This is a genomic window from Streptomyces sp. NPDC057616 (assembly GCF_042800575.1).
Lineage (GTDB): Bacteria > Actinomycetota > Actinomycetes > Streptomycetales > Streptomycetaceae > Streptomyces.
Map to the genome: position 1 here is coordinate 1 of NZ_JBHVGU010000005.1, position 57,046 is coordinate 57,046.

53 protein-coding genes and 1 tRNA gene are annotated in these 57,046 nt (G+C 71.0%); 27 read left to right on the top strand and 27 right to left on the bottom strand.

From position 1 onward, the window contains the following. Window positions 1–444: 444 nt before the first annotated feature. The 3 genes from ACFU97_RS07040 to ACFU97_RS07050 form a co-directional block, all read right to left on the bottom strand. A complete protein-coding gene (locus tag ACFU97_RS07040; protein WP_016437671.1) occupies window positions 445–1,104 on the bottom strand; it encodes a response regulator transcription factor in 660 nt (219 codons plus the stop codon). A 167-nt stretch (window positions 1,105–1,271) separates the two neighbouring features. After that, a complete protein-coding gene (locus ACFU97_RS07045; protein WP_384252007.1) occupies window positions 1,272–2,630 on the bottom strand; it encodes a sensor histidine kinase in 1,359 nt (452 codons plus the stop codon). Window positions 2,631–2,756: 126 nt separating this feature from the next. Next, on the bottom strand, window positions 2,757–3,965 hold the full coding sequence (locus ACFU97_RS07050; RefSeq protein ID WP_384252009.1) for a sensor histidine kinase: 1,209 nt from the start codon (window positions 3,963–3,965) through the stop codon (window positions 2,757–2,759). Window positions 3,966–4,204: 239 nt separating this feature from the next. Between ACFU97_RS07050 and ACFU97_RS07055 the strand changes: the two genes are divergently transcribed. The 21 genes from ACFU97_RS07055 (at window position 4,205) to ACFU97_RS07155 (ending at window position 30,710) form a co-directional block, all read left to right on the top strand. After that, window positions 4,205–4,597 (top strand): NADH-quinone oxidoreductase subunit A, encoded by a 393-nt coding sequence (locus ACFU97_RS07055; RefSeq protein ID WP_384252012.1) that lies wholly within the window; start codon window positions 4,205–4,207, stop codon window positions 4,595–4,597. Continuing rightward, window positions 4,588–5,247 carry an NADH-quinone oxidoreductase subunit B gene (locus ACFU97_RS07060; protein WP_384252015.1) on the top strand — a complete coding sequence of 220 codons (660 nt, stop codon included), beginning with the start codon at window positions 4,588–4,590 and terminating at the stop codon, window positions 5,245–5,247. The genes ACFU97_RS07055 and ACFU97_RS07060 overlap by 10 nt, the downstream gene beginning before the upstream one ends. After that, window positions 5,244–6,539 carry an NADH-quinone oxidoreductase subunit C gene (locus ACFU97_RS07065; protein WP_384252017.1) on the top strand — a complete coding sequence of 432 codons (1,296 nt, stop codon included), beginning with the start codon at window positions 5,244–5,246 and terminating at the stop codon, window positions 6,537–6,539. Before ACFU97_RS07060 ends, ACFU97_RS07065 begins: the two co-directional genes overlap by 4 nt. Then, complete coding sequence (locus tag ACFU97_RS07070; RefSeq protein WP_384252019.1) at window positions 6,536–7,504, top strand: NADH-quinone oxidoreductase subunit H; 969 nt, start codon at window positions 6,536–6,538, stop codon at window positions 7,502–7,504. The genes ACFU97_RS07065 and ACFU97_RS07070 overlap by 4 nt, the downstream gene beginning before the upstream one ends. Next, window positions 7,504–8,079: a NuoI/complex I 23 kDa subunit family protein gene (locus tag ACFU97_RS07075; RefSeq protein WP_384252021.1), complete on the top strand. Its 576-nt coding sequence runs from the start codon at window positions 7,504–7,506 to the stop codon at window positions 8,077–8,079. The genes ACFU97_RS07070 and ACFU97_RS07075 overlap by 1 nt, the downstream gene beginning before the upstream one ends. Before the next feature lie 38 nt (window positions 8,080–8,117). Continuing rightward, the gene (locus ACFU97_RS07080) at window positions 8,118–8,720 is read left to right on the top strand and encodes an NADH-quinone oxidoreductase subunit J (protein ID WP_384252707.1); all 603 of its coding nucleotides are present in this window, start codon (window positions 8,118–8,120) and stop codon (window positions 8,718–8,720) included. Beyond that, window positions 8,720–9,109, top strand: coding sequence for an NADH-quinone oxidoreductase subunit NuoK (gene nuoK, locus ACFU97_RS07085; RefSeq protein ID WP_384252023.1), 390 nt, complete (start codon window positions 8,720–8,722; stop codon window positions 9,107–9,109). The genes ACFU97_RS07080 and nuoK overlap by 1 nt, the downstream gene beginning before the upstream one ends. Further along, window positions 9,106–11,100: an NADH-quinone oxidoreductase subunit L gene (locus tag ACFU97_RS07090; protein WP_384252025.1), complete on the top strand. Its 1,995-nt coding sequence runs from the start codon at window positions 9,106–9,108 to the stop codon at window positions 11,098–11,100. Before nuoK ends, ACFU97_RS07090 begins: the two co-directional genes overlap by 4 nt. A 6-nt stretch (window positions 11,101–11,106) precedes the next feature. Then, window positions 11,107–12,684 (top strand): NADH-quinone oxidoreductase subunit M, encoded by a 1,578-nt coding sequence (locus ACFU97_RS07095; protein ID WP_384252028.1) that lies wholly within the window; start codon window positions 11,107–11,109, stop codon window positions 12,682–12,684. Next, window positions 12,681–14,201, top strand: coding sequence for an NADH-quinone oxidoreductase subunit N (locus ACFU97_RS07100; protein ID WP_384252030.1), 1,521 nt, complete (start codon window positions 12,681–12,683; stop codon window positions 14,199–14,201). Before ACFU97_RS07095 ends, ACFU97_RS07100 begins: the two co-directional genes overlap by 4 nt. 218 nt (window positions 14,202–14,419) lie before the next feature. After that, complete coding sequence (gene htpX / locus ACFU97_RS07105) at window positions 14,420–15,283, top strand: zinc metalloprotease HtpX (RefSeq protein WP_384252032.1); 864 nt, start codon at window positions 14,420–14,422, stop codon at window positions 15,281–15,283. Continuing rightward, complete coding sequence (locus tag ACFU97_RS07110; RefSeq protein WP_384252035.1) at window positions 15,280–15,672, top strand: YccF domain-containing protein; 393 nt, start codon at window positions 15,280–15,282, stop codon at window positions 15,670–15,672. The genes htpX and ACFU97_RS07110 overlap by 4 nt, the downstream gene beginning before the upstream one ends. A gap of 99 nt (window positions 15,673–15,771) precedes the next feature. Further along, entirely contained in the window at window positions 15,772–16,329 is a 558-nt protein-coding gene (locus ACFU97_RS07115) for an SMI1/KNR4 family protein (RefSeq protein WP_384252037.1), read from the top strand. A gap of 198 nt (window positions 16,330–16,527) precedes the next feature. Next, a complete protein-coding gene (locus ACFU97_RS07120; protein WP_384252039.1) occupies window positions 16,528–16,794 on the top strand; it encodes a GlsB/YeaQ/YmgE family stress response membrane protein in 267 nt (88 codons plus the stop codon). A gap of 281 nt (window positions 16,795–17,075) precedes the next feature. Continuing rightward, window positions 17,076–20,033: an AAA family ATPase gene (locus tag ACFU97_RS07125; protein ID WP_384252042.1), complete on the top strand. Its 2,958-nt coding sequence runs from the start codon at window positions 17,076–17,078 to the stop codon at window positions 20,031–20,033. 3 nt (window positions 20,034–20,036) lie between these two features. Continuing rightward, entirely contained in the window at window positions 20,037–21,338 is a 1,302-nt protein-coding gene (locus ACFU97_RS07130; RefSeq protein WP_384252045.1) for a protein kinase, read from the top strand. Between the two features lie 3 nt (window positions 21,339–21,341). Continuing rightward, window positions 21,342–26,390 carry a hypothetical protein gene (locus tag ACFU97_RS07135; protein ID WP_384252048.1) on the top strand — a complete coding sequence of 1,683 codons (5,049 nt, stop codon included), beginning with the start codon at window positions 21,342–21,344 and terminating at the stop codon, window positions 26,388–26,390. A gap of 54 nt (window positions 26,391–26,444) precedes the next feature. Continuing rightward, window positions 26,445–26,888, top strand: coding sequence for a hypothetical protein (locus ACFU97_RS07140; protein ID WP_384252050.1), 444 nt, complete (start codon window positions 26,445–26,447; stop codon window positions 26,886–26,888). Next, window positions 26,872–27,552, top strand: a complete 681-nt coding sequence (locus ACFU97_RS07145; protein WP_384252052.1) for a hypothetical protein — start codon at window positions 26,872–26,874, stop codon at window positions 27,550–27,552. Before ACFU97_RS07140 ends, ACFU97_RS07145 begins: the two co-directional genes overlap by 17 nt. Window positions 27,553–27,645: 93 nt before the next feature. Next, window positions 27,646–30,285 (top strand): Hsp70 family protein, encoded by a 2,640-nt coding sequence (locus ACFU97_RS07150; RefSeq protein ID WP_384252055.1) that lies wholly within the window; start codon window positions 27,646–27,648, stop codon window positions 30,283–30,285. Next, entirely contained in the window at window positions 30,282–30,710 is a 429-nt protein-coding gene (locus ACFU97_RS07155; RefSeq protein ID WP_384252058.1) for a DUF6584 family protein, read from the top strand. The genes ACFU97_RS07150 and ACFU97_RS07155 overlap by 4 nt, the downstream gene beginning before the upstream one ends. Here ACFU97_RS07155 and ACFU97_RS07160 read toward each other — a convergent pair. The 3 genes from ACFU97_RS07160 to ACFU97_RS07170 form a co-directional block, all read right to left on the bottom strand. Beyond that, window positions 30,679–32,763: a CHAT domain-containing protein gene (locus ACFU97_RS07160; protein ID WP_384252060.1), complete on the bottom strand. Its 2,085-nt coding sequence runs from the start codon at window positions 32,761–32,763 to the stop codon at window positions 30,679–30,681. The genes ACFU97_RS07155 and ACFU97_RS07160 overlap by 32 nt on opposite strands. Window positions 32,764–32,766: 3 nt before the next feature. After that, complete coding sequence (locus ACFU97_RS07165) at window positions 32,767–33,207, bottom strand: hypothetical protein (protein WP_384252063.1); 441 nt, start codon at window positions 33,205–33,207, stop codon at window positions 32,767–32,769. A gap of 216 nt (window positions 33,208–33,423) precedes the next feature. After that, window positions 33,424–33,912 (bottom strand): YajQ family cyclic di-GMP-binding protein, encoded by a 489-nt coding sequence (locus tag ACFU97_RS07170; protein WP_384252066.1) that lies wholly within the window; start codon window positions 33,910–33,912, stop codon window positions 33,424–33,426. A gap of 234 nt (window positions 33,913–34,146) precedes the next feature. Here ACFU97_RS07170 and ACFU97_RS07175 point away from each other — a divergent pair. Then, a tRNA-Tyr gene (locus ACFU97_RS07175) sits at window positions 34,147–34,228 on the top strand. Window positions 34,229–34,372: 144 nt separating this feature from the next. Here ACFU97_RS07175 and xerC read toward each other — a convergent pair. From xerC to ACFU97_RS07265, 18 genes are all read right to left on the bottom strand, one after another. Then, the gene (gene xerC / locus ACFU97_RS07180; RefSeq protein WP_384252069.1) at window positions 34,373–35,785 is read right to left on the bottom strand and encodes a tyrosine recombinase XerC; all 1,413 of its coding nucleotides are present in this window, start codon (window positions 35,783–35,785) and stop codon (window positions 34,373–34,375) included. A 59-nt stretch (window positions 35,786–35,844) separates the two neighbouring features. Beyond that, window positions 35,845–36,033, bottom strand: coding sequence for a helix-turn-helix transcriptional regulator (locus ACFU97_RS07185; protein WP_384252072.1), 189 nt, complete (start codon window positions 36,031–36,033; stop codon window positions 35,845–35,847). Window positions 36,034–36,189: 156 nt separating this feature from the next. Continuing rightward, the gene (locus ACFU97_RS07190) at window positions 36,190–37,446 is read right to left on the bottom strand and encodes a DUF3631 domain-containing protein (RefSeq protein WP_384252075.1); all 1,257 of its coding nucleotides are present in this window, start codon (window positions 37,444–37,446) and stop codon (window positions 36,190–36,192) included. A 190-nt stretch (window positions 37,447–37,636) separates the two neighbouring features. After that, window positions 37,637–38,593 (bottom strand): bifunctional DNA primase/polymerase, encoded by a 957-nt coding sequence (locus ACFU97_RS07195; protein WP_384252078.1) that lies wholly within the window; start codon window positions 38,591–38,593, stop codon window positions 37,637–37,639. Window positions 38,594–38,684: 91 nt separating this feature from the next. After that, the gene (ssb, locus tag ACFU97_RS07200; RefSeq protein WP_384252081.1) at window positions 38,685–39,134 is read right to left on the bottom strand and encodes a single-stranded DNA-binding protein; all 450 of its coding nucleotides are present in this window, start codon (window positions 39,132–39,134) and stop codon (window positions 38,685–38,687) included. A gap of 4 nt (window positions 39,135–39,138) precedes the next feature. Beyond that, entirely contained in the window at window positions 39,139–39,309 is a 171-nt protein-coding gene (locus tag ACFU97_RS07205) for a hypothetical protein (protein WP_384252084.1), read from the bottom strand. Window positions 39,310–39,777: 468 nt separating this feature from the next. Next, window positions 39,778–41,949: a hypothetical protein gene (locus ACFU97_RS07210; RefSeq protein ID WP_384252086.1), complete on the bottom strand. Its 2,172-nt coding sequence runs from the start codon at window positions 41,947–41,949 to the stop codon at window positions 39,778–39,780. Next, a complete protein-coding gene (locus tag ACFU97_RS07215; RefSeq protein ID WP_384252089.1) occupies window positions 41,946–42,983 on the bottom strand; it encodes a hypothetical protein in 1,038 nt (345 codons plus the stop codon). The genes ACFU97_RS07210 and ACFU97_RS07215 overlap by 4 nt, the downstream gene beginning before the upstream one ends. Before the next feature lie 139 nt (window positions 42,984–43,122). After that, window positions 43,123–44,475 carry a hypothetical protein gene (locus ACFU97_RS07220; RefSeq protein ID WP_384252092.1) on the bottom strand — a complete coding sequence of 451 codons (1,353 nt, stop codon included), beginning with the start codon at window positions 44,473–44,475 and terminating at the stop codon, window positions 43,123–43,125. Window positions 44,476–44,481: 6 nt separating this feature from the next. Beyond that, complete coding sequence (locus tag ACFU97_RS07225; protein ID WP_384252095.1) at window positions 44,482–44,757, bottom strand: hypothetical protein; 276 nt, start codon at window positions 44,755–44,757, stop codon at window positions 44,482–44,484. A 3-nt stretch (window positions 44,758–44,760) separates the two neighbouring features. Beyond that, window positions 44,761–45,723, bottom strand: a complete 963-nt coding sequence (locus ACFU97_RS07230; protein WP_384252098.1) for an NlpC/P60 family protein — start codon at window positions 45,721–45,723, stop codon at window positions 44,761–44,763. 224 nt (window positions 45,724–45,947) lie between these two features. Then, complete coding sequence (locus tag ACFU97_RS07235) at window positions 45,948–47,624, bottom strand: FtsK/SpoIIIE domain-containing protein (protein ID WP_384252101.1); 1,677 nt, start codon at window positions 47,622–47,624, stop codon at window positions 45,948–45,950. 226 nt (window positions 47,625–47,850) lie between these two features. Beyond that, window positions 47,851–48,855, bottom strand: a complete 1,005-nt coding sequence (locus ACFU97_RS07240) for a hypothetical protein (protein ID WP_384252104.1) — start codon at window positions 48,853–48,855, stop codon at window positions 47,851–47,853. 4 nt (window positions 48,856–48,859) lie between these two features. Continuing rightward, complete coding sequence (locus ACFU97_RS07245) at window positions 48,860–49,243, bottom strand: RRQRL motif-containing zinc-binding protein (protein WP_384252709.1); 384 nt, start codon at window positions 49,241–49,243, stop codon at window positions 48,860–48,862. Next, complete coding sequence (locus ACFU97_RS07250) at window positions 49,243–49,890, bottom strand: GGDEF domain-containing protein (protein WP_384252107.1); 648 nt, start codon at window positions 49,888–49,890, stop codon at window positions 49,243–49,245. Before ACFU97_RS07250 ends, ACFU97_RS07245 begins: the two co-directional genes overlap by 1 nt. Beyond that, window positions 49,887–50,228, bottom strand: a complete 342-nt coding sequence (locus tag ACFU97_RS07255) for a hypothetical protein (RefSeq protein ID WP_384252110.1) — start codon at window positions 50,226–50,228, stop codon at window positions 49,887–49,889. The genes ACFU97_RS07250 and ACFU97_RS07255 overlap by 4 nt, the downstream gene beginning before the upstream one ends. Continuing rightward, window positions 50,225–50,518, bottom strand: coding sequence for a hypothetical protein (locus tag ACFU97_RS07260; RefSeq protein WP_384252113.1), 294 nt, complete (start codon window positions 50,516–50,518; stop codon window positions 50,225–50,227). The genes ACFU97_RS07255 and ACFU97_RS07260 overlap by 4 nt, the downstream gene beginning before the upstream one ends. 174 nt (window positions 50,519–50,692) lie before the next feature. Beyond that, window positions 50,693–50,899 carry a hypothetical protein gene (locus tag ACFU97_RS07265; protein WP_384252116.1) on the bottom strand — a complete coding sequence of 69 codons (207 nt, stop codon included), beginning with the start codon at window positions 50,897–50,899 and terminating at the stop codon, window positions 50,693–50,695. A 739-nt stretch (window positions 50,900–51,638) separates the two neighbouring features. Between ACFU97_RS07265 and ACFU97_RS07270 the strand changes: the two genes are divergently transcribed. The 3 genes from ACFU97_RS07270 (at window position 51,639) to ACFU97_RS07280 (ending at window position 54,087) form a co-directional block, all read left to right on the top strand. Further along, entirely contained in the window at window positions 51,639–51,989 is a 351-nt protein-coding gene (locus tag ACFU97_RS07270) for a winged helix-turn-helix domain-containing protein (RefSeq protein WP_384252119.1), read from the top strand. Between the two features lie 166 nt (window positions 51,990–52,155). Then, window positions 52,156–53,730 (top strand): hypothetical protein, encoded by a 1,575-nt coding sequence (locus ACFU97_RS07275; protein ID WP_384252121.1) that lies wholly within the window; start codon window positions 52,156–52,158, stop codon window positions 53,728–53,730. 3 nt (window positions 53,731–53,733) lie between these two features. After that, window positions 53,734–54,087 carry a signal peptidase I gene (locus ACFU97_RS07280; RefSeq protein ID WP_384252124.1) on the top strand — a complete coding sequence of 118 codons (354 nt, stop codon included), beginning with the start codon at window positions 53,734–53,736 and terminating at the stop codon, window positions 54,085–54,087. 69 nt (window positions 54,088–54,156) lie between these two features. Here the strand turns inward: ACFU97_RS07280 and ACFU97_RS07285 are convergent, their stop codons facing one another. Further along, window positions 54,157–54,384, bottom strand: coding sequence for a hypothetical protein (locus tag ACFU97_RS07285; protein ID WP_384252127.1), 228 nt, complete (start codon window positions 54,382–54,384; stop codon window positions 54,157–54,159). A gap of 544 nt (window positions 54,385–54,928) precedes the next feature. On the opposite strand from ACFU97_RS07285, the gene ACFU97_RS07290 reads away from it, so the two are divergent. Beyond that, complete coding sequence (locus ACFU97_RS07290) at window positions 54,929–55,168, top strand: hypothetical protein (RefSeq protein ID WP_384252130.1); 240 nt, start codon at window positions 54,929–54,931, stop codon at window positions 55,166–55,168. Window positions 55,169–55,351: 183 nt separating this feature from the next. On the opposite strand, the gene ACFU97_RS07295 is transcribed toward ACFU97_RS07290, so the two are convergent. After that, window positions 55,352–55,738 (bottom strand): hypothetical protein, encoded by a 387-nt coding sequence (locus ACFU97_RS07295; protein WP_384252133.1) that lies wholly within the window; start codon window positions 55,736–55,738, stop codon window positions 55,352–55,354. 56 nt (window positions 55,739–55,794) lie between these two features. Between ACFU97_RS07295 and ACFU97_RS07300 the strand changes: the two genes are divergently transcribed. Beyond that, window positions 55,795–56,130 (top strand): DUF6233 domain-containing protein, encoded by a 336-nt coding sequence (locus ACFU97_RS07300; RefSeq protein WP_384252136.1) that lies wholly within the window; start codon window positions 55,795–55,797, stop codon window positions 56,128–56,130. On the opposite strand, the gene ACFU97_RS07305 is transcribed toward ACFU97_RS07300, so the two are convergent. Next, window positions 56,127–57,020 carry a Ku protein gene (locus tag ACFU97_RS07305; protein WP_384252139.1) on the bottom strand — a complete coding sequence of 298 codons (894 nt, stop codon included), beginning with the start codon at window positions 57,018–57,020 and terminating at the stop codon, window positions 56,127–56,129. The two genes, ACFU97_RS07300 and ACFU97_RS07305, sit on opposite strands and share 4 nt — an antisense overlap. Window positions 57,021–57,046: the final 26 nt, after the last annotated feature.

Genomic DNA, 57,046 nt, shown 5'->3' on the forward strand with positions numbered 1-57,046 from the left:
GAGGTGAACCGGTCCCCGGTGAGCTGCATCCCGTCACCGGAGTCCCCCGCGAAACGGATGATCACCCGGTCCAGCCTGCGTACGTCCTTTGTCCCGCCCGGCTCGCGCTGCTCTCCGACGACGGTTCCGTCTGCCTGCTCCGCTGTCCTGCTGACCTGGCTGGTCACTGAACTGGACCTCCCTCGAGGCGACTCTCCGGGACCGGCCTTCCCGCAGGCCTTCCCAGGATCAACCCTACGTCGCTTAGGGTCGCCTTCCCGTGGCCATTCGCATCATGGACACGAATGTGAGACCTCGTGACACCCTGACTTGTCATGATTTCTCGCCCCCCGGCGCTGCCCTTGTAGACGCTCCCCGCATTTGTTCGGTTCTAGGGCTGGACGGAATCCGGACGGACGGCCGAGCGACGGGCGAACGGCCGTCTTCTGACCAAGTGTCAGCCCGTCACGAGTTCAGATAGGTGAGGACCGCGAGAACACGCCGGTGATCCCCGTCACTCTGGGAGAGCCCGAGCTTCAGGAAGATGTTGCTCACGTGCTTCTCCACGGCGCCGTCGCTGACCACGAGCTGGCGCGCGATGGCCGAATTGGTCCGCCCCTCGGCCATCAGCCCCAGGACCTCCCGTTCCCGGGGCGTCAGCCCCGCCAGCACGTCCTGCTTACGGCTGCGCCCGAGCAGCTGCGCGACCACCTCCGGGTCCAGCGCGGTGCCCCCCTGGGCCACCCGCACCACCGCGTCCACGAACTCCCGCACCTCGGCCACGCGGTCCTTCAGCAGATAGCCCACCCCGTGGCTCGAACCGGCCAGCAGCTCGGTGGCGTAGCGCTCCTCCACGTACTGCGACAGCACCAGCACGCCGAGGCCGGGATGCGCCTTGCGCAGCTGCACCGCGGCCCGCACGCCCTCGTCCGTGTGGGTCGGCGGCATCCGCACGTCGGCGACCACGACGTCCGGCAGCTCGCCCTGCCCGTCCAGCTCGGTGATGGTCTTGATCAGCGCGTCCCCGTCACCCACACCGGCGACGACGTCGTGCCCGCGGTCGGTCAGCAGCCGGGTCAGCCCCTCCCTGAGCAGAACCGAATCCTCGGCAATGACCACCCGCACCCTGTCCTCCACGATGTCCGGCCCCCCAGCCCGATTCCGAATGCCAGTAGTCCAGCATTCCAGCATTCGGATCGGACTGCGCCGAACAGGGAAGGATCAGGCACTTTTCAGCCTCGGGCGCAGATGGGCGAATCGGCCTCACGCTCGCGTGAGCGACTCGGCCGGGTTCAGGCGAGCGAGCGCTCGCCGCGCCAGGGCAGCTCCGCGGTGACCCGGGTCGGCCCGCCGGCCGGCGAGTCCACCACCAGGATCCCGTCGACGGCGTCCAGACGCTCCGCGAGCCCGGCCAGCCCCGAGCCGCCGCCGGCGTCCGCGCCGCCCACCCCGTTGTCCATGACCTGCACCATCAGCCGGTTCTCCACCCGCCAGACGTCCACGGCCGCCCAGGTGGCGCGCGAGTGCTTGCTGATGTTCTGCAGCAGCTCGGAGACGGTGAAGTAGGCGATCCCCTCGATCGCCGGCGCCGGCCGCTCGGCGAGGTCCACCTCCACCTGCACCGGCACGATGCAGCGCGAGGCGACCGCGGACAGGGCGGCGTCGAGACCGCGGTCGGTCAGGACGGCCGGGTGGATGCCCCTGGCCAGATCCCGCAGCTCCTGCAGCGCCGTCTTCACCTCGCCGTGCGCCTCGTCGACCATCCGGGCCGCCGCCTGCGGGTCCTCGGTCAGCTTCTCCTTCGCCAGGCCCAGGTCCATGGCGAGCGCCACCAGCCGGGCCTGCGCCCCGTCGTGCAGGTCCCGCTCGATCCGCCGCAGGTCGGCGGCCGCCGTGTCGACCACGACACCGCGGTCCGACTCCAGCTCCACCACCCGCGCCGACAGCTGCGAGGGCCCGAGCAGCCCGTGCACCATCAGCCGGTCCACCGTCGTCAGCGCCCGCACGATCCACGGCGTGGCCAGCGTGAAGATCAGTCCCACCAGCGCGGTGACGGTGATCTCGAAGGGGTTGTCCAGGTAGATGCTGTGGGTCGAGTCGCCGTAGAGCTGGAGCCCGTCCTGGCCGCCGTACATGGGGAAGAGCCAGAACCACAGGGGGTACGTCAGCAGGGCCCAGCCGTAGGCCCAGAAGTTCACCGCGACGACGAACGAGAACACCGACCACGGGAACTGGAGCAGTGCATACAGCAGGGTCCGCCAGGACGTGCCGCTCTTCAGCACGGCGCCCATCCAGGCCATCACGCCCGACTTCTTCATCCGCAGCGGCTCGGGGTCGGCCACCTCCAGGCCCAGCAGGGCGCGCGCCCGGGTCCGCTCCAGCGCCGCGATGCCGCGGCAGCCGGCCAGCCCCGCCGCCAGCACCGGGATGCCGAGGAACGTCACCAGCAGACCGGCGCCGAGCGAGACCATGGTGACCGCGTAGACGAAGAGCGCGATGCCGATCGGCAGGCTGAGCAGCACGTACGCGAACTCGCGCCAGCTGCGCGCCTCGAACGGCGCCCGCAGACCGGCGGGCAGCCGGCGCCGCTCGCCGCGGCCGAACCCGTCGTCGTAACCGTGTCCGTAGCCCTGTCCGTACTGCGTGGCCATCGACGTCGTCCGTTCTACTCGTCCTGCCTGTCCCTGCGGCTGTCCCGCCGTACCTCCACGGTCCTCCGCCGCAGGTCCGCGATCCATGGAGTCCGTCGGCCTCTTGGAAGGGGGGTTTTCCCTACCTCAGCGCTCGCCGGGGCGCCCGTCGCCGGGCGCGCGGTCGCGCCACGGCAGCTCCGCCGTGACGACCGTCGGCCCGCCCTGCGGCGAGTCGATGACGAACAGCCCGTCGACGGCGCCGAGCCGGTCGGCGAGCCCCTGCATCCCCGTACCCGCGTCGAGGCGCGCGCCGCCGCGGCCGTCGTCCTCCACCTGGATCAGCAGCCGGTCCGTCGCCCGCCACACCTCGACCGACGCGGTCTTCGCCCCGCTGTGCTTGCTGATGTTCTGCAGCAGCTCGGAGACGGTGAAGTAGGCGATGCCCTCGATGGCCGCGGCGGGCCGGGTGGCGAGGTCGACCGTCACCTTCACGGGGACGGTGCACCGCGAGGCGACCGCGGACAGGGCGGCGTCGAGACCGCGGTCGGTCAGGACGGCCGGGTGGATGCCCCGGGCCAGGTCCCGCAGCTCCTGGAGCGCGAGCTTCACCTCGCCGTGCGCCTCCGCGACCATCTCCGCCGCCGAGTCGGGGTCCTCCAGCAGCTTCTCCTTGGCCAGGCCGAGCCCCATCGCCAGATTGACCAGGCGCGCCTGTGCCCCGTCGTGCAGATCCCGCTCGATGCGCCGCAGGTCGGCGTTGGCCGTGTCGACCACGACCCCCCGGTCCGACTCCAGCTCCGCGATCCGCCGCTCCAGCTCGTCGGAGGGCGACAGCAGGCCGCGCACCATCGCCCGGTCGGCGTTGGTCAGCCCGCGCGCGACGAACGGCAGCACCGGCCACAGGACGAACAGCGAGGTCAGCGTGATGGCGAAGGTGAGGACGCCCCACGGCAGCCGGATGAAGTCGTAGAGCACCGTCCGCCAGCCCACCGGGTCCTTCAGCTGCATCCACAGCCGGGGGAGGAAGCCGCCCCCGCGTCCGGGCAGTGGGCTCGGCTCGTCGATGTGCAGTCCGAGCAGCCTCCTGGCGCGTGCCCGCTCCATCCGGCCCAGCATCCGCGAGCCGGCGAGACCGGCCGCGAGCAGCGGGAAGCCGATCACGGTCACGGTCAGCCCGAAGCCGACGAACAGCACCGTCACGACGTAGACGAACCCGATCAGTGCCACGGGGAAGTTCGCGAGGAGGTGCGCGATCTCCTTCCAGGTCTGCCGGTCGTAGGCGAAACGGGCAGGCGGCAGACGGTCGCCGTCGCCTTCCTGAGCCCCCATCGGGCGCGAGAGTCGTTCGGTCATATGGGCTAGCGTGCCGCGCGCAACGCGCCCGCGCCATGAGGTCGGCAGGCGTCGTCCCCTGGGGAAAACCCCACCCCGGCATCCGGCCCGGCGTCTCAAGCGCATCTCAAGGCGTGACGGGCTGCTTACCGTCCCTTTATCAGGGCCTAGACTCCCGTGCGTACAGATCGTCGGACAGCAGCGTTCCTCAGGGCCGCAGGTCACAGGGGCGTGCCGAGTCAGGGAGCGAGGAGACGGACGTGCGGGAACCGACCGTCGTCGCGGCGGACTACTTCCAGTCGTACTCCGTCGTAGGACTGCTCGCCGTCGTCGGCGTGCTCTTCGTCGCGGTCGCCTTCGGGGCCGGCCGCCTGCTGCGGCCCGTGGTGCCCACGCCCGAGAAGCTCCTGACGTACGAGTGCGGGGTCGACCCCGTCGGCGAGGGCTGGGCCCACACCCAGGTCCGCTACTACGTCTACGCCTTCCTGTACGTCATCTTCGCGGTCGACTCGATCTTCCTCTTCCCCTGGGCGACGGTCTTCGCCGCCCCCGGCTACGGCGCGACGACGCTGGTGGAGATGTTCATCTTCCTCGGCTTCCTGACCGTGGGCCTGCTGTACGCATACAAGAAGGGCGTTCTGGCATGGACGTGACGACGCCAGACACCAACGGACAGCCGGCGGACCCGGCTGGGACCTCGGACCCGGTTCCGTCCCCGGAGCCCGTTCTGCTGCCGGAGCCGAAGCGGCTGGGCGCGCTGGCCCGTCTCGCGCCGGAGCCGATGAAGGTGGTCCTGAACTGGGGCCGCCGCTACTCCCTGTGGGTCTTCAACTTCGGCCTCGCCTGCTGCGCGATCGAGTTCATCGCCGCGTCCATGGCCCGCCACGACTTCATCCGGCTCGGAGTCATCCCCTTCGCGCCGGGCCCGCGCCAGGCCGACCTGATGGTGGTCTCGGGCACGGTCACGGACAAGATGGCCCCGGCCGTGAAGCGCCTGTACGAGCAGATGCCGGAGCCGAAGTACGTCATCTCCTTCGGCGCGTGCAGCAACTGCGGCGGCCCCTACTGGGACTCCTACTCCGTCACCAAGGGCGTCGACCAGATCATCCCGGTCGACGTCTACGTCCCCGGCTGCCCGCCCCGCCCCGAGGCCCTGCTCCAGGGAATCCTCAAGCTCCAGGAGAAGATCGCCCGCGAGTCGCTGGGCGAGCGCTACGGCACGTCCCGCCCGTCCGCCGCGGCCCTGCAGAGCGACCTGGTCAGGCCGCCGGCCGCCGGGTCCCCGTCCGGGGAGGGCCGATGAGCACGGTCGGCTGGCTGCCCGCACCCGCCGACGAACTCTTCGGTACGGAGGCCACGGCCGAGGAGTCGTACGACGTCCTGACGGTCGACGTCCCGCCGGCGTCCTGGCTCGCCGCGCTGGAGGTGGCGCGCTCCCGGCTGAACTGCACCTACTTCGACTGGCTGAGCGCGGTCGACGAACCCGGCACGGGGTTCCGCGTCGCGGCCCACGTGGTGTCCCTGTCGCCGGTGCGCCGGCTGCTGGTGCGCACCACGGTCCCGCACGAGGCGCCGGCGCTGCCCTCCGCCGTCGGCGTCTACGCGGGCGCCGCGTGGCACGAACGCGAGACCCACGAGATGTTCGGCGTCGTCTTCGAGGGCCACCCGGCCCTGGACCACCTGCTGCTGCCGGAGACCTTCGAGGGCCACCCCCTCCGCAAGGACTTCGTCCTCGCCGCCCGCGTCGCCAAGGCCTGGCCGGGCGCGAAGGAACCCGGCGAGTCCGACCACGGCGGCCCCAAGCGCCGCCAGATGCTTCCCCCGGGCGTCCCCGACCCCAACGAATGGGGCCCCCTGAAGGGCCAGCTCCCCCCGGCCCCGGCCCGCCCGGCCCGAGGCGCGGCCCGCGCGGCGGGCGACCGCCCGGTACGGCGCGCGCGGACGGCGGGGGAGGGGTCGGCGAGCCAGACGGCGGGCTCCGCGGGTTCGGCGGGGACGCCGGGGACGCCGGGGACGCCGTCGACGGGCGAGGGTGCTGGTGCTGGTGCTGGTGCCGGTGCCGGTGCCGGTGCGGGTGCGGGTGCGCCGAGGCGCGCGCGGTCGGCGGCGGAGGGGTCTGCGAGTCAGACGGCGACCCCCGAGACGGGCATCCCCGAGACGGGCACTCCCGAGACGGGCACTCCCGAGACGGGCGCGGGTGGGGGTGCGGCCCGGCGCGCCCGTACGGCCGGGGAAGGGTCGGCGAGTCAGAGGGCGGCCGGCGAGTCCGGTGCGTCGGAGGCGACGTCCGAGGCCGCGTCCGGCGAAGAGCCGCCCCTGCGGACCACCGGGACCCCGTCACCGGAAGCCCCGAAGACCCGTCCCGCTCCCCGCAGTTCGGACGCCCCCTGGCACCACGCCCGCCCGGCCTTCGACGAACCGGCCGCCGGAGACCGTGAGCCCTCCACGGAGGAGCCGTCCCCCACCGAGGAGCAGCCCTCCTCCGAGAAGGAGGCGGCGCCTGCCGACAAGGCCCCGACCGGCCCCGAAGACCGAACCGCCGCCCCCGAAGACCCGCCCGCGAACCCCGAAGACCCCGCAGGAGGCCCGCAGTGACCGACGCCCTGGACGTCACCCTGCGACTCCTGATCGTGTTCGTCGTCTTCCTCACCTTCCCCCTGATCGTCGGGCAGACCGAGCACAAGGTGATGGCCCACATGCAGGGCCGCCTCGGCCCGATGTACGCCGGCGGCTTCCACGGCTGGGCCCAACTCGTCGCCGACGGCGTGAAGTTCGCGCAGAAGGAGGACATCGTCCCGGCGGGCGCGGACCGCCGTGTCTTCCAGCTCGCCCCCGCCGTCGCCCTCCTGCCGTACCTCGTCGTCCTCCTCGCCATCCCCATCGGCCCGGGAGAGGGCGCGGTCGGCCAGGTCATCGACGCGGGCGTCTTCTTCGTCCTCGCGGTGATGGGCGTCGGCGTCCTCGGCTCCCTCATGGCCGGCTGGGCCAGCGCCAACAAGTTCTCCCTCCTCGGCGGCCTGCGCACCGCCGCCCAGCTCCTCGCCTACGAACTCCCGATGCTCCTCGCCGCCGCCTCCGTGGCCATGGCGGCGGGAACCGTCTCCCTCCCCGGCATCCTCGACGCCTTCGAGTGGTGGTGGCTGCCCTGGCAGATCGTCGGCGCGGTCGTCTTCTTCGTCGCCGGGCTCGCCGAACTCCAGCGCCCGCCCTTCGACATGCCCGTCGCCGACTCGGAGATCATCTTCGGCGCGTACACCGAGTACACCGGCCTGCGCTTCGCCCTGTTCCTCCTCGCCGAGTACGCCGGAATCATCGTCCTGTGCGGCCTGACCACCGTCCTCTTCCTCGGCGGCTGGCACGGCCCCTGGGGTGCCGACGGCCTCGGCTGGGTCTGGACCCTGCTGAAGACGGCCGTCCTCGCCTTCCTCGTGATCTGGCTCCGCGTCACCTACCCGCGCCTGCGCGAGGACCAGCTCCAGAAGCTCTCCTGGACCCTCCTCGTCCCCCTCTCCCTCGCCCAGATCGCCCTCACCGGCATCGTCAAGGTGGTGATCTCCTGATGGCTGAGCCGCTGCCCGCCACGCGGTCCCGCATCCCCGGCTCCGGCCTGGCCAAGGGCCTCGCCGTCACCCTGCGCACGATGACGCGCAAGTCCGTCACCGAGCAGTACCCGGACGTCCAGCCCGAACTGCCGCCCCGCACCCGCGGCGTCATCGGCCTGTTCGAGGAGAACTGCACGGTCTGCATGCTGTGCGCCCGCGAGTGCCCCGACTGGTGCATCTACATCGACTCCCACAAGGAGACGGTCCCGGCGGCGACCCCCGGCGGCCGCGAACGCAGCCGCAACGTCCTCGACCGCTTCGCCATCGACTTCGCCCTGTGCATGTACTGCGGTATCTGCATCGAGGTCTGCCCTTTCGACGCCCTGTTCTGGTCCCCGGAGTTCGAGTACGCCGAGACCGACATCCACGAGCTCACCCACGAACGCGACAAGCTCCGCGACTGGATGTGGACGGTGCCCGCGCCGCCGGCCCTGGACCCCGGCGCGGAGGAACCGAAGGAGATCGCCGCCGCCCGCAAGACCGCCGAGAAGCTGGCGACCGCCCAGGCGGAACCGCAGGAAGGAGAGTCGTGAGCCCCGCCGCAGCCGCCACCGCGGTCCACGCCACGACCATGGCCGCCGACTCCCGCGGCTTCCTCTCCCCGTCCGGCGTCGAGATCGCCTTCCTCCTCGTCGGCCTGGTCACCTTCGGCGCGGCCCTGGTCACCGTCACCACCCGGCAGCTGGTGCACGCCGCCCTGTGGCTGGTGGTCACCCTCGGCGGCCTCGCCGTCGAATACCTCCTGCTCACCGCCGAGTTCATCGCCTGGGTGCAGGTCCTCATCTACGTCGGCTCCGTCGTCGTCCTCCTCCTGTTCGGCCTGATGCTCACCCGGGCCCCGATCGGCCGCTCCCCGGACGCCGACTCCGGCAACCGCTGGGCCGCCCTCACCGTGGCCGTCGCCGCGGCCGCCGCCCTGGTCTGGGTCGTCGTCGACGCCTTCCGCACGACCTGGATCGACCTGGACGGCCCGGCCGTCGGCTCCACCGCCGTCACCGGCGCGAGCCTCTTCCAGAACTGGGTCCTCCCCTTCGAGGCCCTCTCCGTCCTCCTCCTCGCCGCCCTGGTCGGCGCCATCGTCCTGTCCCGCAAGGCCAAGGCGGACACGGCGTCCGGCGCCGCGAGCACCCCGGGCGTGCCGGGCAGCCGCGGCGAGAAGGAAGGGGTCCGCTGATGCACCTCGTCTATCCCGCCGTGCTCTCCGCCCTCCTGTTCTGCACCGGCCTGTACGGCGTCCTCGCCCGGCGCAACGCGATCCTGGTCCTGATGTCCGTCGAGCTGATGCTCAACGCCGTCAACCTCAACCTCGTCGCCTTCGACGTCTGGCTCAGCAAGGCCGCCAGGGACACGCTGCACTCCGGCCAGGCCCTGACCCTGTTCACCATCGCCATCGCCGCCGCCGAGATCGGCATCGGCCTGGCGATCGTCCTGGCCGTCTACCGCAACCGCGGCACCTCCGACATCGACAAGCTCCGCGACAGCGCCGAGGGGCACGAGAGCGACGGCCCCGACGGCGACGCCCCGGCGGCGGATCGGACCGGGAAGGCTGAGGCCACCGCGTGACCACGACCACCCTCGCCGTCCTCGTCCCGCTGCTGCCGTTCCTGGGCGCCGCGGCCGGCCTGCTCCTGGGGCGCACCGCCCCCGGCTTCGTCCGCCCGCTCGCCGTCCTGCCGACCCTCGCGTCCTTCGTGCTGGCCGTGCTGGTCGCCGTGCGCCAGGGCGGCGGCCAGGCGATCGACGCCCACACCGAACTCACGCCCACCGGCTCGGTCCCCATCGAGCTCGCGCTGCACATCGACGGCTTCGCCGCCCTCGTCGCCGTGCTGGTCGGCGTCGTCGCCTCCTGCGTGCAGATCTACTCGACGGGCTACCTGCGCGACGACCCGCGCTACCCCTCGTACGCCGCTCTCGTCTCCCTGTTCACCTCCGCGATGCTGCTCGTCGTCTACTCCGGCGACCTGATCGTGCTGCTGGTCGGCTGGGAGATCATGGGCATCTGCTCGTACTTCCTGGTCGGCCACTACTGGGAGACCCCGGAGGCCCGCGCCGCCTCCATCAAGGCCTTCCTGGTGACCAAGCTCGGTGACGTCCCCTTCCTCATCGGCCTGTTCGCCCTCGCCACCCAGGCCGGGTCCTTCCGCATCACGACGATCCTCGGCACCGTCGCCCACGGCGGACTCGCCCACCCGACGGTTGTCGCCCTGCTGCTCCTGGCCGGCGTGGCGGGCAAGTCGGCACAGTTCCCGCTGCACACCTGGCTCCCCGACGCGATGGCGGGCCCGACGCCCGTCTCCGCGCTGATCCACGCCGCGACCATGGTCGCCGCCGGTGTCTACTTCGTCGCCCGTCTCCTCCCGGTCTTCGAGGCCTCCGCGGCCGCGATGGTGGTCATGGCCGTCATGGCAGCCGTCACGATGCTCGGCTCGGGTCTCGCCGCCCTCGCCCAGGACGACATCAAGCGCGTCCTCGCCTACTCGACGATCGGCCAGCTCGGCTACATGACCGGCGCCCTCGCCGTCGGCGACCGCTCCGCCGCCGTCTTCCACCTCCTGTCCCACGGCGCCTTCAAGGCGCTGCTGTTCCTCGCGGCCGGCGTGATCATCCACGCCGTCGGCACCAACTCGCTGGCCGCCATGTCCCGCATGAGCCATCTGCGCGACCGCGTCCCCGACGCCTTCTGGACGATGACGGTTGCGCTGCTGGCGCTCGCCGCCATCCCGCCCTTCAGCGGCTTCTTCTCCAAGGAGTCCGTCCTCGGCGCCGCCGAGCACGCCGCCACCCGTCACACCGCGCACGTCCCGGGCGCCGCCGGCTGGATCACCCTCGTCGCGGGTCTGGTCACGGCCGCGCTCACCGCCGCGTACGCGACGCGGCTGTGGCTGCTCACCTTCCGCGGCCGGGGTGCCGAGGCCCCCGACCACGGTCGCGAGCCGCTCACCATGACCGTGGTGCTGTGGGTGCTCGCCGTCCCCTCGCTCGCCTTCGGCGGGTTCGCCTACCGCTCGCTGCCCGACTGGTTCGACGGCCGCGACCTCGCCCCGACCCTCACCACCTCCGTGCTCGGCACGGGCGTGGCCCTGGTCGGCGGCATCGTCACCTACGCCGCCTGGCGGCACAGCACGGCACTCGCGGCCCGCGTCCCGCTGGGTGCGGTCGCGGCCCACCCCGAGGGCGACGCCGGACTCGTCGAGGCCGAGGCCATCGCCACCCACGCACCCGCGTACGGCGACGTCGCCTCGGCGCCCGACCCGGCGGACCCCGGGCGGCTGCTGCTCGGCCCGCTGCACCGGCACGCGGCCGTCGGCTTCCACCTGGACGCCGTGTACGCGGCCCTCTTCGTCCGCCCGGTCCAGGCCGGAGCGAGTCTCGTCCGGTTCCTGGACCGCGAGGTCGTCGAGACCTACGTACGCGGTGCGGGTGCCCTACCCCGCCTGCTGGGTGCCGCCGTCCGGCGCGCCCAGACCGGCAATGTGCAGACCTATGTGAGCGCGCTGCTCGCCGGCACCGTCGTCCTCGCGGTCGCCGTCGTCCTCGTCGCCACGGGAGCGTGAGCAGGCGTGATCGATATCAGCGAGTCCGTGATGCAGGTCCTTCTGGCGTTGATCGTCGTCGTGCCGTTCCTCGGCGCGCTCGCCGCTCTGCTGCCGGCCCCGCCCGGGCTGAAGGGGACGTCGCCCGAGCAGGCCGTGCTGCGGCACGGCGTGACCGTGACCGGCGTGGTCCTCATCGCCGCGATCGTCCTCGCGCTCGGCTTCGACCACGACCATCCGTCGAGGATGCAGGCCACGACCGACATCAGCTGGATCCCGGCACTCGACGTGCGGATCCACCTCGGCGTCGACGGCATCTCCCTCCCCCTTCTGGTCCTGACCGCGCTGCTGACCTTCCTCTGCGCGCTCCACTCGTACTTCAAGATGCCCTCGGGCCCGTCCCCGAAGGGCTTCGTCGCCCTGCTGCTCGTCCTGGAGTCCGGCACCCTCGCGACCTTCGCCGTCCTCGATCTGCTGCTGTTCTTCCTCGCGTTCGAGATGGTGCTCATCCCGATGTACTTCCTCATCGCGCGCTGGGGCGGCGAGGGCAGGACCCAGGCCGCCTGGCGGTTCATCCTCTACACGCTGCTCGGTTCGGTCGTCATGCTGCTCGGCCTGCTCCTGATCGGGATCAAGGCCGGCACATTCGACATGGTGGCACTCGCCACTGACAACGGCCGGTCCCTGACCTCGTCCGTGCAGGTCATCGCCGTTCTGGCGATCGGGATCGGGCTCGCGGTCAAGACGCCGATGTGGCCGCTGCACAGCTGGCTGCCGGACGCCCACACCTCCGCGCCCACCGTCGGCTCGGTGCTGCTGGCGGGTGTCCTGCTGAAGATGGGTACCTACGGTTTCGTTCGGATCCTGCTGCCGATCGCGCCCGACGGCTTCCACACGTTCGCGCCCTACCTCGCCGCCTTCGCCGTCGTCGGGATCATCTACGGATCGCTGGCCTGCCTGGCTCTGGCCAAGCAGGGGGCGAAGGGGGACCTGAAGCGGCTCATCGCCTACTCCTCCGTCGGTCACATGGGCTTCGTCCTGCTCGGCATCGCGACCATGACCCCGACCGGCGTCAACGGCGCCCTGTTCGCCAACATCGCCCACGGCCTCATCACCGGCCTGCTCTTCTTCCTGGTCGGCGCGCTCAAGGACCGCACGGGCACGACCGACCTGGACACCCTCGCCGACAGGACGGGCGCCGCGCTCTACGGCAAGGCCCCCCGCCTCGGCGGCCTGATCGCCTTCGGCGCGGTCGCCTCGCTCGGGCTGCCGGGCCTGGCCGGCTTCTGGGGCGAGATGCTGGCGCTGTTCGGCGCGTTCAAGCCTGCCGCCGACCTCAGCCGCCCAGCCTTCCTGACCTTCATGTCGATCGCGGCCTTCGGCACGCTCCTGACGGCGGCGTACATGCTCGTCGTGGTCCGCCGTGTCTGCATGGGCGCCGAACCGCAGGAAGAGGCGCCGAAGCTCGCCGACGTCCACCTGTACGAGTTCGCGGCCTGGACCCCGCTCGTCGCCCTCACCGTCGTCGCCGGGCTGTGGCCGAGGGCCCTCCTCGGCCTGACCGACCCGGCCGTCCAGCAGCTCCTCGCAGGAGGCACCCGATGAGCTCCCCGGCCCAGCCGCTGGCCGCGAACCTCGTCCAGTCCGTCGACTGGCTCGCCGTCGCGCCGCCGACCATCGCCGCCGTGGTGGCGCTCCTGGTGCTCGTCGCCGACCTGTTCGTGTCCGAGGCGCGCAAGCCCCTGCTCGGCTGGGCGTCCGTCGCGGGGCTGGCCGCCGCCGCGCTGATGCTCCTGCCCCTGTTGGACGGCGACCGCAGCACCTTCTGCGTGCGCGGCACGCACGCGTGCAGCTACACGGCCGACCGGTTCACCCTGGTGATCCAGCTCCTGGTCCTGGGCGGCGCCCTCCTGTCCGCCCTGCTGTCGGTGACCGCCCTGAAGGACGCCGACAAGCAACTCCCCGAGGGGGAGTACTGGTTCCTGCTGCTGTCCTCCGCGGCCGGCGCCGCCCTGCTGCCCGCCTCCCGCGACCTCGCGACCCTGATCGTCGCCCTGGAGGTCGCCTCACTGCCCGCCTTCGCGCTCGTCGGGCTCCGGTACGGCGACAAAAAGTCCTCCGAGGCGGCCCTGAAGTTCTTCCTGTCGTCGGTCACCGCGACCGCCGTCAGCCTCATGGGCATCAGCTTCGTGTACGCCTCCACCGGCACCCTCTACCTCACCCAGGTCGCCGGCCGCATCCAGCACGTCGACGGGCAGCTCCACACGCTCGCCCAGACCGGCGTGGTCCTCACCCTGGTCGGCTTCGCCTTCAAGACGGCCGCCGTGCCCTTCCACTTCTGGGTCCCGGACACCTACGTGGGGGCGCCCCTGCCGATCGCCGCCTTCCTGTCGGTCGTCGGCAAGGCGGTCGGTTTCTCCGGCCTGATCCTCGTCACCGTCGTCGCGTTCCCGTCGTACGCCGACGTCTGGGGTCCCGCGCTCGCGGCCCTGGCCGCCCTCACCATGACCGTCGGCAACGTCGGCGCCCTGCGCCAGCAGGCCACGCGCGCGTACAGCGCGGTACGGCTGCTGGCCTGGTCGTCGGTGGGCCAGGCCGGCTACCTCCTGGTGCCGATCGCCGCGGCCGCCTACTCCGACGACGCCGAGCACTCCGTCGGCTCCACGGTCGCCTACGCGCTCATGTACGCGGCGGTGAACCTCGGGGCCTTCGCCGTCGCCGCGCTGGTGGGCCGCACCAGGACCGCGAACCGGATCACGGACTACCGCGGCCTCTACGCGACGAACCCGCTCGCCGCCCTGCTGATGGCGTTCTTCCTGCTCTGCCTGGCCGGACTGCCCCCCGGCATCATCGGCCTCTTCGCCAAGGTCACCGTGTTCTCCGCGGCGGTCGACGCGGGACTCGGCTGGCTGGCCGTGATCATGGCCGTCAACGTCGTGATCGCCCTCTTCTACTACCTGCAGTGGACGGCACTCCTGTTCCGCGCCCCCGAGGGCGAGGCCGTCAAGCACCGGCTCCCGGCGCCCCTCACCGCGGCCATCACCCTCACCGGCGTCCTCGCCGTCGCCCTGTCCGGAGCGCCCCAGCTGATCCTGCGCTTCGCCGACACGACCCTTTTCTGAGATCTCGCGCCCGACCGCTCGGCCGCCCGGGCCCGCGCGTCACCCGCTCGGCCGACGCGCGGCGCCGTGCGCACAAGGGAACTAGTGGCCCCCGCCTGGCGTTGACCAGTGCGGGAGGGTCCACTGGACGTGAAAACCACGGCACCGGTGGTACCTGAGACAGCAAGCAAGCTCCGTAAGCAAAGGGTTCCCCTGCTGCACCACTTGGAGGGCGTACCGTGCACCGCCGGCACAACGGGCTAAGGACCGCAGTACTCCTCGGAGGACTGTCCGCCCTCATCATCGTCATCGGCAGTTTCTTCGGCCGTATGGGGCTCGTCGTCGCGGTTGTGATCGCACTGGGCACGAACGCGTACGCGTACTGGAACAGCGACAAGCTGGCGCTGCGCGCGATGCGTGCCCGGCCGGTCAGCGAGTTCGAGGCCCCCGCTCTCTACCGCATGGTCCGCGAGCTCTCGACCCAGGCCCGCCAGCCCATGCCCCGCCTCTACATCTCGCCGACGGAGGCGCCCAACGCCTTCGCGACGGGCCGCAACCCGCGTAACGCCGCCGTGTGCTGCACGGAAGGCATCATGCGCATCCTGGACGAGCGCGAGCTGCGCGGCGTCATCGGCCACGAGCTGAGCCACGTCTACAACCGCGACATCCTCATCTCGTCGGTCGCCGGCGCCCTCGCCTCCGTGATCATGTTCCTGGTCAACTTCGCCTGGCTGATCCCCGTCGGCCGCTCGGACGACGACGACGGCCCGGGCATCCTCGGGATGCTGCTGATCATGATCCTGGGCCCGCTCGCGGCCAGCCTCATCCAACTGGCCATCAGCCGCTCCAGGGAGTACGAGGCCGACGCGTCCGGCGCCCAGCTGACCGGCGACCCGATCGCGCTCGCCGGCGCGCTGCGCAAGCTCGAAGCGGGCACCAAGCAGCTGCCGTTGCCGCCCGAGCCGCGTATCGAAACCGCCAGCCATATGATGATCGCGAATCCCTTCCGACCGGGGCAGGGACTCTCCAAGATGTTCTCGACACACCCGCCGATGGCAGAGCGCATCGCCCGGCTCGAGAAGATGGCAGGTCGTCACCAGTGAAAACCATCCTGAACGTCATTTGGCTCGTCCTGAGCGGCTTCTGGCTGTTCCTCGGGTACCTGGCCGCGGGCCTCCTGCTCTGCATCACGATCATCGGCATCCCGTTCGGCATCGCCGCGTTCCGCATCGGCGTCTACGCCCTGTGGCCCTTCGGGTACACGACGGTCGAGCGCCGCGACGCCGGTGCGCCGTCCTGCGTCGGCAACGTCCTGTGGCTGATCCTGGCCGGCTGGTGGCTGGCGCTCGCGCACATCGTCACCGGCATCGCCCTGTGCATCACGATCATCGGCATCCCGTTCGGCATCGCCAACTTCAAGCTGATCCCGGTCTCGCTGCTGCCGCTCGGCCGCGAGATCGTGCGGACGGACGAGCCGTTCGCGGGCCGCTGACCCGCAGGTTCTCCTCTTCCACGGCTCGCCGGTCGTCCACAACCCGGCGGTTGTCCACAGGCCCGCCCGATTGTCAGTGGCGCCTTGCATCATGAACCCATGAGCGAGAACGAGCAGTTGCTGGCACGGGTGGCGGACAAGGCGCGCAACACCCGCCCGTGGGGCTGGCCTTCACTTCCGGGGCCGGCCGGCGTGTCGACCCTGGCCCGTGCCGAGGCCGCCCTCGGCTTCACCCTGCCTCCTCTGCTCTGCGACCTCTACCTGCGCATAGGCGACGGCGGATTCGGCCCGGAGTACGGCCTGCTGCCCCTGCTCGACAGCCCGCCCGCCGGTGAGCCCGCCGCCGTCGCGCAGTACCTCGCCAACCGCGAGAGCGGCCGCAAGGACCCGGACTGGCCCTGGCCCGAGGGCGTCCTGCCGATACCCCACTGGGGCTGCGCGATGTACGCGTGCGTGGACTGCCGTGCCCCCGAAGCCCCCGTCCTGCTCTTCGAGCCGAACGCCGACGAGGCCGGCCACGCCTGGTACGTCGACGCCCCCAGCCTCACGGCCTGGCTGAGCGCCTGGGTGGACGGCACTGGCTGGTACGAGGAGACGGTCGAGGAGATGGAGATGGCCCCATGGGACGACTTCGCCATACGCACGAAGGCGCGGTGAGCGAGCCGCGCCCGCGGCGGTCGGTGAAGCTCCGGTGTGCGTACCGGGAGCATCACCGACCCCTGCAACCGGTGGGCGCGGTCGTGACGTCCTGTTCATCGAAAGGGCAGGCACGAGCGCGCGAGAGCACAGCGGATCTTGACCGAATGCACACTGTCCGGAAAGTGCATGCACAGCGCGGAAGGGCAGGTTGAGGGCATGACCATCATCAGCTGGATCATCCTGGGGCTTCTGGCCGGGGCCATCGCCAAGTTCCTGCTGCCGGGCCGTGACCCGGGCGGCTTCATCGGCACGACCCTCATAGGCATCGCGGGCGCGTTCATCGGCGGCTGGATCTCGTCGCGCTGGCTGGACCACCCGATCACCAAGAGCTTCTACGACGGAGCGACCTGGGCCGCGGCGATCGGCGGTTCGCTGGTGCTGCTGATCGTCTACCGCATCCTGTTCGGCAACTCGCGCAACTGAGCGCACCCTCGACTGCGGCCAGCAGCACAGGAGGGTGGGCGTCGACGGGCGCCCACCCCCCGCCGGCCGCCGGGCCTGATCGCCGGCCACCTCGATTCGTGCACATTTCCCAACGGAACGGTGGGGCATGTGCTTTTTGACGGATGCGGGAGTCACACGGGTGCTCGTGTGGAAGCATTTCGTCAACGGGGAGGTGGGTCCGCGGGCCGGTACCTGTACAGGGCGGTGCCGCGGGCACAGGTATGCAGTCAGAAGACTCCGCACGGCACGACCCATCCGTCATGGCACCGAGCAGGTCCGCATCCGCACTGCCGCCGCTGCTGTTCACCGACGGTGTGCTGGACCCCGGGGCGTGCGGGGACCGGCGTACCCATGACGTCCTGAGAGCCGCGTCCGAGCGGGCGGCCGGCCGGCTGCGGCCCGGAGACGTGCTGTTCGCCGTGCTGGCCGGCCGGGACCCGGTGGTGCTGCCCGCGCTGGAGGCGGCGCTCGCCGAGGGTGCCGCACCGCAGCACCTGATGGAGGCCATCGACGTCTACGACCCGCCCGGCACCGCCTACGGGTTCGACGGGTCGCCGGGCCGCATCGCGCCGGAACTGATGGCGGCGTTCGCCGACTTCGCCGCGCAGTACGCCGCCCACGCCGACGAGAAGGCTGCCGCTCCCGCGCCCGGCCTCCACGAGGTGACCCTCGAACTACTCCTGGCCTGTGTGCTCGAGCATCCCGACGAGCAGGACCGGCAGTTCCTGGGCGGGGTGCTGGACCTGCCGCGGGCGGCCGAGGCGTTACGCCGGCGGGCTCGGGTCCAACTGGAGCCGCTGCCCGAGCTGTTCGACGAGAACTCGGGGCGGCTGCGGTCGGAGGAGTTCACGGCGGACGTCTGGGCCGTCCTGGAGCAGGCCGCCGAGCGGGCCGCCGAACTGGGCTACGACCGCCTGCTGCCACCGCACTGCCTGCTCGCCCTGCTCGGCGAGACCGAGGGCCTCGCGGAGCGGCTGCTGCGGCTCCAACTGCCGCCGCAGATCGGCCTGGTGAAGGCCACGGAGATCATCACCGCGGCCTTCCGGCTCTCCGAGCGGGGCCGCCCGGCACCACCGCGGCTGCACCGCGACGAATGCGGTGACGCCTTCCACACCCTGCTGCGCGCGTCCCGCCGTACCGCAGCGCTCTGGGACGCCGACCGGATCGACACCCCGCACCTGCTGGCCGCGCTCCTCGACGACCCCTCGCCCCGGCTGACCGGCGTCCTGCGCGCGGACCCGCTGCGCCTGGACCCGGACCGGTTACGGGCCCACGTACGGGAGGTGCTGCAGGAGTCGCGCAGCACCACCCCGCGGGAGACGGCGTACACGCTGCCCGCGTTCCTGCCGCCCTCCGAGGACCTCACCTGGCTCGCCCGCACCGGGAGCATCGCGCCGGCCTGCCACCTCGACCGCTACTTCGATCCGCTGTGCCGGGCGCTGCACCGCACCGAGAACAACCATGTGCTGATCACCGGCCTGCCGGGCGTGGGCACCACGACGCTGCTGCACGAGCTGGCCCGGCGGGCGGCGACGGGGGAGATCCCGTTCCTGCGGCGCAAACGGTTCCTGCGGGTGGACTGCCGGGACGTCGCCGCCGAGAAGAGCGGCGAGCAGCTCGCCGCCCTGGTCGCGCAGGTCTCCGGCCGCACCGACCTGGTCGTCTGCCTCGACGGCCTCGGCGGACTGCTGCGGGGCCCGCACGGGACCGACCATCTGCTCCAGCTGCGCCGGGCCCTCAAGGAACGCCGTGTGCACCTGGTCGGTGCGCTGTCCGTGCACGACTACGACGACCTGGTCGCCGCCGACCACGCCCTGCAGGAGCTGACCACCCGGGTCGAGATGACGGAGCCGGACCGGGAGACGGCGTGCGACATGGCGCGCCTGGCGGCGGACGGGCTGACGGAGGAGTTCGGCATCCCGGCCGAGGACCACGCGGTGCACCGGGCGGTGCTGCTGGCGGGCGAGTTCATCCCGCACCAGCGGCTGCCGCTGTCCGCGGTCCGCGTGCTCGCCCGCGCCTACGAGGACCTGCACTACGCCCGGACCCAGCAGGGGGACGAGCGCGCGGCGGTGACCCAGGCGGAGGTCGTCGACGCGGTCGCGGAGCTGTCCCGGGTGCCGCGCGGCCAGATCGCCGGCACGGGCGAGGACGGGATCGACTACGAGGCGGCGCTCGCCGCCCAAGTGGTCGGCCAGGAACGGGCGGTACGGACCGTCGCCGGCGAACTGCGGCGCATCAAGGCGGGCCTGGCGGACACCTCGGGACCGGCGTCCGTGCTGCTGTTCGCCGGGCTGACCGGGGTGGGCAAGACCGAGCTGGCCAAGGCGGTCGCGGACCTCTACTCGGCGTCCAAGCGGCTGCAGACGTACACCATGGGGAACTTCACCGAGCCGCACAGCGTCGCCAGCATCCTCGGCTCGCCGCCCGGCTACGCGGGCTTCGACCGCGGCGGGCGGCTGATCGGGGAGCTCAACGCCGATCCGTACTGCGTGGTCCTGCTCGACGAGGCGGAGAAGGCGCACCCCGAGGTGCTGCGCCCCTTCCTCAACCTCTTCGACGAGGGCTGGATCACCGACCAGCGCGGGGAGAAGGCGCACGGAGACCGGGCGATCTTCGTCCTCACCACGAACGCCGGGCAGGAGGTCATCTCCCGGATGGGCCCCGACAGCGCCGACGAGGACGTCTCCAAGGCCGTCCGTGAGCGCCTCGCCGAGGTCCGGCACCGCCACGGGGACGCGGTCTTCACACCGGAGTTCCTGGCCCGTATCCGCGAGATCGTCGTCTTCCGCCAGCTCGACCGGGCGGCCATGCACGGCATCGGGCGCAAGATCCTGAACCAGTGGCAGGAGCGCTGGCGCGAGCGCCGGGAGAAGGAGCTCGTCGTCTCGGCGGAGCTGCTGGACCGGGCCGCGGAGCTCGGCCACCGGCTCGACCGCGAGGCCCGCGGCCGGGAGGGCGGACGCGTGATGCGGCGGATCCTCAAGGACTGGGTGGACAACCCGGCGCTCGCGGCGGCCGAGGCGCATCCGGAGGAGTACCGCGCGTGCGGCCGGGTCGTGGTCGGCCTGTCCCCGACCGGCCCGGCGGACGCCGTCACCGGTATGGCGACGCCGGGCACTGAGGTCCGATTCCTTCCCCCGGAACCGCGGACGGACCCCGAAGTGTCGTACCAGGAAGGGGAGTTGACCGAACCTGGACCGGAGAGGGGTGCGTGAGGCGTGATCCCGACCGATGAGTCCGGCATGCGGGGCCTGACCGGCAGGACGGTCGACGGCCGGTACGTACTGCGCGACTGGCTGGGCGGAGGCGGCTTCGGCGCGGTCTACCGCAGCGAGCAGTACATCCTCGGCAACCCGGTGCGCCAGGTGGCGTGCAAGCTGTCCCGGCGCACGGGCATCACCGAGGCGACCGCCGCCGACCTGTTCGCCGACGTGCTGCTGCTCGCCGAGGCGATGGGCACGATGGCCGACACCGAGGCCCGCCACCATCTGGTGCACGTCTACGACGGCGGACTGGCCCGGGACCTGGGCGGCCGGGCCTTCCTGGTCATGGAGTACGTGCAGGGGAGCACCCTCGCCGCCGAGTTCGCCCGGCTGCAGCGGGTGCCCGCGCGGCTCATGGTCAAGTGGGCCAGGCAGATCTGCCTGGCGCTGCGCGGGCTGCACGGCCTGGTCCCGCCGCTGCTGCACCGCGACCTCAAACCGGACAACGTCCTGCTGGGCACGGACCGTTCGGTCCGGCTGATCGACTTCGGGCTCGCCGCCCGCATGCTGGACGGCGGCATGGTCCCGGGCACCGCCGGGACCATCCAGTACATGGCGCCGGAGACGGCCGCCGGGGCGAGCGTGCCCGCCTCCGACCTCTACTCGCTGGGCCTGCTCATGTACGAGGGCCTCGCCGGCCGGCACGCCTACGACCACCTCGTTCCGCCGCTGTCCCTGCCCCAGCGGGCCCACGGGGAGTGGCTCCAGGAGCAGAAGCTCAAGGCTCCGCCCGTCCCGCCGTCCGCGCTCAACAACTCGGTCCCGCCGGAACTCGACGCGCTGGTCCTGCGCTGCCTGGAGGTGCGGCCCGCCCGCCGCTTCCGGGGCGCGGACGAGGTGATGGCCGCCTTGGACGCGCTGCCTGGGACCAGGCCGGCCGCGGCCTCCGCACCGCGGGTGCCGGCCCCCGGGACCCGCGAGCTCGCCGAGGCGCGGCGGGCGCGCACGGAGGGCAGGCCGGCCCAGGCCGTGTCCCTGCTGCAGCCGCTCGCCGAGGACGGCCGCACCGGCCGCGACCTCTTGCCGTCCGTACTGGCCGAGTTGGCGGAGGCGCTGGAGCAGCAGGGCACGTACGACGTCGCCGCGGCGCACTGGGCGAAGGCGCACGACCTCGTCCGGGCCGGCGCCCGGATGGCGGACGGGACGGTCCGCGCCGATCTGGCCCGGCGGGCGGAGCGGGCGTTCAGGCAGGCGGGCAATCGTTTCCAGGCCGATCACTTCGCCCGGCTGTCGGGCCGCGAGCAGGGCCGGAGGTGACGGATGCAGCCGCAGCGGTCGGTCCGCAACAACCTCACCTTCCTGGGGCGGCTGCAGAACGCCTGGGCGGCCGCCCTCGCCGACGCCGACCCCGGCCGGGGACTGGCGCGGCTGCGGGAGCTGCTGCCGCGCTTCGAGGAGCGGCCGGAGCAGACGGCCGGGCTGTGGCTGTCGTTCCAGGAGTCCCTGCTGACCGGCCCCTTCCTGCCGCTGCTGGAGGAGGCCGACCTCGACCGGCTGCGGGACCTGGGCGAGCGCATGGCCGGCACCGCCCAGACCGGCCTCCAGCAGTCCTGGTTCCCGCTGGCCGGGGCACTGGCGGCCCGCGGCCGGCCCGGTGACCGGCCATGGGCCGAGGACCTGCTGACCCGGCTGTACCGCGCGGAGCGCGCCTACGAGGAGGCCCGCGTCGGCGCCGCGGCCACGCTCGCCCGCTGGGGCGCGGACGGCGACGCATCCCTCGGTGTGTACGCCGACCTGCTGGCCCGCCACGCACGGCCGCCGCAGGAGGTGGTCGACCAGGTCATGGGGCTGCTCGCGGCGGGCTTCGCCGACCCGGCACAGCGGATCGGGCGCGCGGAGGCGCTGGCCCGGCAGCTCGCGGCCACCCGCCCGCTGCCCGGCGTGGAGCGGACGCTCGGCTACGGCGAACTGCTGCTGCACGACCGGCCGGCCGAGGCCGCCGAGCGCTTCGAGACGGCGCTGCGGGCCGACCCGAACGACGCGTCCGCGCTGCACGGGCTGCTGGCCGCGCGGCTGCACTCCGGCGACTTCGCCCGGGCGGCCGGCGCGGCGACGGGCCGGGGCCACCTGCTCACCCCGCGCGCGGCCCAACTGCTCGACCTGTGCCGGATGCTGGCCTGGCTGGAGGAGGTGCCCGGCGCGGGCGGCGAGCAGGTGCCGCCGCCGCTGACGGCCGGACTGCTCGCCGCGACGGAACCCGGCCCCGACACCGGGCCCTGGCAGCCGTACGCGCTCGGGCGGGCGTATCTGCTGGAGGGCGACCATGTGCGCGCCCGGCAGCACCTGGTCCCGCTCGCCGAGCAGCTGCCCGGGCGGGCCGACATCGCCTACCACGCGGCCTGGGCGCGGCTGCTCGGCGGCGATCCGGACGCGGTCGCCGAGCGCTGTCTGGACTGGCTGGGCCGGCCCGGCGGCTGGGCCCTGGTCTGCCTGCTGCTGGACGCCGACCCGGACCTGGCGCTGACCGGTGACCGTTCCGCGGAATTCGCCGCCGAGGCGGGAGGGCTCGCCCCGCTCGCGCAGGCGCGCCTGCGCATGACCGCCGGGGGGCGGCCTCCCGTCCTGCCCGAGTGGGACGGGCTGGACACGCGGGGCGCCGGACTGCCGTATCTGCTGGAGGCGTTGCGCACGATGCTCGGCGTCGAGATCGCGCGCGGGCGCCCGGAGGCCGCCCAGCGGCTCACCTGGCTGCCACTGTTCCGACGGCTCCCGCACGCCGAACGGCTGCTGTGGCACGGGGTGCTGGCGCTGCCCGGGGACCCGGAGCGGGCCCGTGAGCTGCTCCACACCGCACGTGACCGGGGCCGCGACCGGGCCGGGGTGCTGCTGGCGTTGCTGGAGCTGAAGGCCGGCCGCACCGCGGACGTGACGGCACTCCTGCACGGCGTACGGGGGCGTAAGGCGGAGCTGCTGCGGGCGCAGGCGGAGGTGCTCGCGGGCCGGACGGACGCCGCCGAGGAACGGCTGACCGGACTGGTGCGGCGCGGCCTGCCCCGGGCCCGGCACACCGCCGGGGTGCTCGGGCTGCGGCAGGCCGCCGTGCACTGGGCGGCCGGCCGCACGGACGAGGCCGTGCGGTACGCGGAGCAGGCGGCGGCCCGGCTCACCGACGCGGCGGTCACCGGGCCGGACGCCCTGCCTTCCGTGCCCGACGAGGCCCGTGCGCTGTCCCGGGCGGCCCGGCTGCTGGCCGAGCGGGCCGCCCGGCCCGGCACCGGCCTCTCACCCTGGCGAGCCGTACGGCACCGGGCGCGCACCGGTCGGTTCCTCGGCCTCGCCCAGCTGCTGGCCGAACCCCAGCACGCCGAGCCGGTGCTGGTGGAGGCGCTGACGGACTGGACCGGCCGTGACCAGGCCGGGCCGCTCGCCGCCGCCCTGGTTCGCAGCCGCGCGCTGGCCACCGACGCCGATGTCAGGTCCGAACTGGCCGCGGCGCTGGCCCACTTGGCCGAGCGGCACCCCGTCAACGAGGTCCGCCGTGCGGCCCTCACCACGGCGCGCCTCGCCGCGCTGTCCACGGGAGCGCAGCCGGACGGCGCGGACCAGGGCGTAGTCGATCCGGTCCTCGCCCTGGAAGCGGCCCTGCCCGCCCTCGCGAACGGCGGCCACGACGCGGCCGTACGCCTGCTGCGGGCGGCCGCGGCGGAACACGCGGGAGGGCCGGCGGCAGTCAACGGCCGGGCGGGACGGGGCGTGCGGGTGGGGGAGGAGGCGGCGGGTCGTGCGGGGGCCGCGTGGCCGGGTGCGGGTGCGGGTGCCGGTGGCCTTGTGGGGGCGGGTGCGGGTGGCGGTGCGGGGGCGCAGGGGGGTGCGCCGGTCGCCGGGGGCATGCGGGTCGCCGGCGGCGCGCCGGTCGCCGGGAGTGCGCGGGTTGATGAGGCCGCGCCTGTTGCCGGGGCGACGCTCGCCCCCGGGGGCGAGCCCGTCTCCGGGGATGCGCCCGCCGTCGGGACCGCAACTGTGCCTGAGACCGCGCCTGCTTCCGGAGATGCGCTCGCCCCCGAGTCCGTGCTCGCCCCCAAGCCCGCGCCCGCTTCCGAGTCCTCGCCCGCCCACGGAGCCGCACCTACTCACGGGGCCACGCCCGCCCCAGGGTCCGCACCCGTCCCCGCGCAGCTCGCCCCACCCCGCGTCCCGGTCGGCGGCACCGGAGCGGAGGAGGAAGCGCGGGCCCGGCGGGTTGCCGGCTTTCTTGCCGGGGCGCTGGACGGCGTCCCGCCCGACGGGGAGCCGCCCGCCGACGGTGTGCCGGGGCTCGCGGCGCCGTTGCTCGTCGCCCGCGCCGCCGGACTCGTCCGGACCGACGCGCCGCGGGCCGCCGACGTCCTCACCCGGGCCCTGGCCGAGCACGACGTGGCGGGGCTCGTGGACCTGGACCGCGTCCTGCCCGCGCTGTGTGCCCGGGTGGCGCGGGGCAAGCGGCGCGGCGACGCGACCGAGGCGCTCAAGGCGGCCGTACGGCGGCAGGCGGCCGACGCGGCGGACGCCGACGGCGCCGCCCTGCTCACCCTGGTGCGCTGCGCCGCGGTCGTCGGCGACCACGACACCGCCGAGGACCTGTGGCGGCGGACGCTGCGGCTGGTGCCCGAGGCGGGCGAGGAGTACGGCGCCTACCTCTGCCACCGCGCGGTCGCCGCGTACGCGGACGGGGACCGGACCGGCGCGCTGGAACTGCTGCGTGAGGCGGCCGGGCTGCTGCCCCCCGACCACCCCGTGCACGTCGAGACGGCCGCCCTGGAGCGGGACGACCGTGTCGACGCCCTCCTCGCGGTCCTGCTGCCCGACGCCGTCGCGGGCCTCGAACGCCGGGGGCGCTACCGCCTGATCGAGGACCTCGTGGCCGGCCGCCCGGCGCTGTGGCGGGCACTCGGGGAGGACGACGAGCCGGGCGCCGTACGGGAGTTGGACCGCTGCCTGAGCAACCACGGCCAGGACGTCCCGCTCGCGCACACCTTCGCCGCGGTCTACCGGGAGGCGGCCCTCGGCACCCTCGCCCGCACCGGCACCGCCGGCCCCGAACTGGTCGCGGCGACCGCCCTGTGGGCCCTGCTGCTGGCCCACCCCGGGTTCTGGCGGGAGACCGGCACGCCCGACGCGGACAGCGCCGCCTTACGCAGGGAACTGGCCGACGAACTCCTGGAGTTGCACCGCGCCCACGGCGCGCGCTGCCTGGACCGGCAGGAGGAGAAGGCCGCCCGGATGCATCTGCGCTGCCTGGAAGCCGTACGGGACGGCCCCGTCGCCACCCGCGCGCTGCTCGCCGACGGGCCGCTCGCCTTCGTCGCGCCGGACGACGTGGACGAGGAGCTGTTCGCCGGGATCGCCGCCCGGGCCGGCGTCCTGCTGGAGGAATGGGCCACCGAACTGGTGCGTACGGCGACCCAGCGCGTCGACGACCCCGCGGCGCTGAAGCGGCTCCCGCGCGGCATCGACGGCGACTACGAGGCCGGCATCGAGATGCTGAACACCGCCGTACGGCAGGGCTTCGCGCCGACCTCCGTGCTGTGCACCGTCCTGGAGTGGCACAACAGATGGCAGACCCGCCTGTACGAGCTCGACGAGCGGGACCGGATGCGCGAGGTGGCGCGGAAGGCCGCCCGGACCGCCGATCTGCTGGCGGAGCGGTCCACCGAAGGGCGCCCGTACGCGCGCGAGAACCAGGCGCTCGGCATGCACTTCGTCGACCGCGGGCTGCTGGAGCGGTCGACGCAGGACAGCGTCCGGCTCCTGGAGCGGGCCAAGGCGTGGGACCCCGCCAACCCCAGCGTCGACAAACTCCTCGAACAGGCCCGCAGGGAGGCCCTGTTCGGCACGGCGCTCGACCACATCCGGGCCAAGCGCTACGAACGCGCCCTGGCCGAGCTCGACCGCATCCCGCGCAACGCGTCCACCCAGGACCTCCTCGACACGATGCGGGCCACCACCCTGATCAACCAGGGCTACGTCGACATGCGGCAGAACCGCTTCGGCGAGGCCGAGGCGCGCATCCATGACGCCCTCGGCATCACCGGTGCCATGAGGGCGGAGGACGGCAGGTTGCGCCGGGAAGCGGAGCAAGCCCTGAAGGACGTCGCCCGGGCGCGCAACGGGCAGGGCGTCAGCCTCGTCGAGCAGGCCATGGACCGCATCGGGAAGCTCCCCGGAGCCGGCTTCCGGCCGACCCTCCGCGACGAGACCGCCAACATCCGCACCGCGATGCACCACTTCCGCGAGGCCCTGCGCATCGACCCCGATCTGCAGGCGGCCCGGGACAACCTGGCCGCCGCCGAGGACATCATCAGGAGGCTCGGCCACTATGGCGACCAGTGAACTCCAGCCCGCCGGCCGGGACTTGTCCGCACCCGGCGGCCGAGGGGCGCGGCCATGACGGCGGCGTCGCGCAGGCCCAACCCCTTCCACGTCCTGGCACTGCCGGTCGACGCCGACCGGCAGGCCATCGTCGAGCGGGGCGAGGACGGCCTGAAGACGGCGCCGGAGGCGGAGCGCGAGCTGTACGACTGGGCGATGCGCGAGCTCATCGGCAACGAGCGCACCCGGCAGCGCCACGCGCTCACCGAACCGCCGGGCACCGACTACCGCGGGCGGCGCTGGGACAAGTTCGCCCGCCGGCACCGGCCCGCCCCGGCAGGCCCACGGGCACGGCCGCTCGCTCCGGAGGACTTCGACGTCACCGAGGCCGTCCGCAGAGTCCTGCGGGAACTGCTCCAGCCCCTCCCGCCCGGCACCCACGCCGCCCTGGAGGACCGGACACCGGCCCCCGACGACCCGGAACCCGACCTGGAGGTACCCGATGTCCTCTTCGGCTGAGCAGACTGAGGCCGACCAGACGCCTACCGACGCGCCTTCGGCAGATCCGGAGACCGCCGCACCGCCGGACCCCGCACCGCCGGACCCCACGCCGGCGGACCCCACGCCCGCGGAGCCCGTCGGGCCGCCGAGTTGGGACGTCTTCGCCGAGCGCCCTGTTCCCGACGGCCTCGGTCAGGCGGTCCACCTCTCGCACGAGCTCGCCGGGGTGCTCCAGCGTTCCCGGGACGACCTGGCCAAGGACCGCGGCAGGGCCGCGCAGGAGTCGGCCGCCGTGCTCGGCTCGCTCTACGAACTGGCCGCTCTGGCCGGGCAGTTGGAGCTGCAGCTGGCCCGCGCCGAGGCACCGCTGGTGGAGGGCGGCAACAAGCGCCTGCACGACCTGCTGCGCGTACTGAAGAACCAGATGCTCGAGGAGCTGCGGCAGCGCGGCATCGAGGTGCGCGACCCGCTGGGCCGCGGCCACGACGAGGTGGCGGAGTGGGCGGACGTCGTCCACTGGCGCAGCGGCCCCCAGTTCAGCGCCGAGGTGGTCGCGCAGACCATCGAGCCGGCGGTGTTCCACCACGGCCGCGACGACCACGACGACGCGACGGGCGACGACGACAAGGTCGTCCGGCGTGCCCGCGTGGTCATGGGCTGCCCCGAACCGGAAGCCCCGTAGGAACACACGCCGGCAACACCAGGAACACCAGGAACGCGAAGAACGCGAAGAACGCGAAGAACGCGAAGAACGCGAAGAAACGGACACGAGTGTATGACGCAGCAGATCGTCAGCAAGGCCGTCGGGATCGACCTGGGCACCACCAACAGCGCGGTCGCGGTCATGAATCCCGCCGACAGCGAGATCGTCCTGCACCGCGACCCGGTCACCAAGTCCGCCACCACGCCCAGTTGTGTCTGGCGCGCCCCGAGCGGCGGTGAACTCGTCGTCGGCCGCAAGGCGTTCGCCAGGAAGGGCAGCACCCCCGAACCGGTCACCTCGGTGAAACGCCTGATGGGCACCCGCCAGACGGCCCGGCTCGGCAGCGAGGAACTCACCCCGCCGCAGGTCTCCGCCGCGATCCTGCGCGAGATGAAGCAGCAGATCGAGGCCGACGTCGCCGCCTTCGACACACCCACCGCCCGCTGGATCGTCGACCGCGCCGTGGTGACCGTACCGGCGTACTTCGACCAGCCGCAGATCGACGCCACCCGGGAGGCCGCCGAACAGGCCGGCCTGGAGGTGCTCGGACTGCTGCACGAGCCGACCGCCGCCGCCAGCCACTACTGCTGGCGCACCGCCACCCAGAACGGCACCTTCCTCGTCTACGACCTCGGCGGCGGCACCTTCGACGTCAGCGTGCTGCGCTGCACCGCGGGCACCTTCGAGGTGCTCGGCATCAGCGGCAACAACCGGCTCGGCGGCGACGACATCGACACGGCGCTCGCCCGCCACCTCCAGGAGATGCTCAGGCGCGACGGCTACGCCCTCGACCTCGACCCCGAGCGCGACCCCGAGGACGCGCTGCGTTTCAGCCAGCTGAAGATGCTCGCCGAGGGCGCCAAGAAGGCGCTGACCGAGCGCACCGAGTTCGTGCTGCGGGACGCGGGCCGACTCATCGACCAGCAGGGCGACCCGGTCGTCGTCGAGGCCCTCCTGGAGCGCGCCGAGCTCGACGCGGTCGCCGGCCCCCTCATCGAGCGCACCTTCACCTACTGCGACGAGGCGATCGGCCGCGCCGAGGAGCGCGCCGGCATCACCCTCGCCGACGTCGACCACATCATCCTGGCCGGCGGCTCCACCCACATGCCGCTGGTGCGGGAGATGGTGACCCGCGAGCTGTGCGGTCCGGCCGCCCCCGACTCGCCGCGCCAGATCCGCGCCGCCTGCGCGGAGCCGGTGTACGAGCAGGTCGACACCGTCGTCGCGCTGGGCGCGGCGGTCCGCGCGGCGGCCGTCGGCGGACTCGCCGTCTACGACGAGCAGCGCACGGTACGGGTCTCCTTCCACGGCAGCGCCGCCACCGGCCGCGCCGAGACCTCCGTCGGCGGCACCGTCCAGCCGCTCGTGGAGGGGCTGGACCTCACCGACGGACAGGTCCGGCTGACCACCCCGGGCTTCGAGGACGAGACCGACCTCCTCGCGGACGGCACCTTCGCCTTCCAGGACGTCCCCGTGCAGCCGGACGCCGAGACCGAGCTCGCCTTCGAGGTGTACGACGCCTACGGCGACCTGCGCGCCGTCGCCGGCCGCCCGATGGCGCACAGCTCGGGCGAGCAGCGGCCCACCGGCGGCACGGGCGGCGCCGCGCTCAACGCCAAGACCGTGAAGCTGGAGGTCGCCCTGGGGGACGGCAGCACGGACCGGCTGGAGCTGGTGCCGGCGATGCAGCAGTTGCCGTACGAACGCGACTTCGACTTCATCCACCCCGGCAAGGAGCGGGTGGAACTGCGGCTGTTCCAGCAGAGCACGCCGATCCAGGTGATCACCGTGGAGGTGCCGTCGTCCACCCCGCGCGGCACCGCGATCCGGCTGAACGTGGCGATGCACGAGAACGCGGCGATCACCGTGCGCGGCACCGTCGGCGAGGTCCACTTCGACGTACCGGTGGAGCTGCCCGACGAGCGCCCGATGCCCGAGCAGGCGGAGATCGACGCGCTGTACCGGGGCTTCGAGGAGAACGCCGGCTACCTCCCGGCCGGGCCGCAGACCATCGCCCGTACCAAGTGGACGATGGTGCGCAAGGCCTTCGAGGAGGCACGCGGCAGCGGCGACGTGTCCTCGGCCGTGCACGAGTTCCAGGAGCTCCAGCAGCTCGCCGACTCCGTGACGACCCAGCACTCGCGCGGCCTCGAACCGCCCAAGCAGGACTTCGACGACCTGGTCGAGGCCTGCCAGAGCCTGCACGCGTACCTCGTCCAGAACGGCGTACCGCAGGGCAAGACCTTCGACGCGCCCGAGATGTCCCGCACCATCGAGGACCAGCGCCAGCGCGGCGAGCGGGCCTGGGCCAACAGCGACCAACGGGCGTACGGCGAGGTCATCCAGCAGCTGCACCGGATGTACCGGTACCTGGAGCAGATGATGCGGACCGAGTCGGCCCCGGAGCTCACCCCCGCGGTGCGGGCGGAGGAGCTGGTGCGGGCCGGTATGCAGGGCAGCCAGGAGCTGCTGCGGGTGGCCGCGGGCACCGGCAGGACGGCGGAGCAGCGGGAGCTGGAGGAGATCCGGTACCGGCTGGAGCAGCTGGCGCCGTCGCTGGCGACCGACCCCGAACGGGTCATGCAGGAGGCCGGGAAGCTGATGGCGCGGCTGCGTCACCTCGCCCGCCTGCTCGTCGGCGAGGGCGGCGCGAACGACATCGTCATCCCGATCGTCGTCGGCGACTCGTCCTCGGGCGGGGGGCTGCGGTGACGGTCGTCTGCCCCATCGCCCGCTGCCGTGCCGAGAACGAGCCCACGGCCGGCAGCTGCCGCCGCTGCGGCACCCCGCTCCAGGCGTACGTCCGGCTGTCGGCCTACGCGGCGCGCCTGTTCAACGAGGGCCTGGCCGCCGCCCGCGCCGGCGACCACGCCACCGCCCGCGACCGCTTCACCGCGATCGTCCACTGGTACCCCGACGACATGGAGGCCCACAACGCGCTGGCGCTGGCCTGCTACCACCTCGGCGCGCACACCGAGGCCCACCGCCACTGGCACCTCGCCCTGGCCCGAGACCCCGACGACCCGGTCGCCCGCCAGGGCGTGACGCACCTGACGGCCGCGGCCGACCCGGAGCCGTCCGAGCCGCCGGAGCCCGTCGGTGCCGTCAGCCCAGGGGATTCCGCAAGGCCTGAATGAGCAGTTCCGGCTCGACGCCCAGCTTCTGCAGCAGGCGTCGGGCCGAGGCGTCCTCCTCGGTGAGGAGCGCGATCAGCAGCGCCTCCTCACCGACGGGACCGTCCGCCTCCGCGAGGGTCTGCTCCAGCCGGGCCAGGGTGCGCCGGGAGAAGTCCCGGGGCCGGGCCCCGCCGAGCGGCGCCAGCGTGTGATACGCGTCCGTCCCCTCCTCGCCCTGCTCCGCCAGCGCCTCCTGCAGCACCTCGCTGCCGGTCATCGCGAAGGCCTGCAGCAGCAGATACGTACTGATCTTCTCGCCCTTCACCGCCGCCAGCAGCCGCGCACACCGCACCGCCGTCGCCGCCGCCGGGGAGAGCCCGTCCAGGCTGAAGACGTCGTCGCCCGACTGCGGTCCCCGCCGCTCGACCGTCGGCGACAGCAGCCGGTCCGGCCTGATCCCGAAGAGCTGGAGCAGCTCGGCACAACTGCCGCCGCCCGTCTCCAGGAACGCCGCCGAGATGTCGTCCACCCCGACCGCCGAGCGCCCGTCCCGCACGACGGCCGCCTCGGCCCCCTCCAGCACCCGCTCGACGGTGTCGGACAGCACGATGCTCCCGCCGCCGTCCGGCTTCGCGCCGCCGCCTGCCTTCGAGCCGTTCGAGCCGTTCGCGCCGCTCGTGCCCTGCGTGCCGTTCACGCCGTACGAGCCCGTGGGGAACGACCCGGTGTCACCGGCGGCCGGCGTATGGCTCTGGAGCTGGCGCAGCACCTCGGTCAGCAGCTGGAGCCGCTTCGCCCCGATCCGCACCGCGGCCCGCTCCCGCACCTTCTCCGTCTCCAGCAGCGCGGTCAGCAGATCGACCGAGGTGACGATCCCGCGCACCGAGCCGAAGCGCCGGGTCCGCCGCAGCAGCCCGGTCGCGTCCGCGGAGTACCCCGGCCGCTCGGACCCGGCCTTCCTCCGGTCGTCCCGGCGCACCGGCTCGGGCTCGGGCTCCGGCTCCGCGGACGTGGTGATCCGTACCGCCGGATCCCCGTACAGCACGAACGACGCCCACGCGCCCTCCGACTGGTCCGCCAGCAGCGCCCGCGCCCTGCGTACGGCGGTGCCCGCCTCCATGTGGTCGCGCAGCTGCCCGTAGAACGCCTCCGCGAAGCGCAGCGCCCCGGCGTCCCCCACCGCCGTCCGCGTACCGACGACCGTCTTCGCGCCCACGACCATGAAGGCCATGCAGGCGTTCATGGTCTGCGCCGCCTCCGCCTGGGCCCGCGGCGCCGAGTCGAGCATCGGGTCCGCCGAGGCGCAGCCGTTGATGAACACGACGGGCGGCGCGCCCCTGCGGGCCAGCGGCTGCAGCGCGTCCATCCCGATGAACTTGCGGTCGTGCACCATCAGCCCGGCGGCGTCCGGCACCCCGGAGACATGCCCCGAGTAGTGGAAGAGGTCGTACGGCTGCTGCTCGCGCGCCAGCTCCCCGACGACCCGCGACAGGGTGGCCTCGCGGCCGGTCAGCACCGTGCACGCCACCCCGTTCTCGCTCAGCCACGCGCTGATCCGCTCGGTCTCCTCCCGGGCCGACGCCAGATCCCCCAGGGTGTCGCCGACGACGAGCGCCCGGCGGACCTGGTCGATGCTGCGCCCGCTGACCACCGGCCGGTCGACCTTCGCGCGGCGCCCCATGTCGTGCCGCAGACCGAGGAAGTCGCCCTCGTCGTGCAGCAGTTCCCACGGGACCAGCGCCTCGTTGCTCTGCACCAGCAGCGGCCCGCTCGACTCGCGCAGCCGCCGCATCAGCTCGGGCTGGCCGGCCTGCGGGAACAGCGCGTCGTAGAGCAGGCTGCCGAGTCTCGCCAGGCTCTCGCGCAGCTCGGTGCCGGCCGGGGCGTCGGCATCGGCGTTCTTCAGCGCCTCGTCGATCTCCATGCACAGGTCCTTGACCAGGTCCTGGCTCACATCGACGGTGTGCTCCTGCTCCAGCGGCCCGAGCACGGACCCGTCACCGGACTTGAGTTCGTACGAGTACTGGGTGCGCCCGCGCCGCGGCTCCGACACCCGGACCTGGAGGACCGTCATCGCTCAGTCCTGCCGGTGTCGGTCGTAGAAGCGGGCGATCGCCTCGTTCATGGCCCGCTCGGGCGGGTCGACGAGCTCCAGCGTCTCGCCGTCCAGCGTCACGATCACCCGGGGCGTGGCGGCGTCCGCGCCCGTCGTGGCGGGCCGGTGCGCGGCCTCCTCGCGACGCCGGGCGAGCCAGGCCCGTACCGTCTCCACGATCGCCACCACGTTGCCGGCCGCGCCGACCAACAGCGTGGTGACCTCGACGAGTTCGGCCACGCGCTGGTCCGACTCCGGAGCGGTGAGGTGCGTGCGCTGGACACGGGCGGCCCCCGCGGCCGACAGTGCCCGGCGCAGTTCCTCCAGCTGTTCCGGTGCCGGGTCGGGCCCGTACAGCGCCAGCTCCAGTGTGAGCTCCCCGTCTCTCCCCGACGCCGACGTGCCGACCGACTCTGTTGCCACAGCTACCTCCCATGCCCGACGGGCAGCGGAAACAGGTTCCTCACCAGCGTGGCACCACGACCGGCGGCGGACCATCAGGTCACGCCAATTGCCGGGATCCGCCGCGGGAGTTGACGGCGAATGAGGAGAGGGCGTGACGAGAAGGACACCCCTCGTCACGCCCTCTCCTCATGCCCTCTCCTCATCGAGTGGAGAGAACCGCGGGTCGGTGGTGGATCACCGGTAGTTCACGAACTGCAGCGCGAAGTCGAAGTCCTTGCCCTTCAGCAGGGCGATCACGGTCTGCAGGTCGTCGCGGCTCTTGGAGCTGACGCGCAGCTCCTCGCCCTGCACCTGCGCCTTGACGCCCTTGGGGCCCTCGTCACGGATGATCTTCGCGACCTTCTTGGCGTTCTCCTGGGAGATGCCCTCCTCGATCGACGCGAAGATCTTGTACTCCTTGCCCGAGAGCTGGGGCTCGCCCGCGTCCAGGGCCTTCAGCGAGATCCCGCGCTTGATCAGCTTGGACTGGAAGACGTCGAGAACGGCCTTGACGCGGTCCTCGGAGTTCGCCTCCAGCAGGATCTTCTCGCCGGACCACGAGATCGAGGCACCCACGCCCTTGAAGTCGTAGCGCTGCGAGATCTCCTTGGCGGTCTGGTTGAGGGCGTTGTCGACCTCCTGCCGCTCGACCTTCGAGACGATGTCGAAACTGGAGTCGGCCATGTCCTGTGGCTCCTTGTATCGGTGCGTAAACGGGGTGCGTACGGGTGCGTATCGGCGTACGTGGGGGCCGCGCCGAGCCCGGCGTGGTCCCGGGCCGCATCCGCACAAGCCTAGCCACCCGCGGTCCGCCGGGCGCAGATCAATCGGGTGGCGAAGCACCCCTCCGCATCGGGTATTGTTTACGTCGTTGCCACGGAGCACCGCCGCAAGACGGTTCGAACGGGCAGCAACCCCGGCGGTGTGCCCGAGCGGCCAAAGGGAGCAGACTGTAAATCTGCCGGCTCAGCCTTCCCAGGTTCGAATCCTGGCGCCGCCACGCTTTAAAGGTTGATTCGAGACCCTCTCCGAACTGCGGAAACGCGGGGCGGAGGGGGTTTCTTCATGCTCGAACAGCAGTGTTCGAGTAGTGATCGAAACGCGGACTTTGTCTCACCTAGTCTCGGGTGGCACCCAAGTCAGATCAGTGTGTGTCCCCCAGGCGTCCCCCGGGGGGAAGCCCGTCTCCGTCCCATTCCCGCAGGCCAGCCTCAATCTGGCGGTTCGCGCGGTCCTGTGCCTGGGCTAGAACCTTCGCGTAGACGCGCAGCAGCACGGCCACAGAGTGCCCGGCGCGGCGGGCGACTTCCATAGGATCGACGCCGGAGAAGAGCCAGAACGAGACGCCGGCGCATCGGAGATCGTACGGCCGCCGAGCGAGAGGCGAGGCTTCCTCCTCCGGGGACAGCACGGTCTCCCGGGCTCGCTCCCAGACCTCGCCGTATCCCGTGTCCTGAATCACGCCGCCGCGGCTCGTACGGAACAAGCGGCCGTCAGGGGCCGTGCCGTGACGCTCGATGTGCCCACGGAGCATCGCGACGAAATGCGGCGGGATAGGCACCACGCGGGAGTCTCGCTCGGCCCGCGCCTTCAGGTGGCGGTCCTGATGCGCCCGTCCATCATCAGTCCAGTCCCGGCCGGCGTGGACGATGCCACCGCGCAGCGTGAGCCTGCCCCAGCCGCTTTCCGGCAGATGACACTGCGAGGAGGTCAATCCCACGGCTTCGGCAGGGCGCATAGCCGCGTAGTACAGGCACCCGAAGAAGGATTCGAGGTGGACACCGCGGTCTCCCTGACCGCGAACACCTTCGAGAAGGGACCGCACCTGGCGGGGGTTGGCCACACTCGCCGGATCCACTTCCTCTGTGGACTTCGGGGCCGACCACTTCACCGTGGACAACGGATTGACCGGCACGCTGAAGTACCGCCGTTCGACCGCGAGCCCCAGCACGTCGCTCAGACACGCACGCTTGCGGCGAGCCGTACGCCCGGCCGCAGGTGAGCCGTTGAGCAACGTCGACAATGCATCGAGCGCCCGACGGAGCGTAGCGGGGTCCTCCAGCGCGGAAACGGGGAGCGAGTTCTTCTCCAGCCAGCGCAGAGCGTTCACGACATCGTCAGGATGCTCCTCGTCCCAGCGGCTCTTGTTGTATGCCCACCCGTACAAGGCAGTGCGGAGCAACCGGGGGGAAGGTTGCCCGGCCGTGGACTTCACGAGAGCTGGCGTGATGGTGGCCAAGGCGTCGGCGTCGTTGCGACGGGACTTGGCAGGGAGCCGATCCCATCTGCGGGCCACGTACTCGCGCGTGTGCTCGTACCAAGTCACAGCCCCGTGCCGTGCGCGGAGTTCGGAGGCAGGGAGGCCAGTCTCCACGTCGAACTGCTCACCCTTGCGCAGCGCGGTCATCAGCTCCGAACGGCGGCCATCGGCCTGGGCTTTGACCGTGTAGCTCTTGGAGTGCTTCTGCATGCCAACGAGCCAGCGGACACGGTAGGGCTTCGGGCGATCGCGACGGGTCTCGATGCTGTAGATACGGACGTCGTACGTGAAGGGCATGGCTCTCCGAAGATGAAAAGGGCCCGCCCCGAGTTGGGGCGGGCCAGAGGGGGGTGTCGTCAGGCGGCGCGTTCCTCGCAGGCGTCCCACCACGCGTCGAGATCGGCTCGGCTGACGCGGACCTGGCCGTTGGGAAGCTTGCTGAGGCGGGGCGCCTGGCCGCGGGCCCGCATCCGGTAGAAGGCGGCGCGGCTCATCTTGATCTCTGTCAGGACCTCGGTGAGCGTGAGCTTTTCGGGGCATGCCATCGGTGCGACTCCTCGGTCGGGGCTTCTGGGAATCCGCAACATCCGCCACGCCGCAACATTGCTGGTCAGCGGCTTGGATCTGTGGCGGATGCCGGTTGTGTTGCGGATAGCTGCCGCCGCACTGTCCGCGCGGCGGCAGCTATCGGGCGCGGCTGGTCAGCCAGCGATGCGGAGTTGGCGTGTGTCGGTTTCCGCGGACATGTGGCGGCTCTCGGAGGGGGCTTCCGCCACAGATTCACCCGCGCTGACCTGCGGTGTTGCGGATGTTTCGGATGTTGCGGATTTCTGAGGGGGAGGGGGGCAGTAGCGGGCCCACGCGTCGCTGAGGTCTTCCGCGTAGTAGCCCTTCGGGGTGCCGCTGCCGACGCGGATGCCGCGGGGTCGGATTGGGCTGTTGTCGGGGCGTACGTATTGGCTCAGGAGCTTGGACAGGCCGCGGGCGGTCAGGGCCTTGCCGTCGTCGCTCAGGTCGGCCCAGGGGGCGTCGTCGAGTTTCAGGAGGACTTCGAGGATGGCGGCGGTGGGCATGCGGTCGGCGCCGCAGAACACGCGGTCGCGCAGGTCGGTCAGCAGGCGGACTCCGAGGGAGGCTTCGTCGCCTTCCTGCGCGGACTTGATGAGCACGATGCAGGCGGCGCGGGCCCGTTCGGGCCAGTCCCCGCCGGCCGCGTCGGCGACCGCCAGGAGCGGCTCCCACACGTCGGCCGGCCGGTCGGAGACCCCGTCGGGCATCTCGGGCCACGCTTGGGCGACCTCGTCCCGCACGGTCTGGGCCCAGTCGGCGAGCCGGTCCCGCAGGGCGTGCCCCTGCTTCTCGTGCACGCGGCGCCGGTAGGGTTCGGCTTTCTCGTTGGGGGCCTTCTTGCGCATGCGGATGATGACCGAGCGGGTCAGGATCGTGTCTGGCAGGGAGCCGAGTCCGGCCATGGCGACGGCGCAGAACGAGGAGAACCACTCGGTGTTCTGATTCGAGCCGTCGCCGACGCAGCGCAGGGACTTGGCGCCGCGCCGGTAGCCGGAGTTGAGGAAGCCGCGGACCTCTTCGTTGCCGCCGGCTTTGGGCCCGAACACGGTGTCGATCTCGTCGAAGAGCAATGTCGGTGTCCCGCCGTCGGCCTCCACGAGCCGGAACAGGGCGTTGGCGGAGGCGTTGACGGTGGTGGCCGCGCGTGGGGTGAGGGTTTCCACGATCTCCAGTGCGCGGGACTTGCCCGAGCCGGGCTCCGGGGAGAGGAAGGCGAGGCGGGCGGTGCCGTCGAAGGCGTCGATGAGGTGGGCGTGTGCGTCCCACAGGGTGACGGCGACGTAGGCGGCTTCGGTGGGGAAGATGTTGAAGCGGCGGTGGAACGCTTCGACCTCATCGAGCAGGGCCGCGCCGTCGATGGACGGCTCCGGTGGGTTGGCGCTGGTCATAGGGCGTTCCTCCCTTCGGACTCGTGCGGCGGGCAAGGGATGCGGTGAGGTGGGAGGAAGAGCTGAAGGGACGCCCTTCGGGCGGCCTCCTTTCGGCCGCCTACGCGCGTTCGCCCGAGAGCGTGCGGGGCGTTCTGCGGCCCGTTGGGGGCGAGGATGGGGCAATCCAGGCGGGGGGAGCGGGTGGTGGTCATGCGGCCTCCCGCGGTGTGGCGTTGGCGAGGATCCACTCCATGGCGCTGCGGATCGTTGTGCGGCACTCGGCGGCCGGCAGTCCCGTGGACTCCCCCGCCGCCTGGATTGCCTCTTCGACGGTGTGCCGGGGGATGTGTCCCCAGGCCACGAACCGGGCCACCTTGCACGCGCTCTTGTGCAGCGTGCTGTTGCGCCCGTTCGGCCCGCCCTCGGAGGCAGCCGCGATGACCGCGCATTCCCGCTCCAGAGCGGTGCGAGCGGCCTTGGTGCCGTCCCGCACCGGAGCCAGCGCGGGCGGTTCTGCTGGTGTTGCCGACGCGGTGAGCAGGTCGGCGAGCCAGGTCGGCAGGGGGGCGACCGGGGCCGCCTCGGCGACCTCGTAGGCGCCCTGGGGTGTGGTGCTGTTGGCGGCGACGACGTAGCCGCCCCAGGCGCGGGTGTCGATGTGTGGGGCGAGCCGCTTCACGCTGCACTTCAACCGCGTCCCTCGCGGGGCGGTGAAGTACAGGTGGCGGCCTCCGCTGGGGGTCCGCACCTGGTAGGTGTACGGATAGGGCTGTCCGGCGCGCTCGCAGAGCGCCTGGAAAGAAGTGGCGCCGTCAGGCGCTCCTTCCTGCTCTTCCTCCTTGGGCACGTCCAGATCGACCACGAGTAGACCGGCCGGGCCGGTCGCGATCCCCACGTTGTACGGCTGGTTCGCCCAGGCCGCGCGGATCAGGTCGGGGTCGGTGGTGGCGCGTTGTTCGGGGGTGCGATGCCCCGTGGCGCAACGCCCGGTGCGGGGGCAGGCCCGTTCGGGGTGCCCGGACGGGCGCTTGGTGTTCGGGGTCAGGGGGATGACCGGCCAGTGCCGCTCGGCGCTCAGCAGGGCGGCGGCGAGCAGGTGCAGGGTGTCCAGAGACACGGTCGGGGGTGCGTCGTGCTCTCGCCGGATGTCGGCGGGTTGGGTCATGCTGAAAGACCTCCACAGGTCTGTTGACGGAGTGGTGGACAAGGGCGGCCCCGGCTTCTTTGGCGAGACGAGGGGGCCGCCCTTGGCGTAGCTAGAAGGGGGGCTCAGTGTCCGCGGTGGCCGCGGTGCTGTTGGTGGACCAGGCGTCGCCGCCCGTCGTGCCGTTGTTGGTGGCGGGCCGGGCGTTGATGGTGACGGTGGTGAAGCGCACGGATGCGCCGATGTCGTCGATCTCGACGGCGAGCATGGAGCGCTTCTCGCCCTGGTCGTTGGTCCAGTCGTGCTGCCGCATGCGGCCGTTGGCGACGACGCGGGAGCCCTTCTTGAGGCTGTCGGCGACGTGTTCGGCGAGGGTGCGCCAGGCGGCGCAGCGGTAGAAGGCGGTGGTGCCGTCCTTCCACGTGTTGGCGGTGCGGTCGAAGGTGCGCGGGGTGACGGCGATGGTGAACTTCGCCAGTGCCGCGCCGCCCTCGGTGAACTTCAGCTCGGGTTCGTCGGTCAGGTTGCCGATGAGGGTCACGGGAGTTTCTCCGAACGACATGTGATCACTCGCTTTCGGGGGTGGTGGGTCGGTGCTCTGCGGTGACGTACAGGCGGCTGCGCTTGCCGTCGCGGGCGGGGTACTGGCGTGCCGGGCCGGTGTCGAACGCGGCGGCCAGGGCCTGGGTGACGCGGTCGACGTCGTCCGGTGCGCAGATGATGCGGATCTCGAACACGAGGCTCCTTTGCAGCTCAGCGCTCTGGGCTGAAGAGTCGAATGGTGATGCGGCCGGGGCTGGTAGGGCCGGTCTCAGGCTGCGCGTCCGGGGCCGTATGCGGGCTGCTCGGGCCGGGCCTGGTGTGGCCAGGGTGCGCGGGCTGGGACGGCATTTGGGTTCCGCTCTGGTGGGTGCCGAGGTACAGGCCAGCGAGCAGTGCGGCGATGGCGAGGACTCTGTGCCGGTTGGCCTTCCACCAGGTGGGGGCCGGTTCTGCCAGCACGCCTATGACGATCGGAGCTTTCGCCAAATCCGGGGTCTCCTTCGCGGGTTGTGGTGGTGGGTGCGGCCGGACGGCCTGTTCAGTGCTCGCCCGCCGCGCCGGGGCGGGTGGGCGAGGACTGGACGGAGCGTCCGGAGGCGAGCACGACAAAGGGCCCGCACCCTCAGGGGACAGGGGTGCGGGCCCTCACTGGCAATCGGACGTCACAGGTCGGAGGGGAGCTTGTCTCCGGTCTGTGCGTCGTAGGCGATCCCGTCCGGAGACAGGCGAACAGTCCGGTTGACGGCTCGGGAGCCTTCCTTCCAGGTGCGTCCTCCCACCGCGACATGAACCGTCACGTCGGCCAGGGGATCAGCCACCGGCAGCAAGATCTCCGGGGCCTTGGGGAACCAGCCGTTTTCCCGGACACTGCTGGCGGTCTTGCCAGAGGCGTCGATCCGCAGGTAGCGCGCGTTCCGGTCGAACAACGAACTCAGATCAAGCACTACGTGGTCCCGGTCGGTGTTCCACTGCGCCACGATGGTGGTTTTGACGCCGTCCAGGGTGAGCGCCGCGCCCGAGCGGCCCTTGTAGTTGGCCGCCTTGTGCTGGCGCTCCTGCGCGTGCTGCTCGGCTTGCCCGTTCTGCCACACACAGGCCACCGCGATGGACAGGGTGGCGATCGCGGCGACGTAGGGCCACGTGCGCCGGCGTGCTGGCGCGGGTTCGTCGTCGGCCAGCGGCGGTGCGGGGGTGGGGGGTTGGGGCACGCTGTGCCAGGCGGGGGACGTGCTGTCGGCGCGCTTTTCGAACCATTCGACGTCGTCGTTGCCCATGCGGGCGACGGTAGCGCGCAGCTGCGCCGCCTGTCCGGGCTCTCCGCGCAGATCCGCCACCTGCGCCCGCGTCTCCCACCAGGCAAGTGCCTGCGGGGAGTTGAGGCCGTGGACGGTGATGTCCTCGCGTTCGTAGAGGGCGGCCAGCTCTGCGGCTTCGCTGCACCGGCCGTCCATCGCGGCCTGAATGACGCTCTCGTGCCGGCCAAGGTCGAAGTGCCCCTGCTCGCCGATGACGTTGGGCGGCAGGCTCTCCCAGTCCCAGGCCTCATCGGCTGCCGTGAACGGCGAGTACAGATCCTCGCTCGAGTCTGCATTGACGGCGGTGTCTGCGCTCGCTTCCATCACGGGCTCGGTCGCCGCGGCGGCCGTGTCCTGCTCGACCGCCGGGGCCTGCTGTGCCTGGCGGCGGCGTGCCGAGGTGTCGGTGAGCGCGGCCTCTTCCTTGCTCAGGACGGTCTGGACGATGTCGACGTAGTCCGGGCCGACCTTCCACACCGCCTGTCCCGGATCGAGCGTGGGGATCCTGTCGACTGCCCAGGCGGGCAGCCCGAGCAGGGCGCCGACGATGGCGGCCTCTTCCGGGTTCAGACGTCCCACGTGCGCGATCTCGCACAGCCGGGCCAAATCCCGCGCCTTGCCTTCACCCAGGTCGGACAGCGTGTGCATCACCACGTCCAGCGACAGCCCGGCCTTGCGGCTGTTCTTCAGCAGCCGCTGGATCAACTCGCTGGTGGCCGGGGACAGCAGGATCTGCCACGCCTCCTCCAGCACCAGGTGCTTGTGCACCGCGGTGGACTGGCGCAGCCACACGTGCTCTGCCCAGCAGGAGACCGCGGCCATCAGCGAGGGGATCGCCGGGCTGTTGCGGTCCAGGTGGGAGAAGTCGAAGGACAGGATCGGCAGGTCCGTCTCCGGCAGGCTCGCGCCGGGGCCGTCAAACAGACCCCGCAGGCTGCCCTCCGTGTAGCGGGACAAGCCGATCGCGGCGCCCTCGCCCCACTCAGTCAGCTTCGCGGCCGGCCAGCGGCCATCTTCCGGGCAGATAAGGGCGTCGACCAGGCCGTTGAGCGAGGTGGCCTTGGGGTGATTCAGCGCGTGCTGGAGCGCATGGGTGGCCTGATGGGTAAGCGCACCCGGCTCGACCGCCAGGATCAGCGAGCGGACCAGCTGCTCCCGCACCTCGGGCGGGAACAGTTCACTGACCGGGTTGAGGGTGAAGGTGCCGGCCTCGATGACCCGCCCGCCAAGGGAGCGCGTCAGCGGCGTCCACTCACCGGCGTTGTCCTCGCCGAAGGAGTCGATGACGACGTACTGGTGACCGTTCTCGCGGATCTCGCGGTTGGCCCGGGCCTTGCCTGTCGTGCTCTTGCCGGAGCCGAGACCGCCCAGGGCCAGGGAGTTGGTCGACGGCAACAGCGCGGCCGACGTCTGGACGGGCGAGAGACGGAACTCGCGCCCGTCGAGCAGGGAGCGGCCGATCAGGATGCCGGGAAAGGCGGTGCTGGAGGCGACCAGCGGCGCCGTGACGGCGGCGTGGGTGGTGGGCAGTCGGATCACAGGATGGCCCCTTTCCTGGTGGAGGCTCCGTGCGGGGTGGTCATCACGTGCGCGCGGTGCTGCTGACCGGGCAGCCAGTCGAGCCGGATGCGGTGCCGGTCCGCGGTGAGGGAGGCCTGCCAGCGGGCCTCGGTGACGCTGGCGGGGCTGTCGCCCCAGACCGTGAGGTAGGCGTCCAGGTCGACGAGGGTGGCGCCTTGCACGAGTGCGCCGTGCGTGGTGCCGCTGGCGATGTCGTGGGTGTCCTGCTTGACCTTGTCGTTGGTGAAGGCCTCGGAGGCGGCGCGCTGCCACTTCGCGGACCGGCGGGACAGCCCAGCCGGCAGCGGCCGATACAGCACAGCGATCGACCGATCCGCACCCGGCCCGAATAGCAGCTTCGGCATGAAGTCGCCATCCGTCTCCTCTGGCCATCCAGTGATCCGGGCGGTCGAGACGAAACGGCCGTCGTCCAACCCGGCCCAGGCTGAGCCTCGTTCGATTACGGCAGGCAGTGGGGCCGGTTCCATGGGGGTCAGCGCCCCGAGACTGGCGAACTCGTGCGCCAGGCTGTCGATGACCCGGTCGGGATGGGCGATCAGCCCTTTGGGGACGTGGACGGTGATGGTCTGGGTGTGCTGGGTGTAGTCGCGGGCGGTGGTGTGATGGGTGACGTGAACCTGCACGCCCGCGCTGCGGGCCTGCCCGCCGGCGAACGTGAGCGCCCGGGCGAACGCGTCGTGGAAGCCTGCCCGGCGCTGCGGGTCCTGCATCGTTCCGTGACCTGGGTACAGCGCCCACGACGCGGTGGTGCCAGGGTGGGCGGCCATGCTGTCTGGCACGTCGCGCTCGCGCAGATGCCGGTAGCCAATCGTCGACCATCGGGCGAGGGAGCGCGGGCCGGGGGCGAGGTTGAGCACGGCGGCCGTGGCGCCCACGGCGGCGAACGTCCACACCGGGGGCGGGGTGATGGCCGCCGACATCAGTGCGGCACTCCCGAGCCCAGCGTTCACCTTGGTCAGCAGAGTCTCGGCGCGGGACAGTCCGCGCTGCACGGCGGGGATGCGGTAGCCAGGGGTCAGGGAGTACACGGGAGCAACCTCCGGAAGTCGGTGGGTGAATGCGCCTGGCCCCGGCGCCGCTCCCGCCGCCGGGAGGCGGGGAAGGGAACAGCGCCGGGGCCAGGAAGTGGCGCTACACGGTGGGCGACGGGTCCGAGGCCGGCGGAGTCGCCGTCGGATCCTGCGCGTTCGGAGCCGGAGCCGGAGCCGGAGCGGGAGTGGGGGCGGTGTCCGGCTGGGCTGCCGGGGCCGCGCCCTGTTGCGGGGTGGTGCGGTACTGCTCGCGCACTTCCCGCAGTTGCTGACGGCGGGCGGCGGTCTCGCGCTTGTCGCGCTGTTCCTTGGCGACGGCCGATGCGGTGGTCAGCCGTCCGGACCGGTCGGGCTTGCTCAGGCCGTAGGCGGCGAACAGGACGCCGCGGTCCTGGGAGAGGGCGCGGCCCGGGGTGTTCACCGTGCGGGGGCCGCGCGGGGTGTTCTCCTTCTCGTAGAAGTCGGGGACACCGGCCCGCACCACGGCATGAGCGAGCGGGCTGGGGGTCCTGCCTTCCACGTAGGACCGGGCGGCACGGGCCACCTTTGGCCCGAAGTACGGCACCCCGTGGAAGATCATGCGCAGCATCAGAGCGTCCGCGGCCACCAGCAGGACCGCGTCCACCACCAGGGACCCCTTGGCCAGTTCCACAAAGGGACTGACCAGTAGCAGGGCGAACGGGGCGAACATCAAACCCAGCAGGCGCATCGCCCATGTCTTGACGGCCGTCGTGTCGCCCCCGCGGGCCAGCGACGCCAGCACCAGCGGAGCCATGCACACGAACGCCAGGATGCCGAGCTGACGGGTCATGAACACCAGCGCCGCAAAGGCCAGGGCGACCACCAGCGCACTGAAGATGATCAGGATCGCGAGGGGGTTGCCCGAGTCCGCTGCGTGCTGCATGTCGTCGCTGATCGCGCCGAACAGGGTGGACTCGTTGCTGCTGAACGCGGCCGTGAACGCACCACTCACGGCCTTGTTCAGCAACATCACGGCCCCGGGGACCGACGCCATGCCGACGACGGCAACCAGGGTCCATCCGGTCGACGCGCCCATCTGCTTGAGGCGGGGCGCGCCCTGCCAGGCAGCCAGGGCGCACACGACCACGACACAGACGAAGATGGCGACCGCCAGGTGCTGCCCGAGCCACAGGAACGGCTCGTACAGCCCACTGTCGGACTTCGCTGGCGCCCACCCGTGCTCCGGAGCGATCAGCCCGCTGATTTTCTTGATGAGGCTGTCGGCGAGGGTGCGGATGTGGTCGGAGGCACCCCCACCACTGCCGGTGCCGGGGGCGTGGGAGCCAGGGACGCGCTCGCAGTACGCCTTGCCCGGCCCCTTGATGGCGTCACACGGGTCGACACCGCCCCCGCCGCCGGGGGCACGGTGGGGGCCGTCCTGTTCACAGATCTTCCGGGCCTGGCCCGAGAGAAGGGAGCAGTTGTCTGCCATCCGGCATCAGCCCTTGGCCTGGGTGACGGTGGAGAACAGGGTGTCCCCGTACAGGGCGAGCACCACCGCGACGAACAGGGTGCCGATGGCCATGCTGCCCTTGCGCAGCGCGCCCTTGGGGTCGCCAGAGAGCTGCAGCAGCATGCGCAGCGCGATGATCGCGATCACGGCCGCGATGCCCTTGGTGACCAGGCCGCCACCGGTCAGGCCGATGGTGTCGAAGAAGTCCTTGAACCCGCCGGACATGTCGACGGGCTTGGCGAGCACGGTGAACTTGGACATGGATCAGATCTCCTTGCTGGGACGGGATACGGGGCGGGCGACGGCGTACAGGTCGGGCATGGTGTCCATGGGGTCGAAGCGGACCTTCGTGCCGGGGCGGGGGGCGTCGAGAATCCAGCCGCCGCCCATGTACAGGCCGACGTGATGGATGGACGCGGGGGCGGAGCCGTAGAAGACGAGATCGCCGGGCTGCACGTCGCCGGGCTTGACCGGCTCGGAGGCCGCGTACTGCTCGGCGGCCGTGCGGGGCAGGAAGATGCCGGCCTGTGCGTAGGCGTAGAGCGTCAGCCCCGAGCAGTCGAACCCGATGGTTGACTTTCCGGAGCGGCCATTCGGCGAGCAGCAGGTTCCCGTGCTGGGACCGCTGGCATTCCCGCCACCCCACGAATAAGGGGTGCCGAGCATCGCTTTCGCCGCGCTGATCGCGGCCTCAGTTTGTGTGGTGGTTGCGGTCTTCCCGCTGGAGGGCTGCTTGGCGAGTGTCTGAATGGATTTGACGTAGTTCTGTGTCTCCTTGTAGGGCGGCACGCCTCCGTATTTGCGGACGGCGCCGCTTCCGGCGTTGTACGCGGCGAGCATGTTGCTTTGCGGATCGCCGGGAACGTTCTTGACGTCTTCGGCTATGCCGCAGAGGTATTTGGCTGCGGAAGGGATCGCATCGGCTGGATCCCACACGTCGCGCTTTCCATCGCCATTGCCGTCGATGCCCTGGGTCTCCCAGGTGGACGGCATGAACTGTGCGATACCTTCCGCTCCGACCTCGGATCGGGCTTTCGGATTGAACCCGGATTCCTGCGTCAACAGTGCACCGAGGATATTCGGGGTGACCTCGGAGCAGGTATGTCCTGCATCCTCGATCAGGGATTTGTATTGGCTGGGAACGGCCAGGCTCAACGCGGTGCCGACCGGGTCGTCAGCGGCGCCCTGGACGAGCGCGGACACCAGGACGGCCGCGGTCGCTCCCATGCCGATGGTGACGGCTGTTGAGGCTCGCAACGGGCCTCCTCCCTCCTCTCCGGGGATGTTGCATCGCTTTGGCTGATCAGGACCGCCACGCGTGTCCGACAGGAGCCCGCCAGAGGTCCGCCGTGCACCCGCCGGGACGGCGGGTGCACGGCGGACGAAGCACCCGCCACGGCGGACCGCTGGCGGGTGTCTGGCGGATACTCCGGCGGGCCGAGAGAGGGCGGTCACACGCCGGACAGGGCGGCTGCCGTGAGGTCGGTCAGCCAGTAGCCGCGGGCGCCCTTGTCGTCCTTGCCCGGAGCAACTCCGAGCAGTTTCGACAATTGCTTTCCGCGCTCACCGGGCCGGTTGTCGGTGATGCCCAGTGCGGGTGCCAGGTCGGACGTGAGCATGAATTCGGCACCGTTCTTCCTCAGCAGGTCGATGGCCTGCTTCAGTGGGGATTCCGGGATCGCTGCTTCGCGGCGGGCGTGGACCTCATCGACCACACCCCAGATGAACTCATCCGCGAAATTGAAGCCACGGAGCAGAGTTGACGATCCGTTGGCGAACAGCACGGCCTGGCCCTTGATCTCCGGGTCGAGCAGGGCCGGGTGAATCGGGGCGACCGTATCGAAGTACGAATCCCCGAGAGCCACCTTCGCGCTGCCCTCCGACGCCACGTACAGGCACATCCGGTACAGGAACTGATCCCTTACCTTCACCGGAATCGCGTCCTTGGCCGGGCGCTGCGTGAGCATCACCGTGGAAATCCCGGATTCCAGGGACTTCGCCACGAGGGACCGGGACTTGTCGGTTACCCGGCGGACTTGTTCTTTCGATTCTTTGGTGCCGTTGTCGGTGTAGAAGTCTGCGGCCTCATCGATGATGAAGAACACCGGCTTGAAGACCGGCGCGGGCTGCCGGTTGCGGATGGCGTCCTGCAACTGCGTGTACCGGTCGTCCACGCGAAAGAGCAGGTCATCGAGCATGCTCTCCAGAACGGCCGGATCGTCGGACGCCTCGTAGCGGACGGCGAGCTTTTCGAACTGGGTCAGCCCACACAGCTTGCCGTCGAGCAGGTACAGGTCGAACTCGCCGTACCCGATCAGCAGGCACGTGATGAGCCCGTTGACCAGCGTCGTCTTGCCCATCTGGGTCATGCCCGCGACCAGCAGGGATGCCTTGTCGAACGTCGGCACGCCAGCGAGCCGGCCGGTGACCTCGTGTCCGAGGGGAACCCCCGCGAACGCCTGGATCTCCTGCCGGGTCGGGGCCGGGAACGGCTGGCTGAACGGAGGCTCGCTCAGCACCAGAAGCCGCACCCGGCGCTCGGTCTTCCGGCTCGTCTCCAGCTTCAGGTGCAGACGGGTGACGCCGAACATCGATGCGATCGGCCCGAGCTGCTTGGCCACGTCGTCGTGCGTGCGGCCCTTCGGCACCAGGAAGTCGTAGACGGTGCCGATGCCGGGCAGATCCTCGATGGTGACGTCACCAGCACGGATGTGTTCGTCCTTGCCGATGGCCCCCACCCGGCTGAGCACCATGGACAGTTGGGGGTGGGGCTCATCCCCGTCCGGAGCTGCCTCGACAGCGACCGGTGTCCCGCCTACGGGCGCACCGGGCGCCAGGCCAGCGACGGCCTGGACAGGGGATTCCTGGTTCAGAGCCGCGGGTTGGGCTGCGGGCGAGGTTCCCGGTTGGCGCGCCCACAGGCGCGGAAGGCCCCAACGGATCCTCCACGCCAGGTAGCCGAGTGCGACCAGTGTCCCGGCGGTGAACAGGACGGTGGCGGGCCAGGACAGGCCCAATTTGTCTTTGATGGCGGCCAGGACGCCGAAAACGATGGCGAGACCGCCGATGGCGCCGGCGGCCTGCCCGTAAGTGTCCTCGCCCTTGGCTTGCTGTTGCTTCCGTGCCACACACTCTCCGTTCAGTGCGTCGTAGGTGCGCGGGCCTGGGCTCGCGCATCGAGTGGATTTGGTGCCTGTGCTGCTCGCCGGGTCTGCGCGCCGGGTCTGCGAAGGTGCCGCTCGCCGGGGCTCACCGGGTCTGCTTCACTGGTGCGGTCGACTGCTTTCCGGCAGTCGCGACGAAGGCCAGCCCAATTGCCCTGGGCTGGCCTTCATCGCGTCGTGCCGGACGGCTTTACGGCTGCGCGTCCTCCGCGTCGATCAGGGCGGCGTACGCCTTGCGCACCCGCTCTTCCTTCGCGGAGAAGCCCGCCGCGCGGTAGGCGGCCAGGGCCTTGCGGTAGGACAGCGGCGGGTTTTCCGAGTGGCGCAGCCACCGCAGCACGACGGTGAGCTGTTCCTCGGTCAGCGGCTGGCCCGGCTCGGGGGTTTCGACGCCGGCTACGGCCGCCACCTGAACCAGCGCGGCCCAGTCGAGCGGGGTGTGTCCCTCGCCCTGGGAAGTGCCGATTTCCCCGATCGGGGACACGGGGTTGACCTGCGGGGACACAGGGGACACACCCTCCTGTGTCCACGTGCCCAGCACCCGGGCCAGGTCCTCATCCGAGAACAGGGCGGGAACCTCCTGCGGGACGTCGCCGGTCGGGTGCTTGGCGGTGAGCTTCGCCAGATCCTCGCTCGCCTCGTGGCGCACCTTGTGCGCCTGGCCGCGGGCCTTGCGTTCCTCGCGTTCCAGGGCGGCGGCCGTGGTGTGCCGGTCGGCCTTGGCCCGGGTGACCGCGCGGCCGATCGCCACCTGATCCCGAGTCGCGCTGCGCACCGCGTCGATCTGCTGCTGCGCCGCGGGGGAGATGCGGGTGGTGTCCCGCTCCACCGCCATGATCAGCGTTGCCTTGGCCGCGGCCGGAACCATCGCGCCGATCACTGCGACGACGGCGGTGGCGTAGAGCAGGCCGTGGGTGAACAGCACGCCCACCGAGGTGACCAGGAACAGCCAGCCGAGGGCGGCGGGCAGCTTCCCGGACGATCCCTGCCGGCGGTGCGCGGTCTCCATGGCCAGCGCGTACAGCCACACCGCGTCGTAGATGCCGGCCACGGTGTAGGCGAGCGGCGCGGGGGCCTGGTGGGCGAGGATCTCTCCCACCGCGTAGACGGTCCAGCCCAGGGACAGGCCGGTCAGAGCGACCGGCAGACTCCAGTGCACCGCCTTGCGGGCGGCTTCCTTCCACTCCATGTCCATGTGATCACTTCCTTTGATATTCGTCCGGGTAGGCGCACAGCACGCACATGCCGAGCGAGGTCGGCAGGCAGTAGCTGTAGGTGACCTGGCATTTGGGGCAGGTGCGGCGGGCGTGCATGGCTAGGGCGAGTGCGCCCCACTTGCGAGACGTCATCGGCCGCACGGGCTTTGCCAGGTCCTCGCGGTACAGATAGGCCACCTGGTAGCCAGACTTTCGGCCGCGATGATGACGCAGCACTTGTGCGGCGACCGGCTGCCCGCCGGGGCGTAGTCCGCGTTCGCGCAGCTGGCGGCGGGTGGCGTAGCCGTCCGGGGCAAACTGCCAGGGGAACGTGGGCACCCCGAACCGGGCCCCGGACGGGTCAAAGCACTTGGTATAGGCGGCCATCACGCAGCCACCGCAACGGGTGCATTGGTGCGGGCGCCGGTGCGACCGGCCCGGCGGCCGGTGACGGTGGCGAACAGCCAGCCAAGCCCGGCCCGCCGCATTCCGGCGCGGGCCTGCTTGGCTGCATACATCGCCTCATCCGCCCGCCGCAGCAGCCCGGACAGGTCATCCGCGGGGAAGTCCGCGGCGCGCACCCAACCGAGCGAGACCGTGGTGTGCACGGCCGGGTCCTGACCGTCGGCGGGGCGGGCGAGCACGCCATGCAGGACGGCGAGCATGTCGGCGGCGGTGCCGTGGTCGTCGATGAGCACGGCGGCGAACTCATCACCCCCGAGCCGCCCGGCCACCCCGGTACGGCCGACGTGGTGCGCGAGCCGGTCCGCGGTCGCCTTCAACAGCGCGTCCCCGGCAGGGTGCCCGTGGTCGTCGTTGATGTGCTTGAAGTCGTCGACGTCCGCGAGGACCACCACCGCGCGCGGGTCCTTGAGCAGGTCTGTGGCGCGGCGGGTGAAGCCGTCGCGGGTGCGTAACCCGGTCAGCGGGTCACGCCGGGCGGTGTTCAGGCAGCGGCGCAGCCACCACACGTGCACCGCCCACCCGGCGGCCAGCGGCAGCGCGGACAAGAGGAGCGTGGCCAGGGTGTTCACGCGGCCACTCCTTCGGCCGAGGACGGCTCCGCGGTGTGGACGTCCGCGTAGGCGACCAACTCCAGCTCGGCGCCGGCGTAGTGGACCTCGGCGCGCAGAACACGCGTGTGGCCCCCGCCCTGCGTCCCGTGCCGCACCTTGCCCGGGGCGATCCCCAACGTCTCGCGCCACACCTCGAATGCCGCCAGGCCGCCGCGGTGGAAGCTCAGGCGCAGGGTGTTCGGGTAGATCTGGGTCACGTCCACATCGGGCGCCGGCAGGTGACCGAGGTCCGCGGCCAGCAGGCGCAGCGCCCGCAGCGGCACGGCCAGATCGTCCAGTGTCAGGTCCTCACTCATGCGGCGGCCCCCCGGCGGGCGGTGCGGCGGCGGGCGGGGCGGGCCAGCGGGACCACGTTGAACAGGTCCGGGTGATCCTCAACGACCCTTGCGGCCAGGCGGATCAGGGCATCCGGGAGGTCTCGGTATTCGGGGTCGGCGAGGATGTCACGGGCCGCGTCCAGGCGGGCCGCGCGCTCTTCGGCGCTCTCGCCGTCGACCCCGAGCCAGAGTTCGGCGGGCGTGCCGAGGGCGAGTTCGGCGAAGTCCTGTGGGGTGTCGGCCCGGTGGCCGCTGACGTAATTGAGCATGGGAGCTCCCATGTCGAAGGGGTAGGAGAGCCGGAGGCCGCGTGAGAGTGCCCATCCGAGGGCGGCGGCTAGTCCGGGAAGGGCTGCCAGCGCCGCGCGAGGCGGCCGGCCGGAGTACCCCGGCCGGGAATCGAACCCAGCCAGGGCCATCGGGGCCGTTCAGAGCGGTTGGGTCTAGCTCTTGGGGAGGATCGCGACGATCGCGTCCGGGAACTCTTCGCGCAGTTCGCGAGCGAAGTAGGCGGCGTCCGTCCCGGTGAGGCCGGCGCCTGCGCCGGCGACCTCACACACGGCGGCGGCGCGCTGATACGCCACGACCATGTACCCGGCGGCCGGCGCCGGCCTGGCCTCCGGCTTGCCGTATCCGCTGCCGGCCTTCACTGGCCGCCTCGGGCTCGGGCGTTGTCCTCGCTGCGCTTGTTCGCCTCGGCGTTCTTGCGGGCCAGGTCGTCGCGTTCCGCCTCTGTCAGACTGGTGATCACAGGTGCCTCCTGTCGGGTGCCTGTCCGCGGTCCCCTCGGGGTGCCACCCGGGGGACCGCCCTGATTCCTCATCAAACGGGCAGGCCACCGACCTGAGGCCGGTGTCCTGCCCGCATGACGAGTGACGGGAAAGCCCGTCACTGTCGCTCGCGGCTCCCGTATGCGCCTTGCTCCGCCTCCCTTGGACGGCGCGCGGTCACCGCGTCACTCAGACGTCACTCGCTGAGTTGATCTCCCTGGAATGGCTACCTGTCATGGACCGGGTGCAGCCCAACCACCGGGATCCCCGCCGATCCGGTCCCAGGGTCTACGCCCGAGGGTCAGACCAACGGCTTAGCCGATGACACCGATCAATCCGTGAAGACGACGGACTTTGACGTCTCCCCTGCCGCTCGGACCGCGTGTAAGCGGGCCCGACGGGGTGCTACTTGCGCGCGGAAAACATGCATTCGCGCAGGTCAGATCCACTTACGAGGGCACCACCCGCTTGTGGGATCGAGCCCTTCAACTCTGCCTCAGAGTGCACTGTGAGGCAGAGTGAGTCAAGTGCCTTCGCCGAACAGGTAGCGGCGGCACTGGTACTAGCTCTGCGACTTAGGCACTATGAGGCAGGGACCGGGACGAAACTTGGGGTGCAAATGGTCGAATGGACGGGCAAGTTTGCCTATCAGCAGGTGGCCGATGACCTGCGGCGACGTATCGCGGTCGGCGAGTTCGCCGGGACCGGACAGCTCCCCTCGCTTGCCCAGCTCCAGGAGAGGTATGGCGCCACAGTGACTGTGGCGCGCGCGGCCATCAACCAACTCAAGGCAGACGGACTTGCCGTAAGCCACCAGGGCAAAGGCGCCTTCCTGACGCCTAACGCCGGCCATGTCGCACAGCTTGCCGACCCTGCCGCGGCCGTCACCGAACTGCGCGAGGAGGTCGAGAAGCTGCGAAGTGAGGTTGGGGACCTGCGCCGACGCGTCGCGGTCCTGGAGGGAAAGTAATCTTCCGGCAAGCCGGAGGGCGAGGCGGATGTTTGGCTGTTTGGATTCCGCTTCTTCATGAGAGCAGTCAATCGCGCCTCTCGGTAAATCAACATGAAGCGAGAGTGCAGTCGGAGTGCAGTCGGAGTGCAGCCGCAGTGCAGGCCACTGACAGCAGGGGGATCAATTGGACGTCGTTGACACCTGGACCGGCCAGAACGCAAGCGCACTCAAAAGGGCTCTTCGCGAAACAAACGAGGGATTTGCTGACCTTCTCGGCGCATCTGTCAGGACTGTAGCAGCGTGGAGCGCTAACCCGCAGTTGGTCCCAACAGTGGAGATTCAGCGCGCTCTGGATACGTTGCTTTTTCAGGCGGCGGACGATGTGAAGGTGCGGTTTTCGCTCTTAGCGGAGAATCGCCAACCGCAGAAAGCGCAAGTTGCTGCACGTCGCCAAACCCCTGCACAGCAGCGTTTAGAGAAAGACCCTCACATCGCAGCCGCTTTGGCCTGGCTCGAATCGAACTTTAATTGGGCGCCAGGCAGCGCACGAGAGCGAGTTGCGGAAGAACTTGCCTCGTTGGACCCACGCTCCATGGAAGGGCAGGCCCAACAACTTGCCCGGGTTACCCGGGAGCAGGCCGCTGAAGCTGCCTGGCGCTACTACCGAGCGGGCTTCGGCCAATGCCGCCCGTACAAGGCGTACGTATCCGGTCGGGAGCATGCGACCACCATCCTGACGCAGGACGCGTGGCTGGACCTGGCGCAACCGGTGGGCACCGGACAGGACAACTTCCAGTTTTACCCCAACACGCGGCATGGAAGGAAGCTTAGCCAGACCCTGGGGGAAGAGGCGGCGCGGAGCTTGGCTGAATCACTTGAAAAAGGCAGCCAGATCGTCAACTCTGAAATCTACACTTTGACTTCATTGAATGTCCGGCCAGGGATTGTATCTGGCAGTGTGGCCGTCATTGATTTTGTTGAATTCGCCTTGACGCTCAACCTCTTGGAAGGTGAGCTCATGCGGTCGATCGCCGGTCAAGGATCCCGCCAACCATCAGCGATGCCAATACGAGATGAGCTTCTACCCAATGTGGCGGCAGTTTTGGACTTCTCCGAGCGTATTTGTGCAGGCGGAGCGCTAGCCCTAACTGCGATTGCAAGGCCCCGCGGGCGCGGCCACGACCCCGACTACCTCCTTCTAATTCAAGAGCGGTCTGGCAGTGTGCTCAACGCGAACCGACGCCTAGCGGTCATCCCTAAAGCGTTCCACGGGCCGATGGCTGACTACGGAGAGGATGCTCGTTTCTCAGCAACGCTTGAGCGGGAGATGGAGGAAGAGCTCTTCGGCCGGACCGATGTGGATTCCACTGTCAGCGATCAGCTCCACGCTGATCCCATGCACTCAAGTCTCCTTTCCGATCCAATGCGCTGGCTCATGGACCGGCAAGGTAGCGACGCGTGGCGGATGGAGTCCACTGCTGTAGGGATCAACCTCGTGAGCGGCAACTATGAGTTCGCCAGCCTGGTCGTTATCGATGACGAAGAGTGGTGGGCCAAGTACGGCGGTCAAGTTAGAGCCAATTGGGAATCAAGCGGACTTCACCGCTACTCCAGTCTCGATACCATGCGGCTGGAGTCGTTGGCGCTTGACCCGCGCTGGAGCAATGAAGGTTTCTTTGCATTTACCCAAGGTTGCCGACGGCTTGCCACCATCGGCGGGCAGCGTGTTCGGATGCCTTCCATCGAATTGGAGTCGTAGGTCATGGCTGACAACTGGTACACAGGCAACGCGAACGCCGATGCAGACCAACACCGCGGTTGGCTTCTGGGGCATTTCATCGACCCAACCAAGAGCGCGGTGCGCCAGACAGGGGCGCTGGAGGTGAAGTGGGGTATCCACCCGGCAGGCGAGCAGCGGCCGGAGTGGGTGGCCGACGATCACCGGACCGCCATGCTCCTCCTCGTGAGCGGCAAGTTCCGGCTAGACCTCAGCGTGGGTAGCGTCACGTTGGAGAAGCAAGGCGACTATGTGGTGTGGGGGCCCGGGATAGATCACTCGTGGCAGGCGGAAGAGGACTCCGTAGTCGTCACCGTTCGCTGGCCGTCTGTCGTCTGACGCGACTTCTCGACAGCACAAAGGCAGCCCGCCCCAGTTGAACTGGGCGGGCTGCCGCTTTCACGCCGTTTAGGCGTTGCCCCAGGCGTCAAAGAATCGTTTGCGGTCGGCAGCCGTCTCGCCGGTCCGGCGGCTGGCGAGCAGGACGTGCCAGGCGGTGGTCTCGGCGTCACGCAGCCACAGCGTCCCGAGGTATCGGCCACCGGTTGCGAACGTGTCTTGCCCCAGCGCTGCGCCGATCACTTCGGCTACGTCGTCGCGCTGCTTGTCGTCAAGGTCTCCCAGGAAGCTGAGCACGCGGCTGGCTATGCCCCCCCTCGTTCCCGTTGAGCAAGTAGTCAAAGAAGGGACCACCTGCATTGGCGGGAATTATGTTCCAGGCGGAAAGACCTCCCACATCCCTGAGTGAACCCCAGAACTCATCCCCTTCGGGGGTGCCCGGCAGGGGGAGCGCGGCGAAGAGGTCGACCAGATGCCCGTTGGCCGCTTGGTTGTATGCGACGTCGCAGGCTGCCGCGGAGGCAATCTTCGCGACGTGCCCAGTGTCCAGCCTTTCACCTTCTGGCCAGTCCAGTGGAGTGTTGAGCTGGTGGGTGAGGTGCTGGGCCAGCTCGTCATCTTCGCGTAGGTACCGTCGGACGATCACAAGTCCCCCTAGTTCAGCGCCACGTGGCGCGTAAGGCAGCTTCTCTCCATCCGCCAGCCTGCCCAACTGGGCAGTGATCCAATGAGCTGTCTGGACAACGTCCGGAAACGACCCGTGCCGTTGACTCACTCAGGTCAGGTCCTCACCGGTCTGAGACTCCGGCGGCTCCGGGGCGGCGGCTTAAGATTCCAGATCGTGGCAGACATCCCCGACGAATTGATCAAGCTGGAACGTTCCGCCGTGGAAGCACACGCAAGACTCGCCGGCCTCGAAGGCGAGCCGTACGAGGCGCAGTGGAGGGCGTGGCGCACCGTGGCCGAGGAGTTCCATGCGGGGGTCACGGAGTACGCGGCCCGTGAGGGCGTGAGCTTGTCGCGGTACGAGGTGGAGCAGGCGGTCAAGAAGGCCGTACGGCACGCGAAGCCCCAGGGCTGACGGGCTACGTCTCGTCCGGCCAGATGGCCAAGGTGCGGGCTTCGGCCTCGTCGACCAGGGTGAGGCGGGCGCCGGGGATGGTGCCGTACTCGCCGATCCAGCGGACGAACTTGGCGCGGGCGACCCTCTCGTCCGACCACCGGCCGGCCGGTGGTCGTCAGGGTGAGGTGGAAGCGGCGCGGGTCAGGACCTCGGCTCATCGCGCCAGCCGTCCTTGTCCGTCCACACCGTCATGGGCACTGGCCGGCCCAGCTCGGCCGCAACCTCGGCTGCCGCCTCCCGCAGTTCGGCGAGGATGCCTTCCACGGTGTCCGGCATGCGCGACACCGGCATGGTCGCCAGCCCGTGGTCCCAGCACAGGTCGACCCAGCGAGGGCCTTGCTCCGGGGTGGTGTGCACGCGGGACGTGGCGCACATCTGCCCGCACACCGAACACGGCTTGTGGTGGATGGCCCGAACGCGCGCGGACAGCTCGCGGCCCGTAGGTTCGGCGGGTGCCGGCTGCAGGGCGGACAGGTCGACGGGGTGCCGGCGTAGCAACTCCACCAGGCTGATGCGCTCGCGGGCCACGGTGCCTCCTCTACCCCTGGGGTGCGCTGATCACCATAGCGCCTAGAATCGAACACGTGAACGAGCTGCCGCCTGATCTACCCAGACTCCGCACCCTGGAGACCTGGCTCCAGCTGCAGCTGAAGAACATCCGGCAGGCCATCACCTCAGCAGAACGACAGGAAGCCGAGCAGCAGCGCGGCCGACAAGCCCGACCGCCCGCACCCGACTGGCTCCTCGAACGCGGCCTCAACCCCAACAACCCGCCGCTCTACGTGCACGTCGGCGACTGCACCATGGCCGGTAAACGCGTCCGCCCCGTCGACCGTGGCACCGCACGCCGAGCACTGATCGAAGGCATCCCCGCGTGCGGGCACTGCCGGCCGGACAACGCGCTCGGCATCCTCGACTAGGCGCTGCGCGGCTTGCGGGTCGACTTCTTTGCCGCGGCCTTCTTGGCCGGCGCCTTCTTCGCCGCCTTCTTCTTCGGCTTCGGCATCTCGTGGACGTCGGCGTTCTCGCCCCGGGAGGCCTTGGCCTTCGACACGGACTCCTGCAAGGCGGCCATCAGGTCGAGCACCTTGCCGCCTGTCTCTTCCTTGGGTGCCTCGGGCAGCGGCTTGTCCTCCCGCTTGGCTTCGATGATCTGCGCCAGGGCGTCGGTGTAGGCGTCGTGGAACTCCGGCCCCTCCAGGTCCTCGCGGGTCATGGTCGCGATGAGTGCGAGAGCTCCCTCGATCTCGTCCTCGGTCACCTCCACCGGCGCCGGCAGCAGCTCGGTGGGATCGCGGATCTCATCCGGCCAGTACATGAGGTGCAGCACGAGCGCCTCGTCACGCACCCGGAGCAGGCCCAGCCGCTCGCGGCCGTGCCAGGCCCATTTGACGATGGCCACCCGCGCCGAGCGGCCCAGGGCCTGGCGCAGCAGCTTGTAGGGCTTGGCCGCGACCTGCCCGTTGGGGGTGAGGTAGAAGCCGGCGCCGATGCGGATCGGGTCGATGGACTCCAGCGGCACGAACGACTCGATCTCCACCGCCTTCGCGGTGGGCAGCGGCAGGTTCGCCAGGTCGGCGTCACTGATCGGGATGACCTGGTCCTTCGCGTACTCGTAGCCCTTGCCGATCTCACTCTCAGAGACCTGCCGGTCCTCCAGTTCGCAGAACTTGCGGTAGCGGATCCGGCCCTGATCGGCCAGGTGGTACTGGTGGAAGCTAATGCTGTGATTCTCGGTGGCACTGGCCACGTGGATCGGCACCGTGACCAGCCCGAATGAGATGGCGCCAGACCAGATGGTTCGGGGCATGGCAGACCTCCGCGAGAAGCCCCGAG

Coding starts and splice junctions, on each gene's coding strand:
- ACFU97_RS07190 (WP_384252075.1), bottom strand. CDS start 37,446: ATGACCAGCGCCAACCCACCGGAGCCGTCCATCGACGGCGCGGCCCTG.
- ACFU97_RS07240 (WP_384252104.1), bottom strand. CDS start 48,855: ATGGACATGGAGTGGAAGGAAGCCGCCCGCAAGGCGGTGCACTGGAGT.
- ACFU97_RS07080 (WP_384252707.1), top strand. CDS start 8,118: ATGGCCGCCGACTCCCGCGGCTTCCTCTCCCCGTCCGGCGTCGAGATC.
- ACFU97_RS07075 (WP_384252021.1), top strand. CDS start 7,504: ATGGCTGAGCCGCTGCCCGCCACGCGGTCCCGCATCCCCGGCTCCGGC.
- ACFU97_RS07100 (WP_384252030.1), top strand. CDS start 12,681: ATGAGCTCCCCGGCCCAGCCGCTGGCCGCGAACCTCGTCCAGTCCGTC.
- ACFU97_RS07120 (WP_384252039.1), top strand. CDS start 16,528: ATGACCATCATCAGCTGGATCATCCTGGGGCTTCTGGCCGGGGCCATC.
- ACFU97_RS07045 (WP_384252007.1), bottom strand. CDS start 2,630: ATGGCCACGCAGTACGGACAGGGCTACGGACACGGTTACGACGACGGG.
- ACFU97_RS07230 (WP_384252098.1), bottom strand. CDS start 45,723: ATGGGAGCGACCGCGGCCGTCCTGGTGTCCGCGCTCGTCCAGGGCGCC.
- ACFU97_RS07225 (WP_384252095.1), bottom strand. CDS start 44,757: ATGTCCAAGTTCACCGTGCTCGCCAAGCCCGTCGACATGTCCGGCGGG.
- ACFU97_RS07280 (WP_384252124.1), top strand. CDS start 53,734: ATGGCTGACAACTGGTACACAGGCAACGCGAACGCCGATGCAGACCAA.
- ACFU97_RS07060 (WP_384252015.1), top strand. CDS start 4,588: ATGGACGTGACGACGCCAGACACCAACGGACAGCCGGCGGACCCGGCT.
- ACFU97_RS07050 (WP_384252009.1), bottom strand. CDS start 3,965: ATGACCGAACGACTCTCGCGCCCGATGGGGGCTCAGGAAGGCGACGGC.
- ACFU97_RS07245 (WP_384252709.1), bottom strand. CDS start 49,243: ATGGCCGCCTATACCAAGTGCTTTGACCCGTCCGGGGCCCGGTTCGGG.
- xerC (WP_384252069.1), bottom strand. CDS start 35,785: ATGCCCTTCACGTACGACGTCCGTATCTACAGCATCGAGACCCGTCGC.
- ACFU97_RS07150 (WP_384252055.1), top strand. CDS start 27,646: ATGACGCAGCAGATCGTCAGCAAGGCCGTCGGGATCGACCTGGGCACC.
- ssb (WP_384252081.1), bottom strand. CDS start 39,134: ATGTCGTTCGGAGAAACTCCCGTGACCCTCATCGGCAACCTGACCGAC.
- ACFU97_RS07195 (WP_384252078.1), bottom strand. CDS start 38,593: ATGACCCAACCCGCCGACATCCGGCGAGAGCACGACGCACCCCCGACC.
- ACFU97_RS07305 (WP_384252139.1), bottom strand. CDS start 57,020: ATGCCCCGAACCATCTGGTCTGGCGCCATCTCATTCGGGCTGGTCACG.
- ACFU97_RS07220 (WP_384252092.1), bottom strand. CDS start 44,475: ATGGCAGACAACTGCTCCCTTCTCTCGGGCCAGGCCCGGAAGATCTGT.
- ACFU97_RS07160 (WP_384252060.1), bottom strand. CDS start 32,763: ATGACGGTCCTCCAGGTCCGGGTGTCGGAGCCGCGGCGCGGGCGCACC.
- ACFU97_RS07065 (WP_384252017.1), top strand. CDS start 5,244: ATGAGCACGGTCGGCTGGCTGCCCGCACCCGCCGACGAACTCTTCGGT.
- ACFU97_RS07270 (WP_384252119.1), top strand. CDS start 51,639: ATGGTCGAATGGACGGGCAAGTTTGCCTATCAGCAGGTGGCCGATGAC.
- ACFU97_RS07170 (WP_384252066.1), bottom strand. CDS start 33,912: ATGGCCGACTCCAGTTTCGACATCGTCTCGAAGGTCGAGCGGCAGGAG.
- ACFU97_RS07135 (WP_384252048.1), top strand. CDS start 21,342: ATGCAGCCGCAGCGGTCGGTCCGCAACAACCTCACCTTCCTGGGGCGG.
- nuoK (WP_384252023.1), top strand. CDS start 8,720: ATGCACCTCGTCTATCCCGCCGTGCTCTCCGCCCTCCTGTTCTGCACC.
- ACFU97_RS07255 (WP_384252110.1), bottom strand. CDS start 50,228: ATGAGTGAGGACCTGACACTGGACGATCTGGCCGTGCCGCTGCGGGCG.
- ACFU97_RS07185 (WP_384252072.1), bottom strand. CDS start 36,033: ATGGCATGCCCCGAAAAGCTCACGCTCACCGAGGTCCTGACAGAGATC.
- ACFU97_RS07260 (WP_384252113.1), bottom strand. CDS start 50,518: ATGCTCAATTACGTCAGCGGCCACCGGGCCGACACCCCACAGGACTTC.
- ACFU97_RS07145 (WP_384252052.1), top strand. CDS start 26,872: ATGTCCTCTTCGGCTGAGCAGACTGAGGCCGACCAGACGCCTACCGAC.
- ACFU97_RS07125 (WP_384252042.1), top strand. CDS start 17,076: ATGGCACCGAGCAGGTCCGCATCCGCACTGCCGCCGCTGCTGTTCACC.
- ACFU97_RS07115 (WP_384252037.1), top strand. CDS start 15,772: ATGAGCGAGAACGAGCAGTTGCTGGCACGGGTGGCGGACAAGGCGCGC.
- ACFU97_RS07140 (WP_384252050.1), top strand. CDS start 26,445: ATGACGGCGGCGTCGCGCAGGCCCAACCCCTTCCACGTCCTGGCACTG.